56 protein-coding genes, 4 tRNA genes and 1 pseudogene (1 of these 61 running past the window's edge) are annotated in these 56,510 nt (G+C 59.1%); 21 read left to right on the forward strand and 40 right to left on the reverse strand.

Annotated features, from left to right (window positions below):
* From ALO43_RS27490 to acs, 12 genes are all read right to left on the reverse strand, one after another.
* Nucleotides 1–533 (reverse strand): N-succinylarginine dihydrolase (locus tag ALO43_RS27490; RefSeq protein ID WP_174518526.1); only part of this gene is annotated, 533 nt, incomplete at its 3' end.
* A gap of 49 nt (nt 534–582) precedes the next feature.
* Entirely contained in the window at nt 583–2,052 is a 1,470-nt protein-coding gene (gene astD, locus ALO43_RS27495) for a succinylglutamate-semialdehyde dehydrogenase (protein WP_162235633.1), read from the reverse strand.
* Complete coding sequence (gene astA, locus ALO43_RS27500) at nt 2,049–3,074, reverse strand: arginine N-succinyltransferase (protein WP_005889890.1); 1,026 nt, start codon at nt 3,072–3,074, stop codon at nt 2,049–2,051. The genes astD and astA overlap by 4 nt, the downstream gene beginning before the upstream one ends.
* 63 nt (nt 3,075–3,137) lie before the next feature.
* Nucleotides 3,138–4,169 (reverse strand): arginine/ornithine succinyltransferase subunit alpha, encoded by a 1,032-nt coding sequence (gene aruF / locus ALO43_RS27505; protein ID WP_005889888.1) that lies wholly within the window; start codon nt 4,167–4,169, stop codon nt 3,138–3,140.
* Between the two features lie 133 nt (nt 4,170–4,302).
* Nucleotides 4,303–5,520, reverse strand: coding sequence for an aspartate aminotransferase family protein (locus tag ALO43_RS27510; RefSeq protein WP_024670847.1), 1,218 nt, complete (start codon nt 5,518–5,520; stop codon nt 4,303–4,305).
* Between the two features lie 235 nt (nt 5,521–5,755).
* Nucleotides 5,756–6,748, reverse strand: coding sequence for a transcriptional regulator ArgR (gene argR, locus ALO43_RS27515; protein ID WP_005889885.1), 993 nt, complete (start codon nt 6,746–6,748; stop codon nt 5,756–5,758).
* Nucleotides 6,749–6,884: 136 nt separating this feature from the next.
* A complete protein-coding gene (locus ALO43_RS27520; RefSeq protein WP_024689775.1) occupies nt 6,885–7,649 on the reverse strand; it encodes an ABC transporter ATP-binding protein in 765 nt (254 codons plus the stop codon).
* 22 nt (nt 7,650–7,671) lie between these two features.
* Nucleotides 7,672–8,784: a succinylglutamate desuccinylase/aspartoacylase family protein gene (locus ALO43_RS27525; protein WP_024670845.1), complete on the reverse strand. Its 1,113-nt coding sequence runs from the start codon at nt 8,782–8,784 to the stop codon at nt 7,672–7,674.
* Between the two features lies 1 nt (nt 8,785).
* A complete protein-coding gene (locus ALO43_RS27530; protein WP_054998448.1) occupies nt 8,786–9,484 on the reverse strand; it encodes an ABC transporter permease in 699 nt (232 codons plus the stop codon).
* On the reverse strand, nt 9,481–10,170 hold the full coding sequence (locus ALO43_RS27535) for an ABC transporter permease (protein ID WP_005889878.1): 690 nt from the start codon (nt 10,168–10,170) through the stop codon (nt 9,481–9,483). The genes ALO43_RS27530 and ALO43_RS27535 overlap by 4 nt, the downstream gene beginning before the upstream one ends.
* 122 nt (nt 10,171–10,292) lie before the next feature.
* Nucleotides 10,293–11,033 carry an ABC transporter substrate-binding protein gene (locus ALO43_RS27540; protein ID WP_054998449.1) on the reverse strand — a complete coding sequence of 247 codons (741 nt, stop codon included), beginning with the start codon at nt 11,031–11,033 and terminating at the stop codon, nt 10,293–10,295.
* Between the two features lie 524 nt (nt 11,034–11,557).
* A complete protein-coding gene (gene acs / locus ALO43_RS27545; RefSeq protein WP_024670843.1) occupies nt 11,558–13,513 on the reverse strand; it encodes an acetate--CoA ligase in 1,956 nt (651 codons plus the stop codon).
* 343 nt (nt 13,514–13,856) lie between these two features.
* On the opposite strand from acs, the gene ALO43_RS27550 reads away from it, so the two are divergent.
* Nucleotides 13,857–14,123 (forward strand): DUF2790 domain-containing protein, encoded by a 267-nt coding sequence (locus ALO43_RS27550; protein WP_054998450.1) that lies wholly within the window; start codon nt 13,857–13,859, stop codon nt 14,121–14,123.
* A gap of 67 nt (nt 14,124–14,190) precedes the next feature.
* Here the strand turns inward: ALO43_RS27550 and ALO43_RS27555 are convergent, their stop codons facing one another.
* Nucleotides 14,191–15,780, reverse strand: coding sequence for a sigma-54-dependent transcriptional regulator (locus ALO43_RS27555; protein WP_054998451.1), 1,590 nt, complete (start codon nt 15,778–15,780; stop codon nt 14,191–14,193).
* A 259-nt stretch (nt 15,781–16,039) separates the two neighbouring features.
* On the opposite strand from ALO43_RS27555, the gene phhA reads away from it, so the two are divergent.
* From phhA to ALO43_RS27575, 4 genes are all read left to right on the forward strand, one after another.
* On the forward strand, nt 16,040–16,837 hold the full coding sequence (gene phhA / locus ALO43_RS27560; RefSeq protein WP_024689774.1) for a phenylalanine 4-monooxygenase: 798 nt from the start codon (nt 16,040–16,042) through the stop codon (nt 16,835–16,837).
* Nucleotides 16,838–16,871: 34 nt separating this feature from the next.
* Nucleotides 16,872–17,228 carry a 4a-hydroxytetrahydrobiopterin dehydratase gene (locus tag ALO43_RS27565; protein WP_005889862.1) on the forward strand — a complete coding sequence of 119 codons (357 nt, stop codon included), beginning with the start codon at nt 16,872–16,874 and terminating at the stop codon, nt 17,226–17,228.
* Nucleotides 17,229–17,677: 449 nt separating this feature from the next.
* The gene (locus tag ALO43_RS27570; protein ID WP_005889859.1) at nt 17,678–17,857 is read left to right on the forward strand and encodes a hypothetical protein; all 180 of its coding nucleotides are present in this window, start codon (nt 17,678–17,680) and stop codon (nt 17,855–17,857) included.
* Between the two features lie 138 nt (nt 17,858–17,995).
* Entirely contained in the window at nt 17,996–19,192 is a 1,197-nt protein-coding gene (locus tag ALO43_RS27575; protein WP_024689772.1) for an MFS transporter, read from the forward strand.
* A 48-nt stretch (nt 19,193–19,240) separates the two neighbouring features.
* Here the strand turns inward: ALO43_RS27575 and arfB are convergent, their stop codons facing one another.
* The 8 genes and pseudogenes from arfB to ALO43_RS27615 form a co-directional block, all read right to left on the reverse strand.
* Nucleotides 19,241–19,654, reverse strand: a complete 414-nt coding sequence (arfB, locus tag ALO43_RS27580; protein WP_005889854.1) for an alternative ribosome rescue aminoacyl-tRNA hydrolase ArfB — start codon at nt 19,652–19,654, stop codon at nt 19,241–19,243.
* 31 nt (nt 19,655–19,685) lie between these two features.
* Nucleotides 19,686–21,091: pseudogene (locus tag ALO43_RS27585) on the reverse strand (amino acid permease).
* A gap of 268 nt (nt 21,092–21,359) precedes the next feature.
* Complete coding sequence (rluB, locus tag ALO43_RS27590) at nt 21,360–22,589, reverse strand: 23S rRNA pseudouridine(2605) synthase RluB (RefSeq protein WP_005889850.1); 1,230 nt, start codon at nt 22,587–22,589, stop codon at nt 21,360–21,362.
* Nucleotides 22,590–22,773: 184 nt separating this feature from the next.
* On the reverse strand, nt 22,774–22,965 hold the full coding sequence (locus tag ALO43_RS27595) for a DUF1289 domain-containing protein (protein ID WP_005889849.1): 192 nt from the start codon (nt 22,963–22,965) through the stop codon (nt 22,774–22,776).
* A 188-nt stretch (nt 22,966–23,153) separates the two neighbouring features.
* The gene (gene scpB / locus ALO43_RS27600) at nt 23,154–23,933 is read right to left on the reverse strand and encodes an SMC-Scp complex subunit ScpB (RefSeq protein WP_005889848.1); all 780 of its coding nucleotides are present in this window, start codon (nt 23,931–23,933) and stop codon (nt 23,154–23,156) included.
* A gap of 15 nt (nt 23,934–23,948) precedes the next feature.
* Nucleotides 23,949–24,767: a segregation and condensation protein A gene (locus ALO43_RS27605; RefSeq protein ID WP_005889847.1), complete on the reverse strand. Its 819-nt coding sequence runs from the start codon at nt 24,765–24,767 to the stop codon at nt 23,949–23,951.
* Nucleotides 24,767–25,396 (reverse strand): L-threonylcarbamoyladenylate synthase, encoded by a 630-nt coding sequence (locus tag ALO43_RS27610; protein WP_005889846.1) that lies wholly within the window; start codon nt 25,394–25,396, stop codon nt 24,767–24,769. The genes ALO43_RS27605 and ALO43_RS27610 overlap by 1 nt, the downstream gene beginning before the upstream one ends.
* A 13-nt stretch (nt 25,397–25,409) precedes the next feature.
* Nucleotides 25,410–26,273, reverse strand: a complete 864-nt coding sequence (locus ALO43_RS27615) for a PHP domain-containing protein (RefSeq protein WP_053480531.1) — start codon at nt 26,271–26,273, stop codon at nt 25,410–25,412.
* A 65-nt stretch (nt 26,274–26,338) separates the two neighbouring features.
* On the opposite strand from ALO43_RS27615, the gene ALO43_RS27620 reads away from it, so the two are divergent.
* The 5 genes from ALO43_RS27620 (at nt 26,339) to ALO43_RS27640 (ending at nt 30,117) form a co-directional block, all read left to right on the forward strand.
* Nucleotides 26,339–26,935, forward strand: coding sequence for a septation protein A (locus ALO43_RS27620; RefSeq protein ID WP_005889842.1), 597 nt, complete (start codon nt 26,339–26,341; stop codon nt 26,933–26,935).
* Between the two features lies 1 nt (nt 26,936).
* Nucleotides 26,937–27,236: a YciI family protein gene (locus ALO43_RS27625; RefSeq protein WP_024689771.1), complete on the forward strand. Its 300-nt coding sequence runs from the start codon at nt 26,937–26,939 to the stop codon at nt 27,234–27,236.
* An 86-nt stretch (nt 27,237–27,322) separates the two neighbouring features.
* Nucleotides 27,323–28,000: a response regulator transcription factor gene (locus ALO43_RS27630; RefSeq protein ID WP_053931382.1), complete on the forward strand. Its 678-nt coding sequence runs from the start codon at nt 27,323–27,325 to the stop codon at nt 27,998–28,000.
* Nucleotides 28,001–28,164: 164 nt separating this feature from the next.
* Nucleotides 28,165–28,671: a hypothetical protein gene (locus ALO43_RS27635; protein WP_005889833.1), complete on the forward strand. Its 507-nt coding sequence runs from the start codon at nt 28,165–28,167 to the stop codon at nt 28,669–28,671.
* An 87-nt stretch (nt 28,672–28,758) separates the two neighbouring features.
* Entirely contained in the window at nt 28,759–30,117 is a 1,359-nt protein-coding gene (locus ALO43_RS27640) for a sensor histidine kinase (RefSeq protein ID WP_054998453.1), read from the forward strand.
* A gap of 114 nt (nt 30,118–30,231) precedes the next feature.
* Here ALO43_RS27640 and ALO43_RS27645 read toward each other — a convergent pair whose 3' ends face one another.
* Nucleotides 30,232–30,792, reverse strand: a complete 561-nt coding sequence (locus tag ALO43_RS27645) for a nitroreductase family protein (RefSeq protein WP_005889829.1) — start codon at nt 30,790–30,792, stop codon at nt 30,232–30,234.
* 174 nt (nt 30,793–30,966) lie between these two features.
* On the opposite strand from ALO43_RS27645, the gene ALO43_RS27650 reads away from it, so the two are divergent.
* Nucleotides 30,967–32,421 carry a TrkH family potassium uptake protein gene (locus tag ALO43_RS27650; protein WP_024669855.1) on the forward strand — a complete coding sequence of 485 codons (1,455 nt, stop codon included), beginning with the start codon at nt 30,967–30,969 and terminating at the stop codon, nt 32,419–32,421.
* Nucleotides 32,422–32,526: 105 nt separating this feature from the next.
* Nucleotides 32,527–32,838 (forward strand): Mpo1-like protein, encoded by a 312-nt coding sequence (locus tag ALO43_RS27655; protein WP_005889823.1) that lies wholly within the window; start codon nt 32,527–32,529, stop codon nt 32,836–32,838.
* Nucleotides 32,839–32,841: 3 nt separating this feature from the next.
* On the opposite strand, the gene ALO43_RS27660 is transcribed toward ALO43_RS27655, so the two are convergent.
* The 3 genes from ALO43_RS27660 to ALO43_RS27670 all read right to left on the reverse strand — a co-directional run bounded on the left by ALO43_RS27660 (nt 32,842) and on the right by ALO43_RS27670 (nt 35,124).
* The gene (locus ALO43_RS27660) at nt 32,842–33,663 is read right to left on the reverse strand and encodes a UDP-2,3-diacylglucosamine diphosphatase (protein ID WP_054998454.1); all 822 of its coding nucleotides are present in this window, start codon (nt 33,661–33,663) and stop codon (nt 32,842–32,844) included.
* Nucleotides 33,664–33,757: 94 nt separating this feature from the next.
* Nucleotides 33,758–34,060 (reverse strand): Rdx family protein, encoded by a 303-nt coding sequence (locus ALO43_RS27665; protein ID WP_024669858.1) that lies wholly within the window; start codon nt 34,058–34,060, stop codon nt 33,758–33,760.
* Between the two features lie 155 nt (nt 34,061–34,215).
* Nucleotides 34,216–35,124 (reverse strand): LysR family transcriptional regulator, encoded by a 909-nt coding sequence (locus ALO43_RS27670; protein ID WP_054998455.1) that lies wholly within the window; start codon nt 35,122–35,124, stop codon nt 34,216–34,218.
* Between the two features lie 189 nt (nt 35,125–35,313).
* On the opposite strand from ALO43_RS27670, the gene ALO43_RS27675 reads away from it, so the two are divergent.
* Entirely contained in the window at nt 35,314–36,036 is a 723-nt protein-coding gene (locus tag ALO43_RS27675; RefSeq protein WP_054998456.1) for a pirin family protein, read from the forward strand.
* A gap of 111 nt (nt 36,037–36,147) precedes the next feature.
* Here ALO43_RS27675 and ALO43_RS27680 read toward each other — a convergent pair.
* The 4 genes from ALO43_RS27680 to ALO43_RS27695 form a co-directional block, all read right to left on the reverse strand.
* A tRNA-Gly gene (locus ALO43_RS27680) sits at nt 36,148–36,223 on the reverse strand.
* Nucleotides 36,224–36,227: 4 nt separating this feature from the next.
* A tRNA-Glu gene (locus tag ALO43_RS27685) sits at nt 36,228–36,303 on the reverse strand.
* 100 nt (nt 36,304–36,403) lie between these two features.
* Nucleotides 36,404–36,479 (reverse strand) — tRNA-Gly (locus ALO43_RS27690).
* Between the two features lie 2 nt (nt 36,480–36,481).
* Nucleotides 36,482–36,557 (reverse strand) — tRNA-Glu (locus ALO43_RS27695).
* Nucleotides 36,558–36,882: 325 nt separating this feature from the next.
* On the opposite strand from ALO43_RS27695, the gene ALO43_RS27700 reads away from it, so the two are divergent.
* Nucleotides 36,883–37,641 (forward strand): hypothetical protein, encoded by a 759-nt coding sequence (locus tag ALO43_RS27700; protein WP_054998457.1) that lies wholly within the window; start codon nt 36,883–36,885, stop codon nt 37,639–37,641.
* Between the two features lie 61 nt (nt 37,642–37,702).
* Here the strand turns inward: ALO43_RS27700 and ALO43_RS27705 are convergent, their stop codons facing one another.
* A complete protein-coding gene (locus tag ALO43_RS27705) occupies nt 37,703–38,185 on the reverse strand; it encodes a GAF domain-containing protein (RefSeq protein WP_005889809.1) in 483 nt (160 codons plus the stop codon).
* Nucleotides 38,182–39,072: an ATP-binding protein gene (locus tag ALO43_RS27710; protein ID WP_005889808.1), complete on the reverse strand. Its 891-nt coding sequence runs from the start codon at nt 39,070–39,072 to the stop codon at nt 38,182–38,184. The genes ALO43_RS27705 and ALO43_RS27710 overlap by 4 nt, the downstream gene beginning before the upstream one ends.
* Before the next feature lie 89 nt (nt 39,073–39,161).
* On the opposite strand from ALO43_RS27710, the gene ALO43_RS27715 reads away from it, so the two are divergent.
* Complete coding sequence (locus tag ALO43_RS27715; RefSeq protein WP_024669862.1) at nt 39,162–41,501, forward strand: hybrid sensor histidine kinase/response regulator; 2,340 nt, start codon at nt 39,162–39,164, stop codon at nt 41,499–41,501.
* 6 nt (nt 41,502–41,507) lie between these two features.
* Here ALO43_RS27715 and ALO43_RS27720 read toward each other — a convergent pair whose 3' ends face one another.
* Together ALO43_RS27720 and msrB are read right to left on the reverse strand one after the other, a co-directional pair.
* Entirely contained in the window at nt 41,508–41,993 is a 486-nt protein-coding gene (locus ALO43_RS27720; RefSeq protein WP_005889805.1) for a glutathione peroxidase, read from the reverse strand.
* Nucleotides 41,994–42,105: 112 nt separating this feature from the next.
* Complete coding sequence (gene msrB, locus ALO43_RS27725; RefSeq protein ID WP_005889804.1) at nt 42,106–42,501, reverse strand: peptide-methionine (R)-S-oxide reductase MsrB; 396 nt, start codon at nt 42,499–42,501, stop codon at nt 42,106–42,108.
* A 190-nt stretch (nt 42,502–42,691) separates the two neighbouring features.
* On the opposite strand from msrB, the gene ALO43_RS27730 reads away from it, so the two are divergent.
* The 3 genes from ALO43_RS27730 (at nt 42,692) to ALO43_RS27740 (ending at nt 45,910) form a co-directional block, all read left to right on the forward strand.
* The gene (locus ALO43_RS27730) at nt 42,692–43,903 is read left to right on the forward strand and encodes a pyridoxal phosphate-dependent aminotransferase (RefSeq protein ID WP_005889803.1); all 1,212 of its coding nucleotides are present in this window, start codon (nt 42,692–42,694) and stop codon (nt 43,901–43,903) included.
* 254 nt (nt 43,904–44,157) lie between these two features.
* Nucleotides 44,158–45,045 (forward strand): protease HtpX, encoded by an 888-nt coding sequence (gene htpX / locus ALO43_RS27735; RefSeq protein ID WP_054998458.1) that lies wholly within the window; start codon nt 44,158–44,160, stop codon nt 45,043–45,045.
* 97 nt (nt 45,046–45,142) lie between these two features.
* Entirely contained in the window at nt 45,143–45,910 is a 768-nt protein-coding gene (locus ALO43_RS27740) for a DODA-type extradiol aromatic ring-opening family dioxygenase (protein ID WP_054998459.1), read from the forward strand.
* Nucleotides 45,911–46,001: 91 nt separating this feature from the next.
* Here the strand turns inward: ALO43_RS27740 and ALO43_RS27745 are convergent, their stop codons facing one another.
* A complete protein-coding gene (locus tag ALO43_RS27745; RefSeq protein WP_172678971.1) occupies nt 46,002–47,714 on the reverse strand; it encodes a DEAD/DEAH box helicase in 1,713 nt (570 codons plus the stop codon).
* Nucleotides 47,715–48,134: 420 nt separating this feature from the next.
* Nucleotides 48,135–48,896 carry a spermidine synthase gene (locus ALO43_RS27755; RefSeq protein WP_005889793.1) on the reverse strand — a complete coding sequence of 254 codons (762 nt, stop codon included), beginning with the start codon at nt 48,894–48,896 and terminating at the stop codon, nt 48,135–48,137.
* A gap of 172 nt (nt 48,897–49,068) precedes the next feature.
* Between ALO43_RS27755 and ALO43_RS27760 the strand changes: the two genes are divergently transcribed.
* Complete coding sequence (locus tag ALO43_RS27760) at nt 49,069–50,415, forward strand: class II 3-deoxy-7-phosphoheptulonate synthase (protein WP_024669867.1); 1,347 nt, start codon at nt 49,069–49,071, stop codon at nt 50,413–50,415.
* A gap of 57 nt (nt 50,416–50,472) precedes the next feature.
* Here the strand turns inward: ALO43_RS27760 and ALO43_RS27765 are convergent, their stop codons facing one another.
* Nucleotides 50,473–51,219 (reverse strand): sulfite exporter TauE/SafE family protein, encoded by a 747-nt coding sequence (locus ALO43_RS27765; protein ID WP_024669868.1) that lies wholly within the window; start codon nt 51,217–51,219, stop codon nt 50,473–50,475.
* A 187-nt stretch (nt 51,220–51,406) separates the two neighbouring features.
* Here ALO43_RS27765 and ALO43_RS27770 point away from each other — a divergent pair, with 187 nt between their 5' ends.
* Complete coding sequence (locus ALO43_RS27770) at nt 51,407–51,880, forward strand: MarR family winged helix-turn-helix transcriptional regulator (protein WP_005889787.1); 474 nt, start codon at nt 51,407–51,409, stop codon at nt 51,878–51,880.
* Nucleotides 51,881–52,017: 137 nt separating this feature from the next.
* Complete coding sequence (locus tag ALO43_RS27775) at nt 52,018–52,437, forward strand: organic hydroperoxide resistance protein (protein WP_005889785.1); 420 nt, start codon at nt 52,018–52,020, stop codon at nt 52,435–52,437.
* A 101-nt stretch (nt 52,438–52,538) separates the two neighbouring features.
* Here ALO43_RS27775 and ALO43_RS27780 read toward each other — a convergent pair whose 3' ends face one another.
* The 4 genes from ALO43_RS27780 to ALO43_RS27795 all read right to left on the reverse strand — a co-directional run.
* Entirely contained in the window at nt 52,539–53,108 is a 570-nt protein-coding gene (locus tag ALO43_RS27780) for an elongation factor P (RefSeq protein WP_005889783.1), read from the reverse strand.
* A gap of 98 nt (nt 53,109–53,206) precedes the next feature.
* Nucleotides 53,207–54,337 carry an elongation factor P maturation arginine rhamnosyltransferase EarP gene (gene earP, locus ALO43_RS27785; protein ID WP_005889781.1) on the reverse strand — a complete coding sequence of 377 codons (1,131 nt, stop codon included), beginning with the start codon at nt 54,335–54,337 and terminating at the stop codon, nt 53,207–53,209.
* 101 nt (nt 54,338–54,438) lie between these two features.
* Nucleotides 54,439–55,770 carry a hypothetical protein gene (locus tag ALO43_RS27790; protein ID WP_054998460.1) on the reverse strand — a complete coding sequence of 444 codons (1,332 nt, stop codon included), beginning with the start codon at nt 55,768–55,770 and terminating at the stop codon, nt 54,439–54,441.
* A 2-nt stretch (nt 55,771–55,772) separates the two neighbouring features.
* Nucleotides 55,773–56,510, reverse strand: partial view of an McrB family protein gene (locus ALO43_RS27795; protein WP_024690067.1) — the 3' portion only. Its footprint extends 666 nt past the window's final position; only the last 738 of its 1,404 coding nucleotides appear in the window; its start codon lies beyond the right edge, outside the window — the gene reads right to left on this strand; its stop codon occupies nt 55,773–55,775.

The following is a 56,510-nucleotide window of genomic DNA, read 5'->3' on the forward strand; positions in this document are numbered from 1 at the left end:
TTGGCCGCACCTTCATCGCCGAACTGTGCCACTGGCGGCAGCGCAGGATGGTGGGCAAAATGGCTTGCATCGGCAAACATTGCACCCAGCACTCGGCTGGTGGTCGGATGCTCAATGCTGCGGTGATACTTGCAGTTGAGGTTGGCAGCGGTGAAATGCACCCGGCCATCGGCCGTGTCGGCACTGGGGCTGACCGTAGCAGCGTTAGCCACCCACATGCTCGACGCCGAGCAACTGGCGACCAGCAATGGCATGTCCTGGCGGGCAGCCTTTTCGATCACCTGGGCATCGCTGCCGGTAAAACCCAACTGACGCAGACCGGCAACGTCTGGTCGTTCCTGAGGCGCGAGTACACCCTGGGTAAAGCCCAGGTCCATCAGCGCCTTCATTTTCGCCAGACCCTGCAGCGCCGCCTCACGCGGGTTCGCGCATTGCTGGCTGTTACTCTGGGACGCAACGTTACCGTAGGACAACCCGCCGTAGTTGTGGGTTGGCCCGACCAGACCGTCAAAATTCACTTCACAGGACTTCATCGGCAAGGCTCCGTGGATCTGTTTTCATAAGCATTCGTGGCGCACACAGTCAGTTCAGCCTGATACCGGGGGTCAATGTCGCGGGCAAGGTCAGGCTGGCGGCTTCCAGCGAGGCGACCGGATACGCGCAATAATCGGCAGCGTAATAAGCGCTGGCCCGGTGGTTGCCCGAAGCACCTATGCCACCGAATGGCGCGCTGCTGGCAGCCCCGGTCAGTTGCCTGTTCCAGTTGACGATACCGGCACGGCTCTGCAGCCAGAACTGCTGATAGCGCGCTTGCGAATCAGACAGCAAGCCGGCTGCAAGACCGTACCGAGTGGCATTGGCTTCGGCGATGGCTGCGTCAAACCCGGCATAGCGGATAACCTGCAGAAGCGGGCCGAACAGTTCTTCGTCGGGCCTGTTCAACACAGCACTGACATCGATAATGCCCGGCGTCAGCAGCGCAGCGGCGGGCTGCGGCTGGCGCATCTCCAGCAAGGTCACTGCACCGCTGGCAAGCAATTGGCGTTGCGCGTCCATCAACACGCGCGCGGCCTCCAGGGAAATCACCGAGCCCATGAACGGCGCCGGCTGCTGATCGAACGATCCGACTTCAAGCGTCGCACTGACCGCCACCAGGCGAGCCAGAAAGGCGTCGCCCCAGTCGCCCTCGGGCACCAGCAAACGACGCGCACAGGTACAACGCTGACCTGCAGAAATGAATGCCGACTGAATGACGGTGTACACCGCCGCTTCGATATCCTGGACCTGATCGACCACCAATGGATTGTTACCGCCCATTTCCAGCGCGAGAATCTTGTCGGGACGCCCGGCAAACTGCTGGTGCAAAGTATTACCGGTACGACTCGATCCAGTGAAAAACAGGCCGTCGATACCTGGGTTGGCCGCCAGCGCAATGCCGGTTTCACGCCCACCCTGCAGCAGGTTCAGCACACCGGCAGGCAGCCCGGCGTCGATCCAGCACTTGACTGTCAGTTCGGCGACTTTCGGCGTCAGTTCGCTGGGTTTGAACAACACCGTGTTGCCGGCCAGCAGAGCCGGCACGATATGGCCGTTCGGCAAGTGACCGGGAAAGTTGTAAGGCCCGAATACTGCAACCACACCATGTGGTTTGTGGCGCAAGACCGCCGTGGCGTCGCCGAGCGGGCCACTTTTTTCGCCGGTTCTTTCGCGATAGGCCTGCACTGAAATATTGACCTTGTTGATCATGCTGGTCACTTCGGTTGCCGATTCCCACAGCGGCTTGCCGGTTTCCTCACCAATGCACTGCGCCAGCTCATCAGCGTGCTGCCGAAGGCTGTCAGCAAAGGCTTCCAGCACGACGATACGCTGGTCCAGCGAGCGAAGCGCCCAGTCGGGAAACGCCTGCCGGGCGGCACAAGTGGCCTGCCCGACCTGCTCTGCTGTCGCGCCGTGCCCGGACCACAGCGCTTGCTGGGTAACCGGGTTCAAGGAAGTGAACAGCTCGCCCTGCCCTTCCTGCCAGTTACCTGCAATATACAACGTACTCATCAAAGGCCCTCCCGCGTCGCAGACAACGGCACCGCACGCACATTGTCCCCGGCGCTCATGCGCAGCTGCCTGGCGGTTTTCGGATCGACCACCAGTGTGCCGGCAGCAAAACGCGCAGCCGCTACGGTGATGCGGCAGTCTTCACGCTTGCGGTTGTAGATCAGAAACTGCGGCGCGTCGTCGCCCGGTGTGCCGATGGCCAGCACCAGTGCCTGGCTGTCCCTCACCGCGCGAATCTTGCCGGTTTCGCATTCGATGGCCGGGCCTGCATCGAAGATGTCAACATAGCCCTGATACGAGAAGCCCTCGCCCTTGAGCATGGCCAGCGCCGGCTCGGTGTCCGCGTGTACACGGCCGATCACGCTGCGTGCGTCTTCGGAAAGAAAGCAGCTGTACAGTGGAAACTTGGGCATCAGCTCGGCGATGAACGCCTTGTTGCCCACACCGGTCAGGTAGTCAGCCTGACTGAATTCCATCTTGAAAAAATGCCGTCCCAGACTTTCCCAGAATGGCGAGCGGCCATTTTCGTCGGACATGCCGCGCATTTCGGCAATGATCTTGTTGCCGAACAACTTCGGGAATTCGGCAATGAACAGCATGCGCGCTTTCGACAACAGGCGACCGTTGAGGCCGTTGCGCGAATCACTGTGCAGAAACAGCGAACACAACTCGGAATTGCCCGTCAGGTCATTGGCCAGAAACAGCGTCGGAATTTCCCGGTAAATGTTCAGTTCCTGCGACGCACTGACCGTCAGCCCGACCCGGTAGTTGTACCAGGGCTCGCGCAGCCCGACCGCACCGGCGATGGCGGAAATTCCGACCACACGGCCGTCGTCGTCTTCGAGCACGAACAGGTAGTCCGCGTCACCGCGCTCGGCTTCTCCGCGAAAGGTCTTTTCAGCCCAGCCGACCCGATGGGCCAGACGCTGCTCATTGGCAGGCAGGGTCGTCAGACCGGCGCCGGTGCTGCGCGCCAGCTCGATCAGCGCGGGCAAGTCGCTGCTGCGTACGGGACGAACGATCATGTTTTCTCCTCAGCGGCTCATCGAGAGCCTTGAAACTCACTAATCAACAATCGAACGTCTGGCTCAGACCGCCACGATCCGCACACTGGCACCTTCACCGACACCCAGCGCGTCGGCGGCCTGCAGGCTCAGCACCACAGGTCGGCCAGGCGCCCAGTCCAGTTCCAGCAATACCGCGCGGTAATCCTGCAACAGGCCATTGGCAACCAGGTACAGACGACCGCCCTTACCGACGTCGCTGCCTGGCCCGGCCTCGACCTTGACCGGCACCAGACGGCTCTGCGCGATGGAACGGATGCCGGATACCTTGGCATGCAGCGTGGGGCCACCGTCGAAGATGTCGATGTAATGATCGGTTTCAAAGCCTTCGCGCATCAGTATGTCGAAGGTGATCTGTGCCCGCGGATGGACCTGCCCCATCGCTTCCTGCGCAGCATCGGGCAGCAAGGGCACGTAGATTGGGTAATGCGGCATCAGCTCGGCGAGGAAGGTCCGGCTTTTCAGCCCGCACAAACGTTCGGCAGCGGCGTAATTGAGGTCGAAAAAGTTGCGCCCGATCGCATCCCAGAATGGCGAGTCGCCCTGTTCGTCGCTGTAACCGACGATTTCGGTGACCACTGAATCGGCAAAGCGCTCGGGATGACTGGCGACAAACAGCAGACGGCCACGCGAGTTGAGCTCCGACCAAGAGGTGCCCACCAATTCGGGGACGACATAGAAGCTGGTCAGCAGGCTGTTGCCGGTCAGGTCGTGGCACTGCGACAGGACGTGAATCTTGTTATGGATCTTCAGTTCGCGCGAAGCATGCACGAAGGTTTCGTTGCGAAAGCTGTAGAACGGTTCGGAATAGCCTGCCGAGGCGACGATACCGGAACAGCCGACGAGCTTGCCGCTCTCGCTGTCTTCCAGCACGAAGAAGTAGGTTTCCTCGCCATTGAAGCTGACTTCGGCGGCAAACGATGCCTCCGACGAGCCTATCTTGTCGGTCAGACGGCCAGCATCGTCGGGCAAGGACGTGACACCGATAGGGCTGTCGGCAGCGAGGCGTTGGACCTCGGCCAGATCAGCCATTTGCGCAGGGCGCATTACCAGCATGGTGCCACTCCTTGTAGATCGACCGGTGTCTGCGACCGGCGCTGATAAATGCGCCATGCAGCGTGATGCTGCACAGCGCAGGAAAATGTCCGGTGCCAGCCCGTCGGGCAAGCACCGGAAGACAGCAGTAGAATCAGGACGTCAGCTTGGCAATGGCGCGTTCGAAGCGGTTCAGGCCCTCTTCGATGTCTGCGTCTTCAATCACCAGGCTCGGGGCGAAACGAATCACGTCGGGACCAGCTTGCAGGATCATCAGGTCTTGGGCCTCGGCCGCATTGAAGATGTCCTTGGCCTTGCCTTTCCAGGCATCGGACAGCACACAACCGATCAACAGGCCCAGACCACGCACCTCGGTGAACACGCCGTACTGTTGGCCGATGCTTTCCAGACGGGTCTTGAATTGCTGATGCTTGCGCTTCACGCCAGCCAGCACTTCAGGTGTGTTGATGACGTCGATTACCGCTTCGCCTACAGCGCACGCCAGCGGGTTGCCGCCATAGGTGGTGCCGTGAACGCCTACCGCAAAGTGCTTCGCCAGCTTTTCAGTAGTCAGCATGGCTGCCAACGGGAAGCCGCCGCCGATACTTTTGGCGCTGGAAAGGATGTCCGGGGTCACGCCGTAATGCATGTAGGCGAACAGATGACCGCTCCGGCCCATGCCGCTTTGCACTTCGTCGAAGACCAGCAGTGCGTTGTGCTCGTCACACAGTTTGCGCGCGCCTTGCAGGTATTCCAGTTGACCCGGCAAAACGCCGCCTTCGCCCTGAATCGGCTCCAGCACTACAGCGCAGGTCTTGTCAGTCACGGCTGCTTTCAAGGCTTCGAGATCGTTGTAAGGCACATGGCTGATGCCGGTGATCTTCGGCCCGAAACCGTCGGAGTACTTTGGCTGCCCGCCCACGCTGACGGTAAACAGGGTACGGCCGTGAAAACTGTTCACCGCCGCGATGATTTCGTACTTGTCAGGGCCGTGCAGGTCATGCGCCACGCGGCGCGCCAGCTTGAAGGCTGCTTCGTTGGCTTCGGCACCCGAGTTGCAAAAGAACACGCGCTCGGCGAAGGTCGCATCCACCAGCTTTTTGGCCAGACGCAGCGTCGGCTCGTTGGTGAACACATTGGACACATGCCAGAGGTTATTGGCCTGCTCGGTCAAGGCACCGACCAGCGCCGGATGGCAGTGGCCCAATACGTTGACGGCGATCCCGCCCGAAAAATCCACCAGTTCGCGCCCCGCCTGATCCCAGACCCGGGAGCCCGCACCGCGCACAGGAATGAACCCGGCCGGGGCGTAGTTGGGGACCATTACCTGGTCGAAATCGGCGCGTTGCACCGCAGCATGCTCAACGGACATCGGAGTCTCCTGATGAGGAACGCCTGCCTGAAACTGGCGAGCGATGGGAAGATTGTAAGGACTGAATTCTGTTCGGCCTTGCCGCCAGGCGACAACTTGTTACAGCGCAAAACCGGGTTTTTTCAAGGTTTTCGGCAATGCGACATATTGCGTCACAAAGACGCAGTTTAAACAGATTGAGCATGAGTGTCTGGACCTGAGCTGTCGGTACAGCACTTCTGCTGTGACAACAGGATCAGCCGCGCTCGGCAGGCACCGGCGAAAGCTCGAACGGGCTGCTGCTGCGGCGCTGATTACGGTCTTCACGCGGCGTGGCGCCAAAGAAATTGCGATAGGCGCTGGAGAAGTGTGGCCCCGATGAAAACCCGCAGGAGAGGCCGATCTGAATGATCGACTTGCTGGTCTGCATCAGCATCTGGCGCGCCTTGTTCAGGCGCAGTTCCAGGTAGTACTGGCTGGGCACGCGATTGAGGTATTGCTTGAAGATGCGCTCCAGCTGGCGGCGCGACACGCACACGTGCTGGGCGATTTCATCGGTGGTCAACGGCTCTTCGATATTGGCTTCCATCAACAGCACCGCCTGGGTCAGCTTCGGATGACTGGAGCCCAGACGGTTCTGCAATGGAATGCGCTGCCGCTCGCCACCTTCGCGAATGCGTTCGACCACTAGTTCTTCGGACACCGCCCCAGCCAGTTCGGCGCCATGATCGCGGGACAGCACCGCCAGCAGCAAGTCGAGCACCGACATGCCGCCGCAGGCGGTGAGACGATCGCGGTCCCAGTCGAACAGATGGCTGGTGGCGATGACCTTCGGAAAACGCTCAGCGAAATCATCCTGCCAGCGCCAGTGGACCGCAGCGCGATAGCCGTCCAGCAGACCCAATTGAGCAAGCGGATAAACCCCTGCCGACAGCCCGCCGATCGAACAGCCGGCACGTACCAGTTGCTTGAGTGCGCTGCTCAGCGCCGGCGCCACGGCTGCAGGCGGCTCATCAGCCAGCAGAAACAGCTTGTGCAAACCTTCCAGCTGCCCGGCCCACGGCTCACCCGGCAACTGCCACCCACCAGTGACGGGAGCAGCGTCGGCAGCCTCGGCCTGCAGAAACGACAATTCGTAGACCACTTCAGGATGTACGCGTTGAGCAACGCGCAGGGCTTCCTCGGCAAGCGCCAGGGTCAGGGCTTTGGTGCCAGGCCAGACGAGGAAACCGATTCGATGGGCAGTCATTGGGAGATCCGATACGTATTGCCGCAAAAGCCGGGCCTGTGGAGAAAGGCTCGATCTGGAACATCCAGGTCACGTCGCGCGTCGCGCAGCATGACCTGTTCTGCCATAAAAAGGCACCGCCAGGCGATGCCGATCGTCACTTGAGGCTGCCGGACAGAAACTGTTGCAGGCGCTCGGTCTGCGGATTGGCCAGCACTTCACGCGGGTTGCCGCGCTCCAGTACGACGCCCTGGTGCAGGAAAACCAGTTGATTGGAGACTTCACGGGCAAAGCCCATTTCATGAGTGACCACCACCATGGTCCGGCCTTCCTGAGCCAGGCCCTGCATGACCTTGAGCACGTCGCCGACCAGCTCAGGGTCGAGCGCCGAAGTCGGTTCGTCAAACAGCATGACTTCGGGTTCCATCGCCAATGCACGAGCGATCGCCACCCGCTGCTGCTCGCCGCCGGACATGTGTCCAGGGTATGCATCCTTGCGATGGGAAACCCCGACCTTGGCCAGGTAATGCTCGGCTTTTTCCAGCGCTTCCTTTTTCGACACGCCCAGAACGTGAACCGGGGCCTCGATGATGTTCTGCAAAGCCGTCATGTGCGACCACAGGTTGAAATGCTGAAACACCATCGACAGCCGCGAGCGCATGCGCTGCAGTTGCCTGGCGTCCGCAGCCTTCAGGCCGCCCTCTTTGTTCGGCACCAGCTTCAACTCTTCGTTGTTGAGCAGGATCTTGCCGGCATGGGGCTGTTCGAGCAGGTTGATGCAGCGCAGGAAGGTACTTTTCCCGGAGCCGCTGGAGCCGATGATGCTGATCACATCGCCAGCCTTGGCGGTCAGGGAAATACCCTTGATCACTTCGTGACTGCCATAGCGCTTGTGCAGATCCTGCACTTCCAGTTTGTTCATGCTTTCGGTTCCCACAGAACGGTCAATCACTGAGCAGACGTCCATGACGCAGCGCGGTACGCCCCGCCACTTTGGCCAGCCAGAAACCGGGTTGAGCGTAGCGAAGCCGCTCGATGGCGAACAACACCCCGGCAGTATTCGCACAAAGGGTACTGACCTGATCGGACAGAGGGTCGATGACTTCAAAGAGCGGGTCGCCAACTTCGACCCTGTCACCCGCCGCGCGCAGGAACGTCACCACGCCAGGGTGCGGCGCGTAGAGCAATTCGGTGCCTTCGAACGGCATGCCTTCACAGGCTTCATGGGCGGGCTGCGGCCAGTCGCCGCCAATGAAGCCTTGCTCCGCCAGAAACGCCAGAATGCCTTCAGCATGCGCTTCGGCCTGGGGCTTGCCGGTATCGGCCTGACCGCCCAGCTCAATGGTGGTGGACAGACACGCCAGCGGGATTTGTGCTTGCGGGAAAATACGCGAAAGGCGCAGCCACGGCAGCGAACAGGCTTCATCGAATGAGCTGCCGCCGGAGTCCTCGGCCAGCAGCGCCACTTGAATATTCAAGTGCGCCGACAGTGAACGCCATTGCGGCCAGTGCTGCGGCAAGGCGTACATGTGCAGCGCGGCGTCGGCGTCACAGTGCAGGTCGAGCACCACATCGGCAATGCAGGCATGCTTGAGCAGGATGCGTTGCATGCCCTGCAACTCGGATTGCGCAGCGGGCAGGCCCTCCAGCGCAGTGGTCATCGCCTGACGAATCAACTGGGTGTTGGCGCGCGGGTCATCGCCCAACTGGCCTTCCAGCAACTCGGCGACCGGATCGCTCAGTTCGGTGAAGTCACGGTTGAAATTCTTGCCGCTGCCGAACTCGAAACGGCCTTGGTGCGCGCCTTGCAGCAATTGCCCCAGACCCAGCGGGTTGGCGACCGGCACCAGTTCGACGACACCCTTGAGAAGACCTTGCCGCTCCAGCTCGGTGAGACGCTTTTTCAGCTCCCAGGCGGTGCGCATCCCGGGCAGCTCATCGGCGTGCAGGCTGGCCTGAATATACGCTTTGCGCTCGCCCGTACCGAAGCGGAAGACGCTGAGCGTACGCTCGGTGCCGAGGGTGCTCCACGGCAATACATGATCGATTCTTTGCATTTCAGGCCTTCCGTGGGGCGAGGTAGCCCAGCCAGCGGCGTTCGGCGATCTTGAACAGCCGCACCAGAATGAATGTCAGGCACAGATAGAAGACGCCTGCGGTGATGTAAGCCTCGAAAGGCAGGTAGAACTGCGCGTTGACCGTGCGCGCCGCGCCGGTGATGTCGATCAGGGTCACGATGGACGCCAGACTGGTGGTCTGCAGCATCATGATCACCTCGTTGCTGTACTGCGGCAGGGCCCTGCGCAAGGCTGACGGCAGCAAAATGCGACGGTACATTTTGGCCTTGGACATGCCCATCGCTCGCGCGGCCTCGATCTCGCCGGCTGGCGTAGCCTTAAGGCTTCCGGCAATGATCTCGGCGGTATAAGCGCTGGTGTTGATCGCAAACGCCAGGCATGCGCAGAACGTTGCGCTGGACAGCCACGGCCACAGGAAGCTTTCGCGCACCGCGTCGAACTGGGCCAGCCCGTAGTAGATCAGGAACAACTGAACCAGCATCGGTGTGCCACGAATCACGTAGGTGTACAGCCAGGCCGGCAGGTTCACCCACGGGTTTTTCGAGACCCGCATCAAGCCCAGCGGCAACGCTGCAAGCAGCCCGAAGCCGAGAGAGATAGCCAGCAGTTTGAGGGTCGTCAGCAGGCCGTCAAAGTACAGCGGCAGGTTTTCCCAGATCATGTTGTAGTCGAAGATCATAGGTCAGCCGCCTTGACGCCTACCGAGTAGCGTTTTTCCAGATAACGCAGCGCGAGCAGCGAAACACTGGTAATGACCAGATACATCGCTGCAACCGCCAGAAAGAAGGTGAACGGCTCGCGGGTGGCATCGGCCGCCTGCTTGGCCTTGAACATCATGTCTTGCAGACCGACCACGGAGATCAGCGCGGTGGCCTTGGTCAGCACCAGCCAGTTATTGGTGAAACCGGGTATCGCCAGACGAATCATCTGCGGCACCAGAATGCGGAAAAACACCTTGCCACTGCTCAGGCCATACGCCATACCCGCTTCGGCCTGACCTTTGGGAATCGCCATGAACGCCCCGCGGAAGGTTTCCGAGAGGTAGGCCCCGAAGATGAACCCCAACGTGCAGATACCGGCCAGCAAGGGATCGAGATCGATGTAGTCATCGAAACCCAGCAGCGGCGCGACGCGATTGAGCAGGTCCTGGCCGCCATAGAAGATCAGCAGGATCAGTACCAGATCGGGAATGCCACGAATGACCGTGCTGTACAGATCGCCCAGCCAGGCGATCCAGCGCACCGGAGAAAGACGCAGTGCCACGCCGATCAGACCGAGAACGATCGCCAGAGCCATCGACGACAGGGCCAGCTGCAACGTCAGCCAGGCGCCTTCGAGGATGACAGCTCCGTAACCTTTCAACATGATGTGAGGTCCTCAAGCGTGGAATGAAAATGGCGCAAACCAGGCAACCCTGTCTGCGCCATCTTGCTCATCGACTGTGTAACGACTTATTTGCCGTAGATATCGAAGTCGAAGTACTTGTCCTAGATTGCCTTGTACTTGCCATTGGCGCGAATCGCGGCGATGGCAGCGTTGAGGCGGTCGAGGTTGGCCTTGTCACCCTTGCGCACGGCAATGCCGATGCCGTCACCGAAGTATTTCGGGTCGGTGAACGATGGGCCGGTGAACGCGTAGCCCTTGCCGGAATCGGTTTTCAGGAAGCCGTCCTGCAGCAGCGTCGCGTCAGCGATGGTGCCGTCCAGACGACCCGCGCCGATGTCCAGGTAGATTTCGTTCTGCGAACCGTATGGGGTAACGATCACACCTGCCGGGGCCAGGACTTCACGGGCAAAACGCTCGTGGATCGAACCGCGCTGCACGCCGATCTTCTTGCCCTTGAGCTCGGCCAGGCTGTCGCTGACCTGGGTGCCTTCCTTCATCACCAGACGCGCTGGAGAGTTGTAGTACTTGCCGGTGAAATCAACGGACTTCTTGCGGTCGTCGGTGATGGACATCGACGACAGGATCGCGTCGATCTTGCGTACTTTCAGTGCCGGGATCAGGCCGTCGAATTCCTGCTCGACCCATGTGCACTTGACCTTCATTTCTTCGCACAGCGCGTTGCCGATGTCGTAGTCGAAACCGACGATGCTGCCATCCGGCGCCTTGGAAGCGAACGGAGGATAAGCTGCTTCGATACCGATTTTCAGCGGTTTTTCGTCAGCGAAGATCGGCTGGGCGAGGACGGACAGCGCCATCGCGCCAATAAGCATGAGCTTTTTCATTTCCAGGACTCCATCGGTAAAGCACGACAAGTGGCAAAGTGAGCAAACGCCCAATGTGCGAAAGGACAATCTCGGGGAGAGCGACGTCAAGCGCGTGACACCGCTTTGGCGGCTCACAGACCTTTGGCGAACAAGGGGCATTTTAACGACAGGCTCGAAGTCGATATTTCTTCAATGCGACAACTAGTTACAGAAGCACATGAAAAGCCCCTCTACGCTATTGACGGAGCAGTTTTCTACTGATCCAGCAGAGCAGGTTCAACCTGTCAACGCAGCAAAAAGCGCGCCCATTATTGGCAAAGCCTTTGAATCCGGCAAGCCCAGCGTTCCACATGCTGAATTTAAAGCCCTTGTACGTCGTTCTTTCCTACAAACACGCCGGAGACTGTCCTATAACGAAGCGCCTCCCACAAACGCTGTGTAAACCTGTAACAACCCGATATATATCCCGTTTGCGCTTCAAGGCGCAGAAACACAAGCGCCCCGCCCGGCTTTCACCGGACGGGGCGCTCTACACTTAACGATCAGGCTGCGTTCATGGTCTTGTGCGTATCGATCAGGTGCTGCACGACGCCTGGATCAGCCAGGGTAGAGATGTCGCCCAACGCATCGTATTCGGCGGTAGCGATCTTGCGCAGGATACGGCGCATGATCTTGCCCGAGCGGGTCTTCGGCAGGCCGGGCGCCCACTGAATGAAGTCCGGCGAGGCAATCGGGCCGATTTCCTTGCGCACCCAGTTGCGCAATTCGGTGCGCAGCGCATCGCTGGGTTCTTCGCCGGCGTTGAGGGTGACATAGACGTAGATGCCCTGCCCTTTCAGATCATGCGGCACGCCAACCACTGCCGCTTCGGCGACCTTGGGATGCGCAACCATCGCGCTTTCGATCTCGGCCGTACCCATGCGGTGCCCGGAAACGTTGAGCACATCGTCCACGCGTCCGGTGATCCAGAAATAACCATCCTCGTCACGACGCGCGCCGTCACCGGTGAAGTACATACCCCGGAACGTCTTGAAGTAGGTGTCGACGAAACGGTCGTGGTCGCCATACAGCGTGCGCGACTGACCCGGCCAGGAGTCGAGAATCACCAGGTTGCCCTCGGCAGCGCCTTCGATCAGGTTGCCCAGGTTATCTACCAGCGCAGGGATCACGCCAAAGAACGGCCGAGTGGCAGAGCCTGGCTTCAAGGCCGTTGCGCCCGGCAACGGGCTGATCAGAATGCCGCCGGTCTCGGTCTGCCACCAAGTGTCGACAATCGGGCAATTCTGCTTGCCGACGGTGTTGTAATACCAGCCCCAGGCCTCCGGATTGATCGGCTCGCCGACCGAACCCAGCAGGCGCAGACTGGACCCGTCGGCGCCTTCGACCGACTTGGTGCCTTCAGCCATCATGGCGCGAATCGCAGTCGGGGCAGTGTAGAGAATATTGACTTTGTGCTTGTCGATGATCTTCGACACACGGGTGATGTCCGGATAGTTCGGCACGCCTTCAAACAGCAAGGTGGTCGCGCCATTGGCCAACGGGCCATACACGATGTAACTGTGCCCGGTGACCCAGCCGACGTCCGCAGTGCACCAGTAGACTTCTCCCGGCTTGTAATCGAACACGCGCTCGTGGGTCAGCGCTGCGTAAAGCAGGTAGCCCGCCGTGGTGTGCAACACGCCTTTGGGTTTGCCGGTCGAGCCGGAGGTGTAAAGGATGAACAGCGATTCCTCGGCACCCATCTCTTTGGGCGCGCAGGTGCTGGATGCCACTTCGAGCAGGGCGTGATACCAGATGTCCCGATGACGGTTCCACTCGATTTCACCGCCGGTGCGCTTGCAGACAATGACCTTCTGCACGCTGCTGGTTTCCGGGTTGGTCAGCGCGCGGTCGACGTTGGCCTTGAGCGCGGTCTTCTTGCCACCCCGCAGGCCTTCGTCTGCGGTAATGACGACCTTGGAGCTGCAATCGATGATGCGGCCGGCCAGCGCTTCGGGTGAGAAACCGCCGAACACGACCGAGTGAATGGCACCGATCCGGGCGCACGCCAGCATGGCGACCACAGCCTCGGGGATCATTGGCATGTAAATGGTGACGACATCGCCACGGTGCACGTCCTGACCACGCAGAGCGTTGGCGAACTTGCAGACTTCTTCGTGTAATTCGCGGTAGGTGATTTCACGATGTTCCGAGGGGTCATCACCTTCCCAGATGATTGCGATGCTGTCGCCGCGCTCTGCCAAGTGGCGGTCCAGACAGTTGTAGGCAACGTTCAAGGTGCCATCGGCGAACCACTTGATGTCGACACGGTGATCGTCGAATGAGGTCTGTTTGACCACGGTGAACGGTTTGATCCAGTCGAGCCGCTGCGCCTGTTCACGCCAGAAACCGTCCGGGTTGACCACCGACTGCTGGTACATGGCCTTGTAGGTCGCTTCATCCGTCAGCGTAGTCGCTGCGACTTCTGGGCGGACGGGGTACAGGGAAGCTGCACTCATCTTGGTTACCTCGGTGGATAGTTGTTGTTTTATGCACCCGTTGTATCCCGCTACACCCCGAGGAGCCATTCGACGTTGGTATTACCGGCGGGGCCGGGGTTTCAGCGGCAGGTGCGATTGCCGGAAGCGTCATCCGGATTATTACCGTTTTGATGAAAGCGCTTATCCAAAGCCTTTATATATGTGGTTTCGCATCAGGCATAGAATTCATCCCGCCAGCAAGGCAAACATCAGCTGCCCCCACGCAGCGTTGTTCCTGATCAAAAAACGCATCACTCACAGCCCGCACATGACGCCAAAAACGTGATGCGGCGGCGCTCACCCTCAAAAAGGTAAAAACGCAATGAAAGCTTCACTAATGGTATTGGCGCTGTGCAGCATCAGCAGCTTGGCCATGGCAGAAGAATCGCAGGCCAAAGTGGCTGCTCAACAAGCCCGTGTCGAACAATATACCTACGGCACTCACCTGGATATCGCCAAGGTCATCTCGATCAGTCAGACCCCCAACGTCTGCGAAGTGGTACCGGCGCGCATGGTCTATGAAGACTCGCAAGGTACGCGGCATGTCATGGGCTATAAGGTGATGGGTAACGGTTGCAGCAACGGTTGATCTTGCGTACCGCTGTGACGCTCGCACGGCGCCTCGCAGAAACCTGTGGCGAGGCGCGTGTCGTACCTTACTGATCCGGCGCGTACAGGTCTTTTTCCTTGCCTGTTTGCTTGCCTATCTGGTGGTCGCGCAACTTGTTGGCGATGGTTGTGTGTGACACACCCAGGCGTTTGGCCAACTGACGACTGCTGGGGTGCTGTGCGTATAACTGCTCCAGTACCGAGCGCTCGAAACGTCCGATAATTGCCTCCAGGCCGCCCTCAAGTGCGCCCTCGGCCAGACCCTGCCCTCCGGCGTAATCCGGCAGACGAATATGCTCGGCCTGCACATGGTTGCCCTCGCACAGCGATACCGCTTGAAACAATACGTTTTCCAGTTGCCGGACGTTGCCCGGCCAATGGTAGTTGCTCAGACGCTTGATAGCCGCAGGCGATATGCCAGGCAGCGGGCAGCCGATCTGGTGGCTGGCGTGATCAAGAAAATGCTCCACCAGTGGCTTGAGCCCGTCCAGACAGTCGCGTAGCGGCGGAATGTGCAACGACAACACGTTCAGGCGGTGATACAGGTCCTGCCGAAATAGCCCGGCGGCGCAGAGTGCTGACAGATCGACCTGGGTCGAACACATGACTCGCACATCGAGAAACATGTCTTCATCACTACCGACCCGACGAAAGCTACCGTCCTGAATAAAGCGCAACAACTTGGCCTGCATGCGCGCGCTCAGCTCACCGACACCATCCAGAAACAGCGTTCCGCCTGCCGTCAGTTCCAGCAGCCCGAGCCGGCCCTCGGCCCGTGCGCCCTCAAATGCACCGGGGTCGTAACCGAACAGTTCGATTTCAGCCATCGACTCTGACAAACCGGCACAGTTGAGCGCCATCAACGGCGACTGGCCGCGCGGGCTGGCGAGGTGACAGGCGCGGGCCAGCAATTCCTTGCCAGTGCCGGTCTCGCCTTCGATCAACAACGGGGCGTCAAGGGGCGCCATGCGCCTTGCTTCGCGAACGACTGCAGCCATGATCCGCGAGCTCTGAAAGATGCTGTCGAACCCTCTCAACTCCTGCTTGCGCACATGATAAATGCGCTCGCCGACCCGATCGGCGCGATGCAATGTCAGCACCGCGCCAGCCATGGCCTCGCTGTCATCGTGTTCCGATTGCAACGGCGCGATATCTGCCAGGAATACATCGCCGCGCACTTTGACACGCAAACCATTGATACGCGACTGGCTGGCCCGCACCAGCTCAGGCAGGTCGAAATCCTCGGCATAGCGCGACAACGGGATGCCCGGCACTTCATCGACACGCACGCCCAGCAACTGGGCGGCGGCGCGATTGGCGGCGACAATGGCGCCAGACATGTCGATGGACAGCACCGGGAACTCCAGCGCGCCCAGCAACGCATTCAGCTCCATGTGCCGCCGCTCGCTGGGCATCAACCCGACACGCTTGACGCCGAACACACCGGTGATCGCCTCGAACTTCGGGCGCAGCGCCTGGAACTGCAGGTTGATCAGGTTCGGGCAGTGCAAATAGATCGCGTCACCATGCTCGCCGCCGACCTCGCCACGCGCCACGTTCACGCCATAGGCAACCAGCAAATCGAGAATATCGCGAAGAATGCCGATGCGGTTCTGGCAATGCACCTTGATGCGCATGAGTGATGTATTCCTGTCAGCGTCGATATTTTTATCGGAAGGCGAACTTGCTCGTAAATAATACGTTACAGCCAGAGACTAATACGACCAGCAAGAACTGCAATCTATGATGCAACCGCGCCTTTCGTAAAGTTTTCGTTACGAAGTGACTGGCAACCCGATCAGATTGCATGCGCCAGGTCGCTGACTTCCCTTCGCAGCCGGAGTATTCCTGCAATCAGAGACTTCACAATAACAACAGCCTTTCAAGGGGATCAGCATGACCCAGACGCACTACGTTGCCCGCGAACCGGATGCTTCGGGTTTCATCGAGTATCCGGCATCCGAACATGCGGTCTGGAACACCCTGATTACCCGGCAACTGAAGATTATAGAAGGCCGCGCTTGCCAGGAATATCTGGACGGTATCGAGCAGTTGGGCCTTCCTGACGACCGTATCCCGCAGCTTGGCGAGATCAACAAGGTGCTCGGTGAGACCACTGGCTGGCAGGTTGAACGTGTGCCTGCGCTGATCCCCTTCCAGACCTTTTTCGAATTGCTGGCCAGCAAGCGGTTTCCGGTAGCGACGTTTATTCGCAGCGAAGAAGAACTGGACTATCTGCAGGAGCCAGACATTTTTCACGAGATATTCGGCCACTGCCCGCTGCTGACTAACCCGTGGTTTGCCGAATTTACCCACACTTACGGCAAACTGGGCCTGAGTGCCAGTAAGGAACAACGCGTGTACCTGGCGAGGCTGTACTGGATGACCATCGAGTTTGGCCTGGTCGATACGCCGCAAGGCCGGCGCATCTATGGCGGAGGAATTCTCTCCTCTCCGAAGGAAGCGGTTTACAGCGTGTCGTCGGCCCCGGAGCATCAGCCTTTCGACGCACTTGAAGCGATGCGCACCCCCTATCGGATTGATATTCTGCAGCCACTGTACTTTGTCTTGCCGAACCTCAAACGTCTGTTCGATCTGGCTCAGGAAGACATCATGGCGCTGGTCGCGCAAGGTATGCAGCTAGGCTTGCACGCCCCAAAATTCCCGCCTAAACCCAAAAGCAACGCTGCCTGACTTGCAGCCAGACCTTTGAAAAGGAAACCTGTTTATGACCACCCTGAATCAAGCCCACTGCGAAGCCTGCCGCGCCGACGCTCCGCAGGTCAGTGAAGCCGAATTGCCGGAATTGCTCAGGCAGATCCCTGACTGGAATATCGAAGTTCGCGACAGCGTGATGCAGCTGGAAAAGGTCTTCCTGTTCAAGAATTTCAAATTCGCATTGGCGTTCACCAACGCTGTCGGTGAGATCGCCGAGGCTGAAGGCCATCATCCTGGATTGTTGACGGAGTGGGGCAAAGTCACCGTGACCTGGTGGAGCCACTCGATCAAAGGGCTGCACCGCAACGATTTCATCATGGCCGCGCGCACCGACGAAGTCGCTGAAAGTGCACAAGGTCGCAAATAAAAATCGAGCGATAGATCTGGCGTAGCCAATAGCGCCGCGCCCCGTAAAGCGGCGCAGTGCGACGCTTGCGAGGCAGAAACCGGGACAGTAAAAAAACGATTTTGTTTCGCAGAGCGGCCAATGAGGGTAAAAAAATATCCTGATTGTCATTTTCAGTGGGTTATCCTGCGCATGCTTTTTTAAAGCACGGTTCTATCTGCAACCCCTTGCGAGGAGCGATGACAATGCATGAAATCCCGAACTTCCCACCAGGCCAACAGGAACCACAGCAGTCGACTCTTGCTCAACAAGAGCTTGGTCAACCTGCAGCGATGAAAGCAGCACCCTCGGCTCAAGACAGCCAGAAAGCCGGAAGCAAAGACTGAAGGCGATTGTTTTCAGGCGTATCGAAAAAGGTTTTGCCGATTTTCAATACGCCTGAAAAACCAGCAACAGGCAGACACCGATTCATGAATGATTTCACTGAAACCCAAGCCAGCGCATTGATCGGCACCGCCGAGAAGATGATCGAGGTATGGTCCAGGCTCAGCCCAGAAAAACAGAGCGCCCTGCTCGCCCGCTTCGGCACCCAGGAAAACGCGTTGGCCGCCCTTGTGACCACGCAACTCGTCGCACCAGCGAACAAATAACCCTTCTTTTGCCGTTTATTTAAAACTGTTGCACCTGCATTACCCGATGCGTCGGTATGATGAGCACTTCGAGAGCTTGCTAAGGGTTTTCCCCTGCCCGCTCGAACGTCACGCCCGCACAGAATGAAAGCCTGCCCCATGCCCGACACACAGCAAACCCCGCAAAGCCCGATGGCCGTCACCCTGACTGTTGTCTCCATAGTGATGTTCACCTTCATCGGCTACCTGAACATCGGCATCCCCCTTGCCGTCCTGCCTGGCTATGTCCACAGCGATCTGGGCTTCGGGGCGGTGATCGCAGGGCTGGTCATCAGCGTGCAGTACCTGGCAACCTTGGTCAGCCGGCCTTGGTCGAGTCGCATCGTCGATAATCTGGGCAGCAAGAAAGCGGTGCAGATAGGCCTGACGGGTTGTGGCTTGAGCGGCGTGTTCATGCTGGTGCCAGTCTGGCTGGACGACTGGCCGATGACGAGCCTGGTGATTCTGCTGATTGGCCGGGTAATCCTCGGTAGCGCGGAAAGCCTGGTGGGCTCCGGCTCGATTGGCTGGGGTATCGGCCGGGTTGGCGCGCAGAACACTGCCAAGGTGATTTCCTGGAACGGCATCGCCAGCTATGGCGCACTGGCCGTTGGCGCGCCACTGGGTGTGTGGATGGTCGACTCGCTCGGGCTGTGGACAGTCGGCGTGAGCATCATGCTGCTGTGCTCGCTGGGGCTTTACCTGACCTGGCACAAGCAGGCCGCGCCGATCGTGCAAGGCGAACGACTGCCGTTCATGCATGTACTGGGACGGGTGTTCCCGCACGGCATGGGCCTTGCGCTGGGCGGCATTGGCTTCGGCACCATCGCAACGTTCATTACCTTGTATTACGCCAGCAACCATTGGCCGAATGCAGCACTGTGCCTGACGGTGTTCGGCGGCAGCTTCATCGCGGCACGCTTGCTGTTTGGCAGCCTGATCAACCGTCTGGGCGGCTTTCGGGTCGCCATCGTTTGCCTGTCAGTGGAAAGCCTGGGGTTGTTGCTGCTGTGGATAGCGCCAACGCCGGAGCTGGCGCTGGCAGGTGCAGCTCTGACCGGCTTCGGCTTCTCGCTGGTGTTCCCGGCGCTGGGCGTGGAGGCGGTCAATCTGGTTCCGGCCTCAAGCCGGGGTGCCGCAGTGGGCGCGTACTCGCTGTTCATCGACCTGTCACTGGGCATCACCGGCCCTCTGGCAGGCGCAATTGCTGCCGGGTTCGGCTTCGTTTCGATCTTTCTGTTCGCGGCGCTGGCGTCACTCGCCGGGCTGGGGTTGAGCATTTACATGTACAAGCAGGCTCAGGCGTTGCACCAGTAATGATCTCATCTATCGTGCGACGCACCGCGTCCGGTATTGAAGGACCACTCAGAAATCCACTTTCCCGCGCCCTGCTTTGATCGAGCCGCGCTTGCTCTTGGACTCGAGCCTGCGGGTCTTGGAGCCCAGAGTCGGTCGGGTCGGGCGGCGTTTCTTTTCGACCTTGGCGGCGTTTACTATCAGCTCGCTCAAGCGCAGCAACGCGTCGGCACGGTTCTGCTCTTGCGTTCGGTACTGCTGGGCCTTGATTACAATCACCCCGTCACTGGTGATCCGACTGTCGCTAAGCGCCAGCAACCGTTCCTTGTAGAACGGCGGCAGCGATGAAGCGTTGATGTCGAAACGTAAGTGCATGGCGCTGGAAACCTTGTTGACGTTCTGCCCACCCGCACCCTGGGCACGAATGGCAGTCAGCTCGATCTCGGCGTCCGGCAGATGGACATTGTTGGAAATCACCAGCATCAAGGCATCTTCTTTTCTGTAACAGACACGTTTACTTGCCAACCCCGGCATTCAGCATAACGCTACGCCTGTTTTTGGCCCAATAACATACCCACATAACCGCCAGCCACACCGGGATTGCGTAAACCGAGATCTGAATGCCGGGGATCATCAGCATGATGCCGAGAATAAACACCACAAAAGCCAGGCACACGTAATTGCCATAGGGATACCACAGCGCCTTGAACAGCGGCACTTGCCCTGTGCGATTCATGTGCTGGCGGAATTTCAGGTGCGAGTAGCTGATCATCGCCCAGTTGATCACCAACGTGGCCACCACCAGCGACATCAACAGCTCCAGCGCCTGATGCGGCACGAAGTAATTGAGCAACACCGCCACCAGGGTCACGGCCGAAGAGGCAAAGATTGCCTTGACCGGCACGCCGCGTCTGTCGACCTGGGCCAGCGCTTTAGGCGCATCGCCCTGCTCGGCCATCCCCACCAGCATGCGGCTGTTGCAATAGGTGCCGCTGTTGTAGACCGACAGCGCAGCGGTCAGCACCACAAAGTTGAGGATGTGTGCAGCCGTGTCGCTGCCCAGCATCGAGAACACTTGCACAAACGGGCTGCCGCTGTACGAATCACCCGAGGCATTGAGGCTGGCCAGCAGGCTGTCCCACGGCGTCAGCGACAACAGCACCACCAGCGCACCGATGTAGAAAATCAGGATGCGATAGATGACCTGATTGATCGCCTTGGGGATGACGGTTTTCGGCTGTTCGGCCTCGGCAGCGGTGAAACCGAGCATTTCGAGGCCGCCGAACGAGAACATGATGATCGCCAGCGCCATGACCAGCCCGCTAACGCCATTGGGGAAGAACCCGCCGTGCTCCCAAAGGTTGCTGACCGATGCCTGCGGGCCACCGCTGCCGCTAACCAGCATGTAGCTACCCAGCGCGATCATGCCGATGATTGCCACCACCTTGATGATCGCGAACCAGAACTCGGTCTCGCCAAAGACCTTGACGTTGGTCAGGTTGATGGCATTGATCAAAACAAAAAAGGCCGCCGCCGACACCCAGCTTGGTATATCGGGCAACCAGTAATGAATGTATTTGCCGACCGCGGTCAGCTCCGACATACCCACCAGGATGTACAGCAGCCAGCAGTTCCAGCCCGACAGAAAGCCGGCGAAACCGCCCCAGTAGTTGTGTGCAAAATGGCTGAACGACCCTGCCACCGGCTCCTCGACAATCATCTCGCCCAGCTGGCGCATGATCATGAAGGCGATGAAACCACAAATGGCATAGCCGAGAATCATCGAGGGGCCAGCAGATTTCAATACACCCGCCGAACCGAGAAACAGGCCGGTGCCGATGGCGCCGCCTAGCGCGATCAACTGGATATGCCGATTCTTCAGGCCACGTTTCAACTCGCCTGACGGTGCGGATGTTTCACTCATTCAATAGCCACCTGGTGTTCTTGTTCTGTGACGGAAAAGGACCTGCCGCGCTCGTGACACAGCAGAACTGCAGTACCCGGAGCGAGAGCCCGGCGTATTGAACAGCAATGGTTCACAGAAAAAGGCGCAGCATTGTACACCTGCATCCCGGCTGAAGTTCAAAACGGGGGAACGGATGTGCATCGGCTGTGTGACAGCGCTTTTCAAAGCGCCAGAAACAACAACGCCAGCCCTAAGGACTGGCGTTGCCGCTCATTTACACGATCACTCGGGCTTGCGACGACCGAAGCCAGGGCGCTGACCCGAACCTGCCGGTGGGCCACGACGTTTGCCGGACGGCGCGTCATCGTTGACCAGCTTGATGCCGACACGCTTTGGGCCGGGCTTGGCAGGACGTTTGTTCATCTCGCTTGGACGCTCGGCGACCGGCGTGCCACGGCTGTTGTCGGCCGGACGCGGCGCGCGGGAACCGGGCTTGCCGGAATCCTTGCGCGGTGACGGACGCTGAGTCGAATCGCCGCCACGCGGACGATCACGCTCGCTGCCGGTGATCTGCGGCTGACGCGGGGCGCGGTCGCTGTTCGCCGGAGCGCCAGCGGCAGGACGCAGCGTACGGACAACGCGCTCGCCCTTGCCCAACGGACGGGACGATTGACGCTGCAGACGCTCCATCTTGTCCTTGGTTTTGGCATTCATCTGCGGCTGGGCCACAGGCTGAAGGCCGACTTCGGCAGCCAGAATGTCGACTTCGTACTGACTCATTTCACGCCAGCGGCCCATCGGCAGGTCGGAGTTGAGGAACACCGGCCCGTAACGCACGCGCTTCAGACGGCTGACCACCAGCCCCTGGGATTCCCAGAGACGACGCACTTCGCGGTTACGGCCTTCCATCACCACGCAGTGGTACCAGTGGTTGAAGCCTTCGCCGCCCGGAGCCTGCTGGATATCGGTGAAACGCGCAGGACCGTCTTCGAGGATCACGCCGTTCTTGAGGCGCAGCAGCATGTCGTCATCGACCTCGCCACGCACACGAACTGCGTATTCGCGGTCCATTTCGAACGAGGGGTGCATCAAACGGTTGGCGAGTTCGCCGTCGGTGGTGAACATCAGCAAGCCAGTGGTGTTGATGTCGAGACGACCGATGTTGATCCAGCGGCCTTCTTTAGGGCGCGGCAGACGATCAAACACGGTCGGACGGCCTTCAGGGTCGTCACGGGTGCAGATTTCGCCATCGGGTTTGTTGTACATGATTACGCGACGGACTGTTTCAGCCGCTTCTTCGCGCTTGATGACGCGACCATCGACACTGATGGCGTCATGCAGGTCGACGCGTTGACCGAGGGTCGCGTCCTTGCCGTTGACCTTGATACGGCCTTGGGTAATCCAGGCTTCTACGTCACGGCGTGAACCCACGCCAATGCGCGCCAGAACCTTCTGCAGCTTTTCGCCTGCGGGTCCGATTTCCTGGCTGTCCTGCTTGTCTTTTTCACTCATCTGGGCACCTCCCGGTGTGTCGAATCAGGGCTGGCCGAGAACCGGCAAGACCTGTGCCCTGCGCGCTGTAGGAAGCGGCAAGGCGAAATACTTGAAAGCCCGGGCGATTGCTTATCGCCGAGGGTCGGCCATCATACGCCCCTGAGCATTTTTACGCATCAAGCGCCAGAGACAAATGCCGGTATCACTTCTTCTTTTTGCGACCGGCGGTCTTGAGCTTCGCCAGCCGTTTGGCGGACTCCTCGAGCACGCTGCGCTTGTCGTCTTTTTCCAGCTTCTTCCAGGCCTTGATTTCCCGCTTGCTGCGGCCACACCCAAGGCAAATGTCATCATCGAATTTGCACAGGCTGATGCAGGGGTTCTTGGTCGAACTCATGGGTCAGCGAATCTCATGGCTGGGGATATCAGATGTGACCGTGGCGTGGCAGAGGAATTCGACCGGAAGCTCGCAGGGCATCGGCACGACAGTCAGAGAATATCGTTTCGCACGCTCCTGCTCTACATTGCAAAGAGGGACGCGGAACGTCCAGAAAGGCGCTACCACGCGGAGTGTGGGAGCGAGAATCAGGCCTCGTCTTCTTTATCCTTGCCCTTATTCTCAGCCTCAGCCTCTGGCTCCGCTCGCAACAGGTCATCGAAGTCAATCTTGAGTCCCTGTTCCATCGAATCGAGCTCCACCAGCAGGCTGCGGAAGCTGGTCTCGTCGCGCGGGGCCTCGGGCTCTTCGTCCGGGTCGAGACTGGCATCGGCCAGCGCCTGCAAATGGGCGGGCACCGGGGCTTCCTCGAAGTCCATCACCGGTTCCGTTTCCATTTCGCGCAGGTCGGCCAGCGGCGGCAGTTCATCCAGGCTTTTGAGGTTGAAGTGATCGAGAAAGCCCTTGGTGGTAGCGAACATCGCCGGTTTGCCCGGCACGTCGCGGTAGCCCACGACGCGAATCCATTCGCGCTCCAGCAGTGTCTTGACGATGTGGCTGTTGACCGCCACACCACGCACGTCTTCGATCTCGCCACGGGTGATCGGCTGGCGATAGGCAATCAATGCCAGAGTTTCCAGCATGGCCCGGGAGTAACGCTGCGGTCGTTCTTCCCACAACCGTCCGACCCACGGCGAAAAGCGGTCCCGAATCTGCAATCGGTAGCCCGAGGCCACTTCCTTGAGCTCAAAAGCGCGCCCCTCGCAGGACTTGCGCAGCACCTCCAGCGCTTTCTTGAACACCGGAGGCTCGGGCCGCTCGCCTTCTTCGAATAGCTCATACAGCCGTTCAAGCGTCTGCGGTTTTCCGGAGGCCAGCAGAAATGCTTCAAGCAACGGGGCCAGTTCGCGAGGTTCGTTGAGGTTCATGGGTGTATTCTTGCTCTACTCGGCTCGCGCCCGGACATGGATCGCCGCAAAGGGCTCGTTTTGGACCAGTTCGACAAGGGATTCCTTGACCAGCTCAAGCACGGCCATGAATGTCACAACCACCCCCAAGCGTCCTTCTTCAGCAGTGAACAGCTCGGCAAACGGCACGAAACCGCCGCCCTTGAGCCGCTCCAGCACATCGCTCATGCGTTCGCGGGTGGACAGGGCCTCGCGGCTGACCTGATGACTCTCGAACATGTCACCGCGATGCAGCACTTCGGCCATGGACATCAGCACTTCCTCAAGGCTGACATCCGGCAACAGCTTGCGGGCGCGGGCTTCAGGAGCGTCGAGTTTCGGCACGATCACATCGCGACCGACCCGTTTCAGGCCGTCGATGCCTTCAGCGGCGGCCTTGAAACGCTCGTATTCCTGCAGGCGGCGAATCAGTTCGGCACGTGGGTCGCCCTCTTCCTCTTCTATTTCCGCCGAGCGCGGCAACAGCATGCGCGACTTGATCTCGGCCAGCATGGCCGCCATGACCAGGTATTCCGCCGCCAACTCCAGGCGCACGGTTTTCATCAACTCGACATAACCCATGTATTGCTTGGTGATTTCGGCCACCGGGATGTCGAGGATGTCGATGTTCTGTTTGCGGATCAGGTACAGCAGCAGGTCGAGCGGTCCTTCGAACGCTTCGAGAAAAACCTCGAGCGCATCCGGCGGAATGTACAGGTCCAGCGGCATCTGCGTGACCGCCCGTCCGTAGACCAGCGCGAACGGCAGCTCCTGCTGGGCATCAGCCTGGCTGTCTGCGACCTCGACGACCGTCATTAAGCGCGTTCACCGAACGGCGCCGGATCACCACAACCGACACGAACGATCTGCGGCTCGCCCTCGGACAGATTGACGACTGTGGACGCGGAGATGCCACCGATACCGCCGTCGATGATCAGGTCAACGTGATGTTCGAGCACCTGGCGCATCTCGTACGGGTCGCTCAAGGGCACCGTGTCACCGGGCATGATCAGGCTGACGCTCATCAGCGGCTCGCCCAGTTGCTCTAGCAATGCCTGGGCGATGGGGTGGCTGGGTACGCGCAGGCCGATGGTGCGGCGCTTGGGGTGCAGCACCAGGCGCGGCACTTCACGAGTGGCGTTGAGAATGAAGGTATACGGCCCTGGCGTATGCGCCTTGAGCGCGCGAAAGGCACCGGTGTCGACCTTGGCAAACAGCCCCAGTTGCGACAGGTCGCAGCACATCAGGGTGAAATTGTGCTTGTCGTCCAGTTGGCGCAGACGGCGAATACGCTCGATGGCGCTCTTGTCGCCAATCTGGCAACCCAGCGCGTAGGACGAATCTGTCGGGTACACCACCAGCCCGCCGGCTTTTATGATTTCCGCGGCCTGTTTGATCAGGCGCGGCTGCGGGTTTTCCGGATGGACCTGGAAAAATTGACTCACGGTAACTTCCTGTTCAGACGGCGGCAGTAGGCTGTTCATGTTTGAATCTGCACCATAAAGGCGGTAGATCCTCCGGCACCGGACGATAGGTGCCGATCTCGCCCCAGGCACCGGGACCGTGGAAATCGCTGCCGGCAGACACCAGCAGACCGAACTCACGGGCGAGGATGGCCAGGGTTCCGACCTGATCGGCAGGCTGCATGCCATTGACCACTTCTATGGCATGCCCACCGGCCTGGACGAAATCGCCGACCAGTTTACGCCGTTTACTGCGGGTAAAGTCATAATGCGAAGGATGCGCGAGGCTGACCCAAGCGCCAGAGGCGCGCAACGTCGCCACCGTTTCTTCCAGCGTCGGCCAATGCTGCTTGACATCGCCCAGTTTGCCCGCACCCAGCCATTTGCGAAATGCTTCGGCGCGATCCTTGACGTAACCACCGCGCACCAGAAAGTCGGCAAAGTGCGGACGCGCCGGTGCATTGCCGCTGTCGCCGAGCTCTTGCTGGATCGCCCGCGCGCCTTCCAGCGCTCCAGGCATACCTTTGATCGCCAATTTACGGCTGATTTCTTCGGCACGCAGCCAGCGTCCGTCATGCAAACGGGCGATGGCGTCGGTCAACGCAGGGGCCTGAGTATCGAACCCGTAACCCAGCACATGAATAGTCGCGCCGCCCCAGACACAAGACAGTTCCACCCCATTGACCAGTTGCATACCCAATGAAAGCGCCGCCGCACGGGCTTCTTCAAGCCCTTCGAGCGTGTCGTGGTCAGTCAGAGAAAGGACGCGCACGCCGTTTTCATGGGCACGGGCAACCAGCGCCGTGGGCGAGAGCGCCCCGTCGGAAGCGGTGCTGTGGCAATGCAGGTCAACATTCATAGTGGTGCTTTCGTGTTCATTGATGTTTGTTATTATGCCGCCACATCCTGCTTCTGGCTGCCATTGTGAAACAATTCATCGACTTCATCCCGCTGCTCCTGTTTTTCATCGTTTATAAAACCGAGCCGCGCGCCGTGGATATCCTCGGCAATACCTATATGGTAGGCGGCATTTTCAGTGCAACGGCGATGCTGATCATCAGTTCGGTGGTGGTTTACGGCATTCTTTACATCAAACAGCGCAAGCTGGAAAAAAGCCAGTGGCTGACGCTGGTCGCCTGCCTGGTGTTCGGCAGCCTGACACTGGCCTTCCACAGCGAAACCTTCCTGAAGTGGAAAGCGCCGGTGGTCAACTGGCTATTTGCGGTCGCCTTCGCCGGCAGCCACTTCATTGGCGATCGCCCGCTGATCCAGCGCATCATGGGCCACGCGCTGACCTTGCCGGCGGCCATCTGGACCAGACTGAACATCGCGTGGATCATCTTCTTCCTGTTCTGTGGAGCGGCCAATCTGTACGTGGCGTTCACCTACCAAGAGTTCTGGGTCGACTTCAAGGTGTTCGGCAGCCTGGGCATGACCCTGCTGTTCCTGGTCGGTCAAGGCATCTACCTGTCGCGTCACCTGCACGACACCGCTCCCAATACGACCAAATCCGAGGACTGACATGCTCTACGCAATCATCGCCACCGACGTCGAAAATTCGCTGGAAAAACGCATGAGCGTTCGCCCTGCGCACCTTGAGCGCCTGAATGCGCTCAAGGACGCTGGCCGACTGGTGCTGGCCGGCCCGCACCCTGCGGTCGACAGCAACGATCCAGGCGCAGCCGGTTTCAGCGGCAGCCTGGTCGTGGCCGAATTCGAATCACTGAGCGCAGCCAAAGTCTGGGCCGACGCCGACCCGTATGTTGCAGCAGGCGCCTATGCTCACGTCGTGGTCAAGCCGTTCAAGCAGGTCATGCCCTGACCCTGCCCGACCGACTTTTTAACAGCTCTGCTTTCTGATCGAGGCAGAGTCACGCGGCACCCCGGCAGTGGCCAATTGAGTGAGTCATGAGCGAGCTGTTACTAATAGATGATGATCAGGAGCTGTGCGAACTGCTGAGCAGTTGGCTGAGCCAGGAAGGCTTTCAGGTGCGCGCCTGCCACGACGGCATCAGCGCGCGGCGGGCACTGGCCGAAGCGGCACCGGCTGCCGTGGTGCTGGATGTGATGCTGCCCGATGGCAGCGGCCTGGAATTGCTCAAGCAATTGCGCGCCGACCACCCCGACCTGCCAGTGGTCATGCTCTCGGCACGTGGCGAACCGCTGGACCGTATTCTGGGCCTGGAACTGGGTGCCGACGATTACCTGGCCAAACCCTGCGACCCCCGCGAACTCACTGCCCGGCTGCGCGCGGTGCTGCGTCGCAGTCATCCGGTGGCATCGTCTACACAGCTGGAACTGGGTGACCTGACGTTCAGCCCGATGCGCGGCGTAGTCAGTGTCGACGAAAAGGAATTGACCCTCACGGTGTCCGAGAGCCGTCTGCTGGAAGCCCTGATGCGCCAGCCTGGCGAGCCGCTGGACAAACAGGAACTGGCACAACTGGCACTGGGTCGCAAACTGACACTGTACGACCGCAGCCTGGACATGCATGTCAGCAACCTGCGCAAGAAAATCGGCCCGCACCCGGACGGACGTCCGCGCATCGTCGCGCTGCGCAGCCGCGGCTACTATTACAGCCTCTGAACAGTTGAAAGCCGCACGCCAAAGCCTTTCGCCTGCAACCCGAAGGGTGCGACGTGTAGCGCTTCCCTTACACAAGCTTTACCAAGCGCTGACTGCGCTTGACCTTGTTCTCCCTAAACTGGGCTCATCGGCATCAAGCCGCACTAGAGACAAGGAGATACACCATGCGCAAGACCCTGATCGCTTTGATGTTTGCCACTGCCCTGCCGACCATTGCCATGGCTGCACCGCCACCTCCACCACCAGGCGGCCCTGACGCAGACGCGCCAGCCATGCGTCTTGATCGTGGTAATCAAGGCCCAGGCCCGGACATGCGTCGCGGCCCAATGGGTGAGCCCGGCCCAGGCATGCATCGCGGACCAGGCCCGCTGGGAGACCTCGACCTGAGCCGTGAACAGCGCCAGCAGATCGACAGGCTGATGCGTGAGCAGAAGCATGAACGTCATGACATCACTCAACGCTACCTGGACAAGATGCCTGCTCCCGAGCAGAAAGCGATGTACAACGAAATCAATGCCAAGCGCGCCCAGACTGACAGTGCAATTCGTGTACTGCTGAGCCCGGAACAGCAGAAGCAGTTCGACGAAATCAAGAAAAGGCAGGACGAACGTCGTGCCGAATGGGCCGAATTCAAAGCCTGGAAAGCGGAAAAAGCGGCAAAAATGCAATAACTGTCAGGCCGTCCGGCCTGACGCGTTGCAACGAACCCGGCATGCACACGCATGCCGGGCTTCTTTTATTCAGATCGAGGAAGTCCCGTGCGCTCACTGTTCTGGCGAATCCTGGCCAGTTTCTGGCTAGCCATTGCTCTGGTGGGAGGCCTGTCAGTGCTGGTGGGGCATATGCTCAATCAGGATGCGTGGATCCTCAATCGCCATCCGTTGCTCAATACGTTGCCGGAACAATGGACACAGCGCTTCGAAGAGCAGGGGGCGAATGATGCTCAGGAGTTTCTCCAGGACATCAAACGCCGTAATCGCATTGACGTTCAGGTACTGAGCGACAGCGGCGAGCCTATGGTGCGGGGCACTTTCCCACCCCGTGCCGCAGCGCTCGAAGCCAGGCAGCAAGCCGATGAGGATCAGGGGCGCAAACTGCCCTGGCGGCGGCTGGCGACTGAATACGTAAGCCCCAAAACCGGCGAAACCTACCTGTTCATCTACCGCGTCCCGCACCCGGAACTTGATGCCTGGCATCGCCAGAGCCTCATGTGGCCATTGAGTGCGCTGGGCATCGCCCTGGTGGTGCTGACCCTGTTCAGCCTGTTTGTGACACTGTCGATCACTCGCCCGCTGAACCGCCTGCGCGGTGCGGTGCATGATCTGGGGCAGACCAGCTACCAACAGCAAAGCCTCGGGCAACTGGCCAATCGTCGGGATGAATTCGGCGTGCTGGCCACCGATTTCAACCGCATGGGCGCACGCCTGCAAAGCCTGATTGGTAGTCAACGTCAGCTATTGCGCGACGTGTCTCATGAACTGCGCTCACCGCTGGCGCGGCTGCGAATCGCGCTGGCACTTGCCGAGCGGGCAGAACCTGCCGAACGGGAACGACTATGGCCGCGCCTGGGCCGTGAATGCGACAGACTGGAAGCATTGATCAGCGAGATTCTCGCCCTGGCGCGTCTGGATGCCGATTTCGCTGTCCCGGAGCCCATTGACCTCAACGCGCTGTTAAACCGCCTGAAGCATGACACGCACCTGGACGGCGTCGAGCAGAATATCAACGTCGAGGTTCAGAGCGCTTTGCAATTGCAAGGCTGGCCGGACATGATCGAGCGGGCGCTGGACAATCTGTTGCGCAATGCCTTGCGCTTCAATGCCCCGGGGCAGAGCATCGAGCTGCAAGCGATTCAGGCTGGCAACCGCATCCGTCTGAGCGTTCGCGATCACGGTCCGGGCGTCGCAGACGAACACCTGGCGCAACTCGGCGAGCCTTTTTATCGAGCGCCTGGACAGACTGCTCCGGGGCACGGCCTGGGTCTGGCGATTGCCAGACGGGCAGCTGAAAGGCACGGCGGCAGCCTGATTCTGGGCAATCACCCTGAAGGCGGCTTTATCGCGACGCTCGATCTGCCGCTCGAGCCGGCCAACGCCAGGTCGCTTCAGACGGTGTAGGAAACGTCGCCGAACAAAGGCCATGCAAGGGGCAACGGGCGAAAACCGGTCGAGCTCGCGCTCGATCGGTTATCAACGCAGTAGCACCGACGTGCAGCAGTTTTCCTGTAACGACTAGCCCTGCCACTCGCTGACATACTCGCCCACGTCAACTTTAGGGGCCTGGCGTGGCGGGTTCAGCGGCGTGCCCAGGTAAAGAAAACCGATCACCTCTTCACCTTCATCAAGCCCGAAGCCCTTGGCAACCTGCGGCGCATAAGACAATTCGCCTGTCCGCCAGACCGCTCCGACACCCAGCGCATAAGCAGCCAGCAGTACGCCGTGGGCCGCACAACCGGCCGTGATCAATTGCTCCGAACGCGGCACCTTGAAGTGGTCCTGCAGCCGGGCGATGACTACCACGACCAGCGGCGCGCGCAACGGGCCAAGACGGGCCTTGTCCAACGCCTGCTGGGTGACTTCGTTGCCGCTTTGCTGCAGCGCCTCCACCAGCAGCTCGCCCATGCGCTCGCGGGCCGAGCCTTCGACAGTCAGAAAACGATACGGCCTCAACTGGCCATGATCGGGCGAGCGCAAGGCCGCGCCGAACATGATTTCCCGCTGAGCCGCGTCCGGGGCCGGGTCGACCAGTCGCGGTACAGATACGCGATTGAGCAAAACGTCGAGCGCCTGCATGGGCGGTCTCCTTGAAAAATGATCTGACATTCTAGAGCCTGTTTACCGTCAATAACGAGCATGACCGGCAAATCCTTACCCTTTGTGTCGAACCTTCCGACCCGCCGTGCCGGTTTACTTGGCACAAAGCGCAGGTAGAATGGCGCCTTTCCCAGACACCACCCAGAGCCATCCATGTCGTTGCCGACCCTTCGCATCATTGGTTTCATCATCGGCATCTTCCTGATCACTCTGGCGGTCGCGATGATTGTGCCCATGGCGACGCTGGTCATCTACGACCGCTTCGAAGACCTGCGCGAGTTTCTGTGGGCCAGCGCTATTACCTTCATCGCCGGGCTGGCGCTGGTGGTGCCCGGACGTCCCGACAATGTGCAACTGCGCCCACGGGACATGTACATGCTGACGGTTTCCAGCTGGATCGTGGTGTGCATCTTCGCTGCCCTACCCTTTCTGCTGACCCAGCACATCAGCTACACCGACTCGTTTTTTGAAAGCATGTCGGGCATTACCGCCACCGGCTCGACCGTACTCAGCAATCTGGACAGCATGTCGCCGGGCATTCTGATCTGGCGCTCGATGCTGCACTGGCTCGGCGGCATCGGCTTCATCGGCATGGCGGTGGCCATTCTTCCGTTATTGCGTATCGGTGGCATGCGCCTGTTCCAGACCGAGTCTTCCGACCGCTCCGAAAAAGTCATGCCGCGCTCGCACATGGTCGCGAAATTTATTGTGCTGGCCTACGTCGGCTTTACCGCGCTGGGCAGCCTGGCCTTCTGGGCAGCAGGCATGAGCCTGTTCGATGCGATCAACCACGCGATGTCGGCCATTTCCACCGGTGGTTTTTCTACCTCCGACCAGTCGCTGGCCAAGTGGCCCCAGCCTGCCGTGCATTGGGTCGCCATCGTGGTGATGATCCTCGGCAGCCTGCCCTTTACTCTCTATGTCGCGACCCTGCGCGGCAACCGCAAGGCGCTGATCAAGGATGAGCAGGTGCAGGGGCTGATCGGTCTGTTGCTGCTCACCTGGCTGGTGATGACCGTCTGGTACGCCAACACCACGGACCTGCCTTGGACCGAAGCGTTGCGCCATGTGGCCCTGAATGTCACGTCGGTGGTCACGACTACAGGCTTTGCACTCGGCGACTACAGCCTGTGGGGCAATTTCTCGCTGATGCTGTTCTTTTACCTGGGCTTCATCGGCGGCTGCTCTGGCTCGACAGCGGGCGGCGTGAAGATTTTCCGCTTCCAGGTGGCCTACATCCTGCTCAAGACCAACCTCAATCAGTTGATCCACCCGCGCGCTGTGATGAAGCAGAAATACAACGGCCATCGTCTGGACGACGAGATCGTTCGCTCGATCCTGACCTTTTCGTTCTTTTTCACGATTACCATCTGCCTGATTGCGCTGATGCTGTCACTGCTTGGTCTGGACTGGATGACCGCGCTCACCGGCGCCGCCAGTACGGTGTCCGGCGTAGGGCCAGGCCTGGGTGAAGTCATCGGGCCGGCCGGTAATTTCTCTACCCTGCCGGATGCCGCCAAATGGATTCTGTCCGGCGGCATGTTGCTGGGTCGACTGGAGATCATTACCGTGCTGGTTCTGTGCGTACCGGCGTTCTGGCGACATTGAGGCCGACCACCGCGATAACACGCCTTCCCGCGCTGCCCCCCTCGTCTTCCGGGCTCTTCGGGACTTGTGTATAACAACAGGAACCAAACACGAGGGTGGCGCACCGTGGATACCATCAAGCGTTTCTCAAGCTTTGCCGAGTTCTATCCCTTCTACCTCGCGGAACACAGCAGCAGTACCAGCCGGCGCCTGCATTTTATCGGCACGTCGCTGGTGGTCTTTTTGCTGGCATTCGGCTTGGGCAGTGGCCGATGGGGGTTGTTGTGGCTGCTGCCGCTTGCGGGTTACGGCTTCGCCTGGGCCGGGCATTTTTTCTTCGAGAAAAACCGTCCGGCCACGTTCAGGCACCCGTTCTACAGCCTGCTCGGCGACTTCGTGATGTACCGCGACATGCTGTTGGGCAAGGTGCCGTTCTGAGGTTCAGGCAGCAGGCTCGCTGACCGGTTCCTGCGCCACCACTTGCTGCGCTTTCAGGTGTGCATCAGCCAGGCGGAACAGTTCGATGTTGCCATCCAGGTGCTCGATCAAGGCAGTACAGGATTCGACCCAGTCACCGCAATTAAGGTATTCCACACCGCCCACCTGACGAATTTCAGCGTGGTGAATATGCCCACACACCACGCCGTCCAGGCCGCGCTTGACGCACTCGTGGGCGATGGCTTCCTCGAAGTCGCTGATGAAGCTCACGGCGCTCTTGACCTTGTGCTTCAGGTACGCCGACAACGACCAATAGCCATAGCCATACTTGGCCCGCCAGTGGTTCAGCCAGCGATTGAGGGTCAGGGTGAACTCGTAGGCCGAATCGCCCAGAAAGGCCAGCCAGCGGTGATAGCGGGTGATCACGTCGAACTGGTCGCCGTGTATCACCAGAAAACGTCGGCCATCTGCCGTCAGGTGCTCGATTTCGTCTACCAGTTGTATGTTGCCCAGCACCAGTTTCGAGTAACGGCGCAGAAACTCGTCATGATTGCCTGTGACGTAGATGACCTCGGTACCACGCTTACTCATGGTCAGCAGGCGGCGGATCACGTTGGTATGCGCTTGTGGCCAATACATGCCGCCACGCAGCTTCCAGCCATCAATTATGTCGCCCACCAGATACACCTTGTCAGCCTGATAGCGCTTGAGAAAGGCAGACAGATGCTCGGCCTGGCAATCACGCGTGCCAAGGTGAACGTCGGAAATCCACAAGGTCCGCACACGTTGTTTGCGGCTGGGTGTGGCGAGCTGGGCACTGCTCATGGGGACGACCTCCGGCATGGTTTCGAAGAGAGTGGAGCATGCCGGTTAACTGAATGTGACACGCACATGGCGATGTCGTGACAGCGGCGCCGTATTACCGAGGGCTGTCGGGCGTGGGTCGGTCGTTATGGCCGAGGTCGCGTGCCGGATCGATCTGGTCCCGGAGGCGCTGCTTGAGCACTTTGGCCTCGGGAAAGCCGCCATCGGCCTTGCGCTCCCAGAGCTGCACACCGTCACAGGTGATGCGAAATGCGCCACCGGTGCCAGGCTGCAGAGACACCTTGCCCAAGTCGTCACTGAATGTACTCAGCAACTCCTGAGCCAGCCACGCTGCGCGCAGCAGCCACTGACACTGAATGCAATAGGTGATGACTACTTCGGGTTTTTCGGCAGGCATGAATGTCCGCTCCAGCAAAGACAGACGACCATCATACCCAGCGCAAGACCAATCAACGAGCGCTGGTGCTACGTCGCAGTGTTCGGCGCCATACTGATGTGTGACGGCAAGGCAGCGTTTGCCGGATGCAGCGAGGGATGACGTGGGAATACCGGTCAGTTGCGCAGATCATCCGGCTCAATCCCAGAATCAAGGCGCTCACGCAGAAACTCGACAAATGCCTGCACTGGCCGCGACGCCTGACGGTGCTGCGGGTAAACCGCTGACAGCGTCAGCGGTTCGGGCCGCAAATCATCCAGCACACGAACCAGGCTCCCGTCGCGCAACGCTGCACCGACGATAAAGGTCGGCAAATAGGTGACACCCAGCCCGGCAAGGGCGGCGTCCTTGAGCAGCTCACCGTTATTGACGCGCATTCGGCCACTGACGCTCAGGCTGGTTGCCTTGCCCACATTCTGAAAACGCCACTGCACCTGACGACTGTGCCCGTAAGGCAGACAATCGTGAGCGTGCAAGTCCTCGGGTTTTTGCGGCGTACCACGCTCGGCGAGGTACGCCGGGCTGGCGCAGTAAACCCGATCAATCGACGCAATGCGCCGCGCAATCAAGCTGGAATCCTCCAGCAAGCCGATACGCAGCACCACGTCATAACCCTCACTGATCACGTCCACCGGACGGTCGCTCAGATCGACTTCCACCGCCACATCGCGGTAACGCTTTAAAAATTGTGGCAGCAGGCAGCCCAGATGAGCAACTGCAAACGACAGCGGCGCACTCAGGCGCAGCGTGCCTCTGGGTTCATGGTTCTGCCCGGTGATGCCCTGTTCCACTTGTTCGACCTCGGCCAATAGACGCAGGGACGATTCGTAGTAACTCTGGCCCAGTGGCGTGACATCCAGGCGTCGTGTCGAGCGGTTGAGCAGACGCACCCCGAGCCGCTCCTCCAACTGCATCAGGCGACGGCTGACAAACTGCTTGGACAGCCCGAGCTTTTCGGATGCCGCCGTGAAGCTGCCAGACCCCATGACCTGGCAGAAAATTCGCATGTCTTCAAAAGGATTCATGGGTCGCGGCCTGAGTGTGATCAACAAGATGTTCACCCAGAGCCTAACGTTCCGCTGGGCACTGTCAACCTCAGCGAGACAGTGATTCATCTCTCAGCCCCTTATTGCGACAGTCGATAAGCCGTAATCTTCGTCTCACTTGATCGATTGCTGAATGTGCAGCATCGATGTACGGATGGAGAAAGAATCATGCTGACTCTTCGCAAGGCTTCCGAGCGTGGCGCTGCCAATCATGGCTGGCTGAAATCCTTTCACACCTTCTCTTTTGGCGGCTATCGCGACCCGCAGCAGCAAGGATTTTCTGACCTGCTGGTGATCAACGATGATCGCGTGGCTGAAGGCAAAGGCTTTGGTCAGCACCCGCACCGCGACATGGAGATATTTTCCTACGTGCTGGAAGGCGCACTGGAACACAAGGACACACTGGGCACCGGCTCGGTAATTCGCCCGGGTGATGTGCAGCTCATGAGTGCCGGCAGTGGCGTGGCGCACAGTGAATTCAACCATTCGCACACCGAGGGCGTGCATTTTCTGCAAATCTGGATCGTACCGAACGTTGCAGGTGCAACGCCGAACTACCAGCAGGAGCATTTCAGCGCCGAGCAGAAACGCGGCCTTTTGCAGTTGATCATCTCGCCGGAAGGCGAAAACGGTGCGCTCAAGGTTCGTCAGGACGCTCGCGTGTATGCCGGCCTGTTCGATGGCAACGAAACTGCGACGCTGGAGCTGGCACCCAACCGCTACGCTTACGTGCATGTTGCCCGTGGCAGCGTCGTGCTCAATGGCGAGCAACTGGGCGAAGGGGACGGTGTACGGGTGCGCAACGAACAGTTGATCAGCCTGAAAGACGGCGTCGACGCAGAGGTGCTGGTGTTTGACATGCGCCCTAATGAAATGCCGCAGATGCCTTGATGATAAGCGCCGGACAACGCTGCTTCACAGCAAGTGGCGTTGTCTGGAAATGCCGATCAGTAAAACGCACAAACAAAAACGCCGCTCTATTGAGCGGCGTTTTTGTGAATTTGGAGCGGGAAACGAGACTCGAACTCGCGACCCCGACCTTGGCAAGGTCGTGCTCTACCAACTGAGCTATTCCCGCAATATGGCGTCCCCTAGGGGACTCGAACCCCTGTTACCGCCGTGAAAGGGCGGTGTCCTAGGCCACTAGACGAAGGGGACACTGCCTGAAACACAATGGTGTGTGTTTCAGTTCCAGACACCATCCGAAGATGTGTACTGGTTTCACTCAACCCTGCCCTGAAGCAAAGCTGCTTAAAAATGGAGCGGGAAACGAGACTCGAACTCGCGACCCCGACCTTGGCAAGGTCGTGCTCTACCAACTGAGCTATTCCCGCAATGGCGTCCCCTAGGGGACTCGAACCCCTGTTACCGCCGTGAAAGGGCGGTGTCCTAGGCCACTAGACGAAGGGGACACACGTACAACATTCACTACTTATTTGCGCTACGCTGTGTGCTTTACGCTGTAAGTGGCGCGCATTCTATGGATGGTTTGAGAAGGCGTCAACCCCCATCTGAAAATTTATTGAAATCAATAACTTCGACGTCGGCCAGACAGTGGCCGACAGCAACCGGCCGTCCGCTGGCCTGACCTATATTGCTCAGTTGCCTGATCTGCCCTCATCTATATAGAAGAGATGCCGACAAACTCCGAGAGGGCATCTATGCGCAGTAGTGCTTAGCCACTACACTCGCACTAAAACTAATTGAACAAATGAGGTTTGCACAGTGACTCCACTCATGATCACGCTGATGGTACTGGCAGGCATTGCGCTGCTGATCGCGATCGGCTACCTGAATCACGTCGCTGAAAACGGCAAACTGGAAAAAGCCCGCACCAAGGTTGAACTGAGTGATCGCCTGCGTCGCTGCGGTGAAATCACTGAAGTGTTTCCAGGTCAGCTGATGTCACCCGCACTCAAGTTGCTTTTGACACGCCTGGAACTCAACGTTGTGCAGCGCATGCTTAATATGGAGAAAGGCAACGCCCAGCTCAAGCACCGCATCGGCGAACTGGAAGAGCAGATTGCCAAAGGCGAAGGCATCGATGTGCCCAACCCGGTCTCGCCTATTCAGACCGAAGCCAAGGCCAAGGATGTACGGTTTCTGCTGGAAGCCCTGCATGGCCAGGTCACGCGGGCTGCGCATGACGGTTTTCTGCAAACCAGCGAAGCCAAGCACTGGATTCGTGAGATACGCACTATTCTGGTCAACCTGCATATCGAGTTCTTCAACAATCTGGGTCAAACCGCACTGTCTCAGGACCAGCCAGGTCAGGCACGCCTGGCCTTCGAGCGCGGCGTGCAGTATTTGCGTAACCAGCCCGACCCTGTCACTTATCAACAGCAACTGCTGGCGATGGAAAAGCAACTGGCCCGTGCCAACTCGGTGGTCTTGACCAACACCGCACCTACCGAAGATGACGATAACGCACTGACTGAAGGCCTGAAACAGGACGACACCGAGTCGGAATGGAAGAAAAAAGTCATCTACGACTGATGACTGCCCGCGCAGCTGCCCGAACAGCCATACGGGCAGCATACGGTCGGTTGATGCTGGTTCAGCAATCGGTCGACGCCAGGAAGATGGCTGCCAGACGCTCCACCCCCGCCTGATCCGCCTCTTTGAAGCGCCCTACACTCGGACTGTCCAGGTCCAGCACGCCAATCAAACGTCCCTCCTTGACCAACGGCACAACGAGTTCGCTGTTCGACGCACTGTCGCAGGCGATGTGCCCTGGGAACTCGTGAACATCCTGAACACGCTGGGTCTGCCGGGTGTGCGCCGCCGCCCCGCAGACTCCGCGACCGAACGGGATGCGCACGCACGCGATCTGACCCTGAAACGGTCCCAACACCAGTTCTTCGTCACGATTGAGATAAAAGCCAGCCCAGTTCAGGTCTTCGATCTGGGTGTAGAGGAACGCCGAGAACTGCGCCGCGTTGGCGATGAAATCACGCTCATCTGCCAGTAACGCCTCAAGCTGTGCGGCCAGCAGCCCGTAACCCTCAAGACCCGCCCCGGTGTTTTGCAAATCGATCATGCCTTTTGCTCCAACAATTCAAGTCCTACCCAATAACGTGCAAATTGATAAGCGCATCGGCCGTTTCGGTTGCCGCGCGCGGTTGCCCAGCGAATGGCAGCCTTTTCAAGAGGCTCGTCACGCTGCCATTGCAGTCCAGCCTTGTGCGCCAGTTGCGTGATCCAGTGCTCCACCACGTTCAGATAATGCTCCTGAGTAAACGGGTAGAAAGACAGCCACAATCCGAAACGGTCGGACAGGGCAATCTTGTCTTCTACCGCTTCACTGGGGTGCAGTTCACCGTCGACGTGCTGCCAGTTGACGTTGTCGCTCTCCTTCTCCGGCACCAGATGGCGACGATTGGAGGTGGCGTACAGCAGCACATTGTCCGGTGCCTGCTCCAGCGAACCGTCAAGCACGCTTTTCAGCACGCGATAATCGCCCTCCCCCGACTCGAACGACAGGTCATCACAGAACAGCACGAACCGCTGCGGCAGCGCCTGCAATTGCTCGACCACACGGGGTAGATCCCCCAAGTGATCACGTTCGATTTCGATCAGACGCAGGCCCGCAGGCGCGTATTCGGCAAGCAATGCCCGGATCAGCGATGACTTGCCAGTGCCCCGCGAGCCCCACAGCAAGGCATGGTTGGCAGGCATGCCTGCAATGAACTGGCGTGTATTGCGCCCTAGCTGATCACATTGCCGGTCAACGCCGATGAGGTCGGTCAAGCGTGTATCCAGACTGACCTGCAAGGGCATCAGATAGCCGCTGCGCCCTTCGCGCACCCAACGGGCAGCCAGCGCCTGTGTCCAGTCGACAGGGTCTCGCAGGGCCGGCAGCAATGGCTCCAGACGGGCCAGCACCGCGTCAGCGCGCTGCAGAAAAGCATCCAACCGAGAATCCACGGGATCTCCTCACTATTTAACTGATGGGTGACCGGTGCCGATCAGCTATGCTTGACCGGCATCGGCACGACAACTGACAGTCATTACTCATGGATATATCGCTCAAGAACAGGCTTTCATTCAAACAGGCACGACTGTCCGTTCTGATCGGCTTCGTGCTTGGAACCCTGTTGAGCGTGGCGCAGATTGCGATCGATTATGCCAGTGAAGACGCTTCCATCAATCGGGAAATCAAGTCACTGCTGGAAATCATCCAGAATCCCGCCTCGCGAATTGCCTACAACATCGATGCCGAACTGGCTCAGGAACTCACTCTCGGGCTGCTGCACTCGCCTGCGGTAGTCAGTGCCAGACTGACCGACAACAACGATACGGTACTCGCCAGCGTCGATCGACCAATGGCCACAGGCCGCTATCGAGTGCTCAGCGACTGGCTGTTCGGCGAAAGCCGGCAGTTTCAGGAAAAGCTGCACCTCGATCATCTTCCTGATGAAACCATCGGCACACTGTACCTGACTGTCGACACCTTCGCGTTCGGCAGTCACTTCCTGCAACGCGCAGAAATCACCCTGCTCAACGGATTTTTACGCAGTCTTGCGCTGGCCGGCATTCTCACCATCCTGTTCTACGCAACCCTGACCAAACCGCTGGTAAGGGTCATCCGGGAATTGAGCAGTCGCGATCCGCGCAGCCCCGATCAGGCAAAGATAAACTGCCCGCCGCACCACGAGCAGGATGAAATCGGCGTGCTGGTCGCGACGTTCAATCGCCAGTTCGAAACCGTGAGCACCGAGTTTTCAAGACGCCGTGCGGCCGAGGACCGGCTGAACGATCACCTCAACGAGCTGGAAAATATCGTCTCGGCGCGTACCGACGAGCTCAAGGCAAGCAACCTGCGCCTGCGCGAATCCAATGAAGAGCTGCAGATAGCGCGCAGTACTGCGCTGGACATGGCCCATGCGCGCGCAGCTTTCCTGGCGCACATGAGCCATGAAATCCGCACGCCGCTGAACGGCTTGCTGGGCATGCTGGCGCTGTCGCTGGACAGCCCGCTGGGCGCAGAACAACGCCAGCAACTGATGATTGCCCATGACTCGGGCAAGGTCCTGGTGGAACTGCTCAACGATATTCTCGACATGTCCAAATTCGACGCCGGTCACCTGGAGATCGAGCGCATTCCTTTTGATCTCGGCGCCTTGATCGAAGACACCGCCAACCTGCTCTCGCAGAACGCGGCGCCCAGTGTCGAGTTGACCTGCCTGATCGAGCCGGACTTTCCGGCGATGATCACGGGCGACCCGACCAGAGTCCGGCAAATCGTCAGCAATCTGCTGTCCAATGCCCTCAAGTTCACCCGCTTCGGACGCGTCGATGTGCGCCTGACTCACCATGCGGACGCCACGCTCGGAGACAATCGCATCCGTATCGAGGTGCGCGATACCGGCATAGGGATCGCGCAGGATGCGCAGGCCAGGATTTTTCAGCCATTCACTCAGGCAGAGACCGCCATCACCCGCCAGTACGGTGGCACCGGACTGGGTCTGGCACTGACCCACAATTTGTGCGAGGCCATGAATGGCAAGCTGAGCATTCACTCGCTGCCGGGGTTCGGCAGTCAGTTCAGCGCCGAATTGCCATTGCCGATCCATATGCCTGCGGTCGCCCAAACCCCACTCAAAGGCCGTGTCACGGTCATCAGTTCGGCGGGCAGCGGGCTGGTCGAACTGCTGGGCACTCTGCTGCCTTACTGGGGCGTGGACCTCAAGCGACGCAGCGCTGACGACCTTGATCCGGATGACACGCCGGACCTGGTGATTACCGACTGCCCGGAATGCCTGTTCGCCATTCGGCCGAGGACGCCAGTACCGATATTATTGGTCACCGCGTACGGCAACTTCATGCCTAGCGAACAGGTTGCTGCCCTCGCCCCGCTGCAACAGCAGGCCCGACCGCTGGCCCGAAACGCGCTTTACCATACGCTGCGACGAATCCTGAATCATGAAGAGACAGGTATCGGAGACCCAGCGTCAGGCGAACAGGCAACACAACGGCTGGCGCGGGTCCTTTTGGTAGAAGACAACCCGGTCAATCAACTGGTCGCTAAAAGCATATTGGTCAAACTGGGGTGCGAAGTGGTCGTCAGCAGCCATGGTGGCGAAGCACTGGAGCAATTGGAACAAGGCCATTTCGATCTGGTATTGATGGACTGCAACATGCCGGTCATGGATGGCTACGAAGCCAGCCGCCAGATCCGCAGCAGCGGTCGCTGGCCCAACCTGCCGATCGTCGCCCTGACCGCCAACGCCATGCCTGACGAACGCGAGCGCTGCAAGGCGGCAGGCATGAACGACTACCTGGCCAAACCGTTCAGACGGACCGAACTGATCAGCATTCTGGACCAGTGGATACCGCTCACCGAGAACAGCTGAAACCGCCTAACGCAACAGCGCCTCGATTTCACTGGTCAGCTCTTCAGGCTTGGTCAGGGGGGCGAAACGCTTGACCAGTGTGCCGTCCTTGCCGATCAGAAACTTGGTGAAATTCCACTTGATACGCTCGGTTCCCAGCAAGCCCGGCGCCTGCTGTTTGAGCTGGACGAACAACGGGTGGGCCTGAGGGCCATTCACGTCTGTTTTTTTGAACAGCGGGAAGCTGACACCGTAGTTCAGCTCGCAAAACCCCGAAATAGCGCCTTCATCGCCCGGCTCCTGCTTGCCGAACTGATTACACGGAAAGCCGAGCACTACCAGTCCTTTATCCCGGTAGTCCTGCCAGAGCTTTTCCAGCCCCTGATACTGAGGCGTGAAGCCACACTTGCTTGCCGTGTTGACCACCAGCACCGCCTTGCCGGAAAAATCGGCGAGGGTTTTCTGTTCTCCCTTGATCGTGGTGACCGGGATGTTGAGCAGGTTTTCACTCATGACGAGACCTAGGTTCGAGACAGGACGGGAAAGACACCGCCTGACGGTAGCGCGCAAGGCAGCTGCGCGCACGCCAGTTTTCATAATTGTTGCCGGCAAATAGCAAAGTGCGCTAAGCGCGAGTCTCCAGCGTCAGGCACACCGAGTTGATGCAATAACGCAGGCCGGTCGGTGGAGGGCCGTCGGGAAATACATGCCCCAGGTGAGCGTCACATTTGGCGCAGACGACTTCGGTACGAATCATGCCATGACTGACATCGCGCACTTCGACCACCGCACTGCCTTCCAGCGGCGCATAGAAACTCGGCCAGCCGCAACCCGAGTCGAACTTGGTTTGCGAATCGAACAGCGCCTCGTTGCAACAGATGCAATGGTAGACACCGGCTGTTTTTGTGTTGTTGTACTTGCCGGAAAACGGCCTTTCGGTGGCTTTCAGTCGGCACACATTGTATTGCTCCGGGTCGAGCATCTGCTTCCACTCTTCAAGCGTTTTTTGCATCTTGTCCACAGGTACACCTCCAAACTCGAAAAAGCCCGATCTGTGTCTTTTCCGCAGATCAGGTGGCACGTATGATTGCGCCCATTCAGACCCCAGTCTGTCACCCGTGTTTGTCGCATACAAACCCATTTTCATGGCGAGCGTGCAGCAACCCTCATTGCAGGCCGGCAACACCTCGTCCATTTTCGGGATCATCACCATGCAGTTCAACAAATCGAACAAGCTCGCAAACGTCTGCTACGACATTCGCGGGCCAGTGCTCAAGCACGCCAAACGTCTGGAAGAGGAAGGCCATCGCATCCTCAAGCTGAATATCGGCAACCCGGCACCGTTTGGTTTCGAGGCGCCGGACGAAATTTTGCAGGACGTGATCCGCAACTTGCCGACAGCCCAGGGCTACAGCGACTCCAAGGGCCTGTTCAGCGCCCGCAAAGCCGTCATGCAGTACTACCAGCAGAAACAGGTCGAAGGTGTCGGCATCGAAGACATCTATCTGGGCAACGGCGTTTCCGAACTGATCGTGATGTCGATGCAGGCACTGCTCAACAATGGCGACGAAGTGCTGGTGCCGGCTCCCGACTATCCACTGTGGACGGCAGCCGTTGCGCTGTCGGGTGGCAGCCCGGTGCATTATCTGTGCGACGAGCAGGCCAACTGGTGGCCGGACCTGGAAGACATCAAGGCCAAGATCACCCCGAACACCAAGGCGATGGTCATCATCAACCCGAACAACCCGACGGGTGCGGTTTACTCACGCGAAGTGCTGCTGGGCATGCTGGAACTGGCACGTCAGCACAACCTGGTGGTGTTCTCCGATGAAATCTACGACAAGATCCTCTATGACGATGCCGTGCACATCTGCACCGCCTCGCTGGCGCCGGACCTGCTGTGTCTGACATTCAACGGCCTGTCCAAGTCCTATCGGGTAGCGGGCTTCCGCTCCGGCTGGATTGCCATTTCCGGGCCGAAGCACAACGCGCAGAGCTACATCGAAGGCATCGACATCCTTGCCAACATGCGCCTGTGTGCCAACGTGCCCAGCCAGCACGCTATCCAGACCGCTCTTGGCGGCTACCAGAGCATCAATGACCTGATTCTGCCACCAGGCCGCCTGCTGGAGCAGCGCAACCGCACCTGGGAATTGCTCAACGACATTCCAGGCGTCAGTTGCGTGAAGCCGATGGGCGCGCTGTATGCGTTCCCGCGTATCGACCCGAAAGTCTGTCCGATCTTCAACGACGAGAAGTTCGTTCTCGACCTGCTGCTGTCGGAAAAACTCCTGGTGGTGCAAGGCACGGCGTTCAACTGGCCCTACCCTGATCACTTCCGCGTTGTGACCCTGCCGCGCGTCGACGAACTGGAGCAGGCCATTGGCCGCATCGGTAACTTTCTGAAAGGTTATAGTCAGTAAGCTGTCGCTCTGCCTGGCTGCCCCGACCCGTTCGGGGCAGTTTATTTCTATCCCGCAAAAACTGTCTTCAGGCACAGCCTCCACCCCTTCAGGCATCGACCACTCTGGCTCAGGCGCTGTTCAGCTTTCCCGGATTACCATTGATTGCGACGGCAGGACACAGTTTGAAATAGTCCCTGTGTTGAATAGCGACGGTCATCACCTTATATACCCGGCATCGAGTTACATATTTACCTGAGGAGAACGTTTCGACCATGATGCGCATTTTGCTGTTTTTGGCCACTAACCTTGCGGTCGTGCTGATTGCCAGCATCACCTTGAGCCTTTTTGGCTTCAATGGGTTCATGGCGGCCAACGGGGTTGATCTAAACCTCAATCAGCTGCTGGTTTTCTGCGCTGTGTTCGGTTTCGCGGGCTCGCTGTTCTCGCTGTTCATCTCCAAGTGGATGGCGAAAATGAGCACCGGCACTCAGATCATTACCCAGCCTCGCACTCGCCATGAGCAATGGTTGCTGCAGACCGTCGAACAATTGTCTCGCGACGCAGGCATCAAGATGCCGGAAGTCGGTATTTTCCCGGCCTATGAAGCCAATGCATTCGCCACGGGCTGGAACAAGAACGACGCACTGGTAGCAGTGAGCCAGGGCTTGCTCGAGCGCTTTTCGCCGGATGAAGTGAAAGCTGTACTGGCGCACGAGATCGGCCACGTTGCCAACGGTGACATGGTCACGCTGGCCCTGGTGCAGGGTGTGGTGAACACCTTTGTGATGTTCTTCGCCCGCATTATCGGCAATTTCGTCGACAAGGTGATCTTCAAGACCGAGAACGGTCAGGGTATTGCCTACTACATCACGACGATCTTCGCCGAACTGGTGTTGGGTTTCCTGGCCAGCGCGATTGTCATGTGGTTCTCGCGCAAACGGGAATTCCGCGCTGATGACGCGGGTGCCCGACTGGCAGGCACTGACGCAATGATTGGCGCTCTGCAACGCTTGCGCTCAGAACAGGGCGTACCGGTGAACATGCCTGACAGCCTGACGGCGTTCGGCATCAACGCCGGCCTCAAGAAAGGCCTGACAGGCATGTTCATGAGCCACCCGCCGCTGGAGCAACGCATCGAGGCACTGCGCCGTCGCGGCTGAACATCTAAATACCCGATAAAAAACCGCTGGAACTTATATTAGATTTAGATCATGAGGATGAACGACTATGGTTCATCCTCATTTTCTGGAGCTTTGAATGTTCCCCAGCCTCTTCATTTCCCACGGCTCCCCTACCTTGGCCTTGGAGCCCGGCGAGAGCGGCCCTGCCCTCAGGCAACTGGCTGCCAGCCTGCCCAGACCTCGCGCCATCGTGATGGTGTCTGCGCACTGGGAAAGCCAAGAGCTTATTGTAAACGGCAACCCTCAACCCGAGACCTGGCATGACTTTGGCGGCTTTGCAGCCGAGCTGTTCGCGGTGCAATACCCCGCACCAGGGCTGCCGGAGCTGACCCGGACGGTCGTCGAACTGCTCGCAGCGGATGGTCTGACGGCACGCATCGACAGCAGAAGGCCGTTTGATCACGGGGTCTGGGTGCCTTTGTCGCTAATGTACCCGGACGCCGACATCCCTGTGGTGCAGGTCTCACTGCCAAGCCGTCAGGGGCCAGCGCTGCAGACACAAGTGGGCAAAGCGCTCGCCGGGCTTCGAGAACAAGGCGTGCTGATTATCGGCTCAGGCAGCATCACCCATAACCTGCGGGATCTGAACTGGAACGCGGGCCCGGGAAGCGCCGAGCCTTGGGCTGTGGAGTTTCGCAACTGGATGGTAGACAAGCTGCATGACGACGATGAAGCCGCCCTGCACCACTACCGCACCCTCGCCCCGCATGCCAAACGTGCACATCCAAGTGATGAACATCTGCTGCCGCTGTATTTCGCCCGAGGCGCAGGGGGCGCTTTCAGCATTGCTCACCAAGGCTTCACCATGGGCGCGCTAGGGATGGACATCTATCGGTTCGACTGACCCTGAACAACGCAGGCACTGCAGAATCCGGAATAAAAAAATCCCCGAACCAGTCGGGGATTTTTTATGCGCCGATCAGCTCAAGAGCGGATCAGTCTTCGCGATAGCGACGCAGTTTGAGCTGCTTGCCGGCAACGCGGGTGTCCTTGAGCTTGGTCAACAGACGCTCAAGACCATCTTCCGGCAGTTCTACCAAGCTGAAGCTGTCACGAACCTGGATACGGCCGATGGCTTCGCGGGCCAGGCCGCCTTCGTTGAGGATGGCGCCCAGCAGGTTCTTGGCAGCGATGCCATCACGCGCACCCAGCGCGGTACGGCAACGTGCACGACCTTCGGCCAATGGAACCGGCGCACGACGCTCGCGCTCTGGACGATCACCACGGTCGCTGCTGCCGCTGCGTTCTGGACGATCACCGCGAGGGGCGTTGTTCGGAACCAGCGGACGGTCACGCTCGATGGCTGCCAGGGTAAGAGCCTGACCGTTGGTAGCCTTGCGCAGCAGTGCAGCAGCGAGGGCACGCGGGCTGCAACCGATGTCGGCAGTCAGACGATCCAGCAGATCGCCATGAGTCGATTCGGCATCGGCAACCAGCGGCGACAGGCTGTTGGTCAGTTTCTTGATGCGAGCATCCAGAACGGCCTGGGCATCCGGCAGGCGGACTTCCGCAACCTTCTGACCGGTAACACGCTCGATCACCTGCAGCATGCGGCGCTCGCGAGGAGTCACCAGCAACAGTGCACGACCTTCGCGACCTGCACGACCGGTACGGCCGATACGGTGAACGTAGGACTCAGGATCGTAAGGCATGTCCACGTTGAATACGTGGGTGATACGAGGAACGTCAAGACCACGGGCGGCAACGTCGGTCGCAACAACGATGTCCAGACGGCCATCCTTGAGGGATTCGATGACGCGCTCACGCTGGTTCTGGGCGATGTCGCCGTTCAGTGCAGCAGCCTTGTAGCCTTTGGCTTCAAGGGCGCTTGCCAGGTCCAGGGTCGCCTGCTTGGTGCGGACGAACATGATCAGGGCGTCGAAGTCTTCGACTTCCAGCAAGCTCAATACAGCGGAGGTCTTCTGGTCAGCGTGAACCAGCAGGTGAGCCTGCTCGATCGCGGTAACGGTCTGGGTCTTGGTCTGGATCTTGACGTGCTTCGGGTCACGCAGGTGGCGTTCGGCGATGGCACGAATAGATTGCGGCAAGGTGGCCGAGAACAGGACGGTCTGGCGGGTTTCAGGCATGGCCTTGAAGATGACTTCGAGGTCGTCCATGAAGCCCAGCTTGAGCATTTCGTCCGCTTCGTCGAGAACCAGATGGTTCACGGTCGCCAGGACTTTCTCGTCACGACGCAGGTGGTCGCAGAGACGGCCCGGAGTAGCGACGACGATCTGTGCGCCATTGCGGATGGCCTTGAGCTGAGGGCCCATAGGCGCGCCGCCGTAGACCGCTACAACGGTCACGCCCGGCATTTGTTTTGCGTAGGTCTCGAACGCGGTGGCAACCTGAAGTGCCAGCTCGCGGGTCGGGGCCAGGATAAGTGCTTGCGGCTCGCGCTTGCTCGGGTCGATCCGGTGCAGGATAGGCAGTGCGAACGCGGCGGTTTTACCCGTACCGGTTTGCGCCTGACCGATCATGTCGTGACCGGCGAGAATAATCGGGATCGATTGCTGCTGGATGGCCGAAGGCTCTTCGTAGCCAGTGGCGACGACAGCTGCAACGATATTTGGATGAAGTTCGAGAGCGGCGAAGCCGCCGATTTCCTGGGTCATGGGTCTGCCTCTAGTGCATCCGCAAAGACCCATGCTTCAAAGCTGCGCGTGCCGTGTACGACCTTGAGGTCACCCTGGCTGCTTTGTCGGCGGGGATTTGCGAAAACGTTTGATGAATGGATCGTCCAGGCTAGTCCGCTATGCGAACAAGCGACCGAAGCTGGCTTCGGGGAACTGCAATACCTCGACGAGGGCCGTGTTAAGGCCGGCGCGCACTATACCGGAAATACGCACCTTGGTGAGTCTTTTTTTATGAAACATTACGCCCTGCGAGTGCAAAAGCGGGCATTGACCAGCGGCGCGACAGGCCCTCGCCAAAGCGCGGACCAGAGATTACGGGCATTGCCGCTTAAACGTTTAATCTATTCCTTCGGATGACCGGTATCGCGCCCTGCAGGGTGTGGCGAATTGTCCCACCCGAATTTCCGCATGGTCGGCGCATCGCCAGGCTCGTCAGGTCGCTGAACGGACAGCCCGGATCAACGAAGCCAGCGAGTACCCCAAACGTGGTGCAAGTGCTTCGGCACGCACGCTGAGCGCCTCGATATCAAGCACCTGATCCAGATCGGCAGGCACGATCAGAATCACGTTGCCCTCCTTGACCGGCAGCTCCCAGTAATGACGATGGTACAGACCACGCAGCAGCGCCGCGCCCAGCGGCTTGCCATCGTCGGTCGCCCACTGGTTGATGATCAGCCAGCCGCCGGGCGTGAGACGCTGCTGGCAGCTCTGCAGAAAATTCCAGGCCAGATGCCCGACGCCAGGCCCGACATCGGTATACAGGTCGACAAAGATCAGATCAGCCGGTTCCGCGCTGTGCAGCAGATCCAGCGCGTCGCCGATGCGGATGTACAGCCGAGGGTCATCATCCAGCCCCATGAACTCCATCGCCAGACGTGGCACGTCGGGACGCAGTTCGATCACTTCCACATCTTCCAGCGGCAGGAACTTCATGCAGGCCTGGGTCAGCGTCCCGGCGCCCAGACCGAGAAACAATGCGCTCTCCGGCGCCTCGTGGCACAAGGCGCCGATCAACATCGCACGGGTGTAGTCATACTCCAGCCAGCTCGGGTCAGCCGTGAAGGTGCAACTCTGTTCAATTGCATCGCCGAACTCGAGGAAGCGGTAATCCTCCACCTCCAGCACGCGGATCATGCCGAAGTCGTCATGGACCTCAGCCAGAATTCGTTCTACGCGCTCACGCTCTTCCGTCATCACCGTTCCTGGTCCTGGGCCGCACCGGGCGCAAAGCTCGAATTGTCGGGCAAGCGCACCGTTTTGTCACACTTTGCAGGCTGCAACACCTTTCCAGTGATCTGCGCCACGCTGGCAGCGTGACGACGAACTGCTAACATGCCTGTTCGATTGCGCAACCCAAGAGCCAATGATGAGCCAACCCTGGAGCCCCGACAGCTGGCGGGCAATGCCGATTCAACAGCAACCCCTATACCCTGACACAGAGCATTTGCTGAAGGTCGAACAGACGCTGGCCAGCTACCCGCCGCTGGTATTCGCAGGCGAAGCCCGCGAGTTGCGTCGCCAGTTTGCCGAAGTCACCCAGGGTCGGGCGTTTCTGTTGCAAGGCGGCGATTGCGCAGAAAGCTTCATGGAGTTTTCTGCGGCCAAGATTCGCGACACGTTCAAGGTGCTGTTGCAGATGGCAATCGTCATGACTTTTGCCGCCGGCTGCCCAGTCGTCAAGGTCGGACGCATGGCCGGACAGTTTGCCAAGCCACGCTCGGCCAATGACGAAACCATCGACGGCGTGACGCTTCCTGCGTATCGGGGTGACATCGTCAACGGTATCGGCTTCGACGAAAAAAGCCGCGTGCCGGATCCGGAACGCCTGATCCAGGCCTACAACCAGTCCACTGCCACCCTCAACCTGTTGCGCGCTTTCGCTCAGGGCGGGTTTGCCGACCTGCATCAGGTACACAAGTGGAATCTGGACTTTATCGCTAACTCGGCGCTGGCCGACAAATACAGCCAGTTGGCGGGTCGTATCGACGAAACCCTGGCATTCATGCGCGCCTGCGGCATGGACAGCTCGCCGCAACTGCGCGAAACCAGCTTCTTCACCGCCCATGAGGCGTTGTTGCTCAACTATGAAGAAGCCTTCGTGCGGCGCGACAGCCTGACCAACGATTACTACGACTGCTCGGCGCACATGTTATGGATCGGCGATCGCACCCGGCAACTGGACGGCGCGCACGTTGAATTCCTGCGCGGGGTGAACAACCCGATCGGAGTAAAAGTCGGCCCGAGCATGAACACCGAAGACCTGATTCGCCTGATCGACACCCTCAACCCGGACAACGACCCGGGACGTCTGAACCTGATCGCGCGTATGGGTGCCAACAAGGTCGGCGATCACCTGCCACAGCTGATTCGTGCGGTCGAGCGCGAAGGCCGCAAGGTGCTGTGGAGCTCCGACCCGATGCATGGCAATACCATCAAGGCCAGCAGCGGTTACAAGACCCGCGACTTCGCGCAGATCCTCGGCGAAGTGAAGCAGTTCTTTCAGGTGCATCAGGCAGAAGGCACATACGCCGGAGGCATCCACATCGAAATGACCGGTCAGAACGTCACCGAATGCATCGGCGGCGCCCGACCGATTACTGAAGACGGCCTATCGGACCGCTATCACACGCACTGCGACCCGCGCATGAACGCCGATCAGTCGCTGGAACTGGCGTTCCTGATTGCCGAAACCCTGAAGCAGGTCAGACGCTGACCAAAGCGTGCCAGATCAACTGCCCGCTCGAAACTTGAGCGGGTGGTCCCGAAGGGCTCAGACTTTAAGCGCGAGAATCACTGCGCACAGCACCAGAAACACGCAGAACATCAGGCGTAACGTGCGCTCCGGCAACGAGTGCGCCAGCTTTACACCCCAACTGATGCTGGCCAGACCGCCGATCGCCAACGGGATACCCATCGACCAGTTGACGTGGTCGTGCAGCGCGTAAGTGACCAGTGTGATACCAGTGCTTGGAGCCGCAAGCGACAGAGCAAGCCCTTGCGCAACCACCTGCGTAGCGCCGAACATGCTGGTCAGGATCGGAGTAGCCACCACTCCGCCGCCCACGCCAAACAAGCCGCCGGTGACGCCGGAACCGACACCCAGCAGCCACAGCCAGCGCTCATGACGCAGCCCGGTGCCTGCCTGACTATTACGCCAATACATTTGCGCGACGTTAAACACAGTCAACACCACCAGAAAGGCGATAAAGCCCAGGCGCATGCCTTGTGGATCGACCCTTACGGCCAGCAGCGACGTGAGCCAGGCCATGAAGAAACTGGGAATGATCAGCATCAGTGCGTTGCGCAGTAAAATCCGGTTACGCTGGTTGTAGCGCCACAACGCGAGCAACACATTGGGCAGCACCATCAACAAGGCAGTGCCTTGAGCCAGCTGTTGATCAAGCCCGAACAAAACGCCCAGTACCGGAATCGCCACCAGCCCGCCGCCAATTCCGAACAACCCGCCCAAGGTGCCCATTAACGCGCCGAGCAACACGAACATCACAATTTCAATCACACTGCATCCCCAACCATCCGATGGTCAAATGCTGCGCAGTCCTGTCCGCGTCAACACCCGATAATGTCTTTTTTCATACACAACACATGATGACATTGCTGCCAGCTCGCAGGCATGGAAATTATCCAGCGCGTTAAAACAGTTCAACACTGGGTTAAACTCAGTTTACCGAGTACGAGGATCCGACATGAGTGCCGACAAGAGCCCGACCCACCTTGAGTCCGCTGATTGCGACTTGTTGCTGCTGGATAATCAATTATGTTTCGCCCTCTACTCCACCTCGTTGATGATGACCAAGGTCTATAAACCCTTGCTTCAGGCACTCGGCCTGACCTATCCGCAGTACCTGGCCATGATGGTGCTGTGGGAAAAAGATGGTCTGACCGTGAGCGATGTCAGCACGCGCCTGCTGACCGATCCGGGTTCGCTGACGCCCTTGCTCAAGCGCCTTGAAGGTGAAGGCTTCATCAGTCGCACGCGCAGCAAGGAAGACGAGCGTGTGGTGTTGTTGCACCTGACCGAACAAGGTCGTGCATTGCAGCACAAGGCCCTGAACGTGCCAGGCTGCATTCTCTCCACCAGCGGCCTGAGCATGGAAAAACTCCATGAACTGCAGGCTCAGTTGCTCGACCTGCGTGACCATCTGCACCAGAGTCTGTAGGCGGGATTCAACGCAGCGTTTCACTCCTCGCAAAATTTAGCTTGCGCACTAACTAATCAAGAGATACCTTTGTCACGTGATTATCTTGCGCGCAAGTATTTGGCGCACAACCAAGCTCATGAAAACGAGGAAATACCATGGACACGCTCTACACCGCAGTTGCAACCGCCACCGGCGGCCGTGATGGTCGTGCCGTTTCCAGCGACAATATTCTCGACGTCAAACTGGCGACCCCGAAAGAACTCGGCGGTGCTGGCGGCGCAGCCACCAACCCTGAGCAATTGTTCGCTGCCGGTTACTCGGCCTGCTTCATTGGCGCGCTGAAATTCGTGGCCGGTCAAAGCAAACGCAGCATCCCGGCAGACGCCTCGATCACTGCTCACGTAGGCATCGGCCAGATCCCCGGTGGTTTCGGTCTGGACATCGACCTGCATGTCAGCCTGCCAGGCCTTGAACAAGCCGACGCCCAGCAACTGGTAGACGCCGCTCACGTGGTCTGCCCGTACTCCAACGCCACACGTGGCAACGTCGATGTGCGCCTGCATGTGACGGTGTGAAAGCCGCTTGAAGCCTGAGCACCGCTGTTCAGCAGAATTTCAGGCATAAAAAAACCCGCAGCGATGCGGGTTTTTTGCGTAACGGGGTCAAAACACCCTGCTTACTTGGCACGGCCCTTGTAGGAACCGCCTTCGCGGGTGTCGATCTCGATCATGTCACCGATTTCGATGAAGTCTGCAACGCTCAGCTCGGTGCCGTTTTTCAGCTTGGCAGGCTTCATGACCTTGCCAGAGGTGTCGCCGCGAGCGGAACCTTCGGTGTAGTCAACCTGGCGCACGATGGTGGTCGGCAGCTCAACGGAAACCAGACGGTCTTCAAAGAAAACGGCTTCGCAGATGTCGGTCATGCCTTCTTCGACGAATGGCAGAACGCTTTCGATGTCTTCGGCGTTCAGCTCGTACATGGTGTAGTCAGTGGTGTCCATGAACGTGTAGGTGTCACCACTGATGAAAGACAGGGTGGCTTCCTTGCGGTCGAGGATCACGTCGTCCAGTTTGTCATCGGCGCTGTAGACGATCTCGGTCTTGTAACCGGTCAGCAGGTTTTTCAGCTTGGTCTTCATGATCGCGCTGTTACGACCGGATTTGGTGAACTCAGCTTTCTGAACCAGCCAAGGATCGTTTTCGAGACGGATCACGGTACCGGGTTTCAGCTCTTTACCAGTTTTCATTGCATATATCCGAATTTGGATGAATTAACCAAAGGCTCTGTACGAGAAATAGCCTACACAGGCACTTTCCGTACAGAGCCTGATATCAAGGTCGCGTATCATAGCGAATTTCCATAAAACTGCACCAGCGCCGTGGCAAGATCAGTCTGTGCGGCTTGTTGCAGGCACCAGCGCTCGGCATGTCTTTCGATTTCAGGCCAGTGCGCCATCAGCTCTTTCCAGCTATCGGCAAGGTCGCCGCCAGCGCTCCAACCGTGCCACAAGCGGCTCAAAGCCTGTCCGGCAGGGGGCGAAAGCCCGTCCAGATACAGTGCCAGAAAAGCATCGAGCTTCGGCAGGTGCGCATCGTCTTCCTGTTGATAGATGTGCCAGAGCATCGGTCGCCCCGCCCATTGCGCCCGCACGAACGAGTCCTCACCGCGCACGATGTTGAAATCGCAGCTCCACAGCAGCAGGTCGTACTGCTCCTGACTGACGAACGGCAAGACCTGCACCGTGAGTGCGCCCCTCACCTGCGTCGTGCCTACCGCCAGTTCACTGCCAAGCCAGCGCTGCAGATCGCCCAGAATGCGGCCTTCCGGCACCAGCATGTGTGTCGGTCGTTCATCGTTGGCCAATACGTCAAGCCAACTGCCCAAGCCCGGGTTTTCGTAGGCAAACACCGATATCAGACGGGTATCTTCCTGCGGCTCGACGCCCAGCCCGTCAAGAAAGGCGCGCTGCGCCGCTTTGTCATGCTCAAAGGCATGGCGCCTGTTCACAAGGTCTCGCTCGCGCAGCAAACCGCCTGTGGTGTCGGAAAAACCCGGGAAGAAAAAGAACTTCTTGAGGCCGTTAGACTGCGGCGACGGCAGCCCGTGACAGCCTGACACCCATTCTTCGGCACTCAGGTAATCGAGGTTCAGCCACAGCGGCCTTGGCGAGTGTTGCAACATTGCTTCGGTGTACGACTCCGGCAATCGACAGGCAAAGGCTTCGATCACTGCATCAGGAATGACCGTGCTTGCCCATTGCACTGGCCACTGGCAAACGCTGACGCCTTCATGCTGTTGCTGCACGGCCGCCGCGTCGGCACCAGGACACAGACGAGCGAACGCCGACAGATCGTCGATCCATAAACGAACCTGCAGGCCATGTTCGGCAACCAATTGGCGTGCCAGACGCCAGGTCACACCCGCATCACCGTAGTTATCGACGACGCTGCAAAAAATGTCCCACGAGGCTTTCATCCTGGCTTCCTGAGGCTGAAGGGCAAAACGCTGATTGTCGTTCAGAACGGTCGGTGGCCACCACCTTTACCCAAGTCAAAAGCAAGTGGGTGGGGGGGCGCTCAGAGCAGAGCAGAACACTGATAGCGTGTTGCATACGCACGGATCAGGTCGACAGTGGGCAATGAACGGAGCACCAGAGGTGGGTCCCATGCTGGCTGACCCACAGGCTCGGACCATTTTGCCTGCTCGCCAGGCAGCCACATTTCAAGCGTTACCCGATGGTCGCTGCAACCTTCTCTGGCAAGGTGGTGACAGAGCAGCAACCCATAGACCTCCATATTCAGAAAATCACGCTCTTCCTTTGCCAGAACAGCATCCTCGGCCCACTTGGGCCGCATCAGCCGCGGCCGCGAGTAATACTTGAAATCCACGATGGTCCAGGCCTCGTCATCCCGAGTCACCAGATCGGGACGCCGCTCAATGTGGTTGCGCGCGAAGAGTTTCTGCCGTTGTCTGTCCCAGCGGGACTGGGACTCGTAACTCGACAGTCCATGCGGCAGATGCTGGTCATCACAGGTTTCAAAGCGCTCTTCGCCACCCGCCTTTTCGCTCAGCGCATGGCACAGACAGATCGACTCCCAGACCGCCCAGAAGTCGTTCACTCCCCATACAAGCCCGCAGTGGGCGCCCCCCTGACTGCCAGCATTCAGGTAAGACTCGAGCGCGCCATGCAACTGATGATAGTGGGCGTCCCGCGGTACCGCGCATCGATCGATAGACTGCAACAAGTGACGCAGACGACTCAGACTGCGCTGACGCGACTCGGCATCGCCACGATAGAGAGAGTCCTCGGCACTGAGGTAGCGGTGTCGAAAAGCCTCTGCCAGGGCCTCCCCTTCGCCAAGAAAACTACCCCAGGCGCAAAGCGGATCGACCTTCAGCAGTTCTCGATAGAAATCCAGGGCAAGGACACAGTAAAGCCCGACTATATCGGCCTTGCCGAACTGCCCGGTCTTGAGCGGTCCCTGAACATAGTCAAGGTAAGCCACGCCACTTTGGTCGAACACGGCCCGGTGCAGGTGTCTGTCAAATCGGCGATACGGATCATCAACGCTGCGGCATCTCCTCTCGCAAAGGGACAGCAGACTGCGTGGGTCAGCCTTGTCGAACAGTTCATCGAGCCCGAGCGCATCATGAAACGAAACGCTGTCGCCACCACGCCCACAGCCCTCTTCCCGAGCGTCTTCCGTGCCGTCACGGGGGCTCGACGAATCGCTGTCAAGACGGGTTCGGCGAAAAACTACAAAGCAGCGGTAAAGCAGCGAGAGGGCCTCTGCGCTGTCCATCTCTGCCATACCATAAGGGACTTTCAGCAAGTATCGGCCATAGGGTTCGCGTACCAGCCCCACTTCATTGCCACTTTCGACCCGTTCGATCTCGTCCAGCCGCATCTTCAGACTTCTTCGGCTGTAGAGTTTTCTTCTGCCGGAGCGCTGGCTGCGTTTTCACGCGGCGGCACAGTTGCTTCAACCGGCCCGGCGCACAAGCGTTCGACAAACTGCTCAGCCTGATCCGCAAACTGCCCGAAGGTACGCAGCTCCTGATGCTTCAGATCGAGCAGATTACAGAGCGGTGACTTGTCTCGATCAAATACGTTGTCCCACAAGTAAAAGAACAACTTGCCGACGATATCGGTGCGCTCGATGTGATAGGAGGCTATGCCCACCTCAAACACCGATAGGGTTTGCAGGTAGTCTTCGACAATCAGGCCCGTGTCATCGGACTTGTATTTCTTGCGGCTCCGATTGGAGCAGTAATAATCATTGGCCACACCAGAACCGGAGCGGATCGCGGTGAATTTCAGCTCGGCGCTTTTATCATAACCGCCATGCTTGAGAAGCCTTTGCTTGTCGGTTTCAGACAACTCTTCTGCCAGAAGCCTGTGCTGCTCGTCGAACGCTCTGCTCTCAGGCACACCGCTGATCATGTCGCCGAACTTGCTGGCGCTGGCTTCCAGTGCAGCCAGATGCGCCGGGTGGGCCTGAAGCAGGGTCTGTTTGTCGATTCTGCACTTGGCCTTTACAAACCAGGGGCCGACCAGTTTGTCATCCAGCCTGGGCGCAGTGCAGCGTTCACGGATGAACCGGTTCAAGGCATTCACGAACGTCTGCCATGTCAAACCCCGCCCCCA

This window comes from Pseudomonas tremae, from assembly GCF_001401155.1.
Taxonomy (GTDB): domain Bacteria; phylum Pseudomonadota; class Gammaproteobacteria; order Pseudomonadales; family Pseudomonadaceae; genus Aquipseudomonas; species Aquipseudomonas tremae.

Bases quoted from the DNA above. Each gene is read 5' to 3' on its own strand.
- astA (WP_005889890.1), bottom strand. From the start codon at position 3,074: ATGATCGTTCGTCCCGTACGCAGCAGCGACTTGCCCGCGCTGATCGAG.
- aruF (WP_005889888.1), bottom strand. From the start codon at position 4,169: ATGCTGGTAATGCGCCCTGCGCAAATGGCTGATCTGGCCGAGGTCCAA.
- ALO43_RS27510 (WP_024670847.1), bottom strand. From the start codon at position 5,520: ATGTCCGTTGAGCATGCTGCGGTGCAACGCGCCGATTTCGACCAGGTA.
- argR (WP_005889885.1), bottom strand. From the start codon at position 6,748: ATGACTGCCCATCGAATCGGTTTCCTCGTCTGGCCTGGCACCAAAGCC.
- ALO43_RS27520 (WP_024689775.1), bottom strand. From the start codon at position 7,649: ATGAACAAACTGGAAGTGCAGGATCTGCACAAGCGCTATGGCAGTCAC.
- ALO43_RS27525 (WP_024670845.1), bottom strand. From the start codon at position 8,784: ATGCAAAGAATCGATCATGTATTGCCGTGGAGCACCCTCGGCACCGAG.
- ALO43_RS27530 (WP_054998448.1), bottom strand. From the start codon at position 9,484: ATGATCTTCGACTACAACATGATCTGGGAAAACCTGCCGCTGTACTTT.
- ALO43_RS27535 (WP_005889878.1), bottom strand. From the start codon at position 10,170: ATGTTGAAAGGTTACGGAGCTGTCATCCTCGAAGGCGCCTGGCTGACG.
- ALO43_RS27540 (WP_054998449.1), bottom strand. From the start codon at position 11,033: ATGAAAAAGCTCATGCTTATTGGCGCGATGGCGCTGTCCGTCCTCGCC.
- acs (WP_024670843.1), bottom strand. From the start codon at position 13,513: ATGAGTGCAGCTTCCCTGTACCCCGTCCGCCCAGAAGTCGCAGCGACT.
- ALO43_RS27550 (WP_054998450.1), top strand. From the start codon at position 13,857: ATGAAAGCTTCACTAATGGTATTGGCGCTGTGCAGCATCAGCAGCTTG.
- ALO43_RS27555 (WP_054998451.1), bottom strand. From the start codon at position 15,780: ATGCGCATCAAGGTGCATTGCCAGAACCGCATCGGCATTCTTCGCGAT.
- phhA (WP_024689774.1), top strand. From the start codon at position 16,040: ATGACCCAGACGCACTACGTTGCCCGCGAACCGGATGCTTCGGGTTTC.
- ALO43_RS27565 (WP_005889862.1), top strand. From the start codon at position 16,872: ATGACCACCCTGAATCAAGCCCACTGCGAAGCCTGCCGCGCCGACGCT.
- ALO43_RS27570 (WP_005889859.1), top strand. From the start codon at position 17,678: ATGAATGATTTCACTGAAACCCAAGCCAGCGCATTGATCGGCACCGCC.
- ALO43_RS27575 (WP_024689772.1), top strand. From the start codon at position 17,996: ATGCCCGACACACAGCAAACCCCGCAAAGCCCGATGGCCGTCACCCTG.
- arfB (WP_005889854.1), bottom strand. From the start codon at position 19,654: ATGCTGGTGATTTCCAACAATGTCCATCTGCCGGACGCCGAGATCGAG.
- rluB (WP_005889850.1), bottom strand. From the start codon at position 22,589: ATGAGTGAAAAAGACAAGCAGGACAGCCAGGAAATCGGACCCGCAGGC.
- ALO43_RS27595 (WP_005889849.1), bottom strand. From the start codon at position 22,965: ATGAGTTCGACCAAGAACCCCTGCATCAGCCTGTGCAAATTCGATGAT.
- scpB (WP_005889848.1), bottom strand. From the start codon at position 23,933: ATGAACCTCAACGAACCTCGCGAACTGGCCCCGTTGCTTGAAGCATTT.
- ALO43_RS27605 (WP_005889847.1), bottom strand. From the start codon at position 24,767: ATGACGGTCGTCGAGGTCGCAGACAGCCAGGCTGATGCCCAGCAGGAG.
- ALO43_RS27615 (WP_053480531.1), bottom strand. From the start codon at position 26,273: ATGAATGTTGACCTGCATTGCCACAGCACCGCTTCCGACGGGGCGCTC.
- ALO43_RS27625 (WP_024689771.1), top strand. From the start codon at position 26,937: ATGCTCTACGCAATCATCGCCACCGACGTCGAAAATTCGCTGGAAAAA.
- ALO43_RS27630 (WP_053931382.1), top strand. From the start codon at position 27,323: ATGAGCGAGCTGTTACTAATAGATGATGATCAGGAGCTGTGCGAACTG.
- ALO43_RS27635 (WP_005889833.1), top strand. From the start codon at position 28,165: ATGCGCAAGACCCTGATCGCTTTGATGTTTGCCACTGCCCTGCCGACC.
- ALO43_RS27645 (WP_005889829.1), bottom strand. From the start codon at position 30,792: ATGCAGGCGCTCGACGTTTTGCTCAATCGCGTATCTGTACCGCGACTG.
- ALO43_RS27650 (WP_024669855.1), top strand. From the start codon at position 30,967: ATGTCGTTGCCGACCCTTCGCATCATTGGTTTCATCATCGGCATCTTC.
- ALO43_RS27660 (WP_054998454.1), bottom strand. From the start codon at position 33,663: ATGAGCAGTGCCCAGCTCGCCACACCCAGCCGCAAACAACGTGTGCGG.
- ALO43_RS27665 (WP_024669858.1), bottom strand. From the start codon at position 34,060: ATGCCTGCCGAAAAACCCGAAGTAGTCATCACCTATTGCATTCAGTGT.
- ALO43_RS27670 (WP_054998455.1), bottom strand. From the start codon at position 35,124: ATGAATCCTTTTGAAGACATGCGAATTTTCTGCCAGGTCATGGGGTCT.
- ALO43_RS27675 (WP_054998456.1), top strand. From the start codon at position 35,314: ATGCTGACTCTTCGCAAGGCTTCCGAGCGTGGCGCTGCCAATCATGGC.
- ALO43_RS27700 (WP_054998457.1), top strand. From the start codon at position 36,883: ATGATCACGCTGATGGTACTGGCAGGCATTGCGCTGCTGATCGCGATC.
- ALO43_RS27705 (WP_005889809.1), bottom strand. From the start codon at position 38,185: ATGATCGATTTGCAAAACACCGGGGCGGGTCTTGAGGGTTACGGGCTG.
- ALO43_RS27715 (WP_024669862.1), top strand. From the start codon at position 39,162: ATGGATATATCGCTCAAGAACAGGCTTTCATTCAAACAGGCACGACTG.
- ALO43_RS27720 (WP_005889805.1), bottom strand. From the start codon at position 41,993: ATGAGTGAAAACCTGCTCAACATCCCGGTCACCACGATCAAGGGAGAA.
- ALO43_RS27730 (WP_005889803.1), top strand. From the start codon at position 42,692: ATGCAGTTCAACAAATCGAACAAGCTCGCAAACGTCTGCTACGACATT.
- htpX (WP_054998458.1), top strand. From the start codon at position 44,158: ATGATGCGCATTTTGCTGTTTTTGGCCACTAACCTTGCGGTCGTGCTG.
- ALO43_RS27740 (WP_054998459.1), top strand. From the start codon at position 45,143: ATGTTCCCCAGCCTCTTCATTTCCCACGGCTCCCCTACCTTGGCCTTG.
- ALO43_RS27745 (WP_172678971.1), bottom strand. From the start codon at position 47,714: ATGGGTCTTTGCGGATGCACTAGAGGCAGACCCATGACCCAGGAAATC.
- ALO43_RS27755 (WP_005889793.1), bottom strand. From the start codon at position 48,896: ATGACGGAAGAGCGTGAGCGCGTAGAACGAATTCTGGCTGAGGTCCAT.
- ALO43_RS27760 (WP_024669867.1), top strand. From the start codon at position 49,069: ATGAGCCAACCCTGGAGCCCCGACAGCTGGCGGGCAATGCCGATTCAA.
- ALO43_RS27770 (WP_005889787.1), top strand. From the start codon at position 51,407: ATGAGTGCCGACAAGAGCCCGACCCACCTTGAGTCCGCTGATTGCGAC.
- ALO43_RS27775 (WP_005889785.1), top strand. From the start codon at position 52,018: ATGGACACGCTCTACACCGCAGTTGCAACCGCCACCGGCGGCCGTGAT.
- ALO43_RS27780 (WP_005889783.1), bottom strand. From the start codon at position 53,108: ATGAAAACTGGTAAAGAGCTGAAACCCGGTACCGTGATCCGTCTCGAA.
- earP (WP_005889781.1), bottom strand. From the start codon at position 54,337: ATGAAAGCCTCGTGGGACATTTTTTGCAGCGTCGTCGATAACTACGGT.
- ALO43_RS27790 (WP_054998460.1), bottom strand. From the start codon at position 55,770: ATGCGGCTGGACGAGATCGAACGGGTCGAAAGTGGCAATGAAGTGGGG.